At 60.2% G+C, this 51679-nt stretch carries 46 protein-coding genes and 1 tRNA gene (1 of these 47 running past the window's edge); 26 read left to right on the top strand and 21 right to left on the bottom strand.

The annotated features are described in order from the left end of the window. Nucleotides 1-205 precede the first annotated feature (205 nt). Nucleotides 206-355: a hypothetical protein gene (locus tag Q7U49_RS17390; RefSeq protein ID WP_304766751.1), complete on the bottom strand. Its 150-nt coding sequence runs from the start codon at nucleotides 353-355 to the stop codon at nucleotides 206-208. 505 nt (nucleotides 356-860) lie between these two features. Here Q7U49_RS17390 and Q7U49_RS17385 point away from each other — a divergent pair. The 11 genes from Q7U49_RS17385 to fdhF all read left to right on the top strand — a co-directional run bounded on the left by Q7U49_RS17385 (nucleotide 861) and on the right by fdhF (nucleotide 17739). Further along, nucleotides 861-3242, top strand: a complete 2382-nt coding sequence (locus Q7U49_RS17385) for a TonB-dependent receptor (protein ID WP_304766748.1) — start codon at nucleotides 861-863, stop codon at nucleotides 3240-3242. Nucleotides 3243-3360: 118 nt separating this feature from the next. Further along, nucleotides 3361-4407: an ornithine cyclodeaminase gene (locus Q7U49_RS17380; RefSeq protein ID WP_304766745.1), complete on the top strand. Its 1047-nt coding sequence runs from the start codon at nucleotides 3361-3363 to the stop codon at nucleotides 4405-4407. Between the two features lie 96 nt (nucleotides 4408-4503). Beyond that, entirely contained in the window at nucleotides 4504-5664 is a 1161-nt protein-coding gene (locus tag Q7U49_RS17375) for a M20 aminoacylase family protein (RefSeq protein ID WP_304766765.1), read from the top strand. 17 nt (nucleotides 5665-5681) lie between these two features. Continuing rightward, complete coding sequence (locus Q7U49_RS17370; protein WP_304766743.1) at nucleotides 5682-7232, top strand: ABC transporter substrate-binding protein; 1551 nt, start codon at nucleotides 5682-5684, stop codon at nucleotides 7230-7232. Between the two features lie 18 nt (nucleotides 7233-7250). After that, nucleotides 7251-8225 (top strand): ABC transporter permease, encoded by a 975-nt coding sequence (locus tag Q7U49_RS17365; RefSeq protein WP_304766739.1) that lies wholly within the window; start codon nucleotides 7251-7253, stop codon nucleotides 8223-8225. Further along, a complete protein-coding gene (locus Q7U49_RS17360) occupies nucleotides 8222-9064 on the top strand; it encodes an ABC transporter permease (RefSeq protein ID WP_304766737.1) in 843 nt (280 codons plus the stop codon). The genes Q7U49_RS17365 and Q7U49_RS17360 overlap by 4 nt, the downstream gene beginning before the upstream one ends. Then, entirely contained in the window at nucleotides 9061-10689 is a 1629-nt protein-coding gene (locus Q7U49_RS17355; RefSeq protein ID WP_304766734.1) for an ABC transporter ATP-binding protein, read from the top strand. The genes Q7U49_RS17360 and Q7U49_RS17355 overlap by 4 nt, the downstream gene beginning before the upstream one ends. Further along, nucleotides 10686-12104 carry an amidase gene (locus Q7U49_RS17350; protein WP_304766731.1) on the top strand — a complete coding sequence of 473 codons (1419 nt, stop codon included), beginning with the start codon at nucleotides 10686-10688 and terminating at the stop codon, nucleotides 12102-12104. Before Q7U49_RS17355 ends, Q7U49_RS17350 begins: the two co-directional genes overlap by 4 nt. Continuing rightward, nucleotides 12101-12793 carry a DJ-1/PfpI family protein gene (locus Q7U49_RS17345; protein WP_304766728.1) on the top strand — a complete coding sequence of 231 codons (693 nt, stop codon included), beginning with the start codon at nucleotides 12101-12103 and terminating at the stop codon, nucleotides 12791-12793. The genes Q7U49_RS17350 and Q7U49_RS17345 overlap by 4 nt, the downstream gene beginning before the upstream one ends. Nucleotides 12794-13074: 281 nt before the next feature. After that, nucleotides 13075-14883 (top strand): NADH-ubiquinone oxidoreductase-F iron-sulfur binding region domain-containing protein, encoded by a 1809-nt coding sequence (locus Q7U49_RS17340; protein ID WP_304766725.1) that lies wholly within the window; start codon nucleotides 13075-13077, stop codon nucleotides 14881-14883. Further along, a complete protein-coding gene (fdhF, locus tag Q7U49_RS17335) occupies nucleotides 14884-17739 on the top strand; it encodes a formate dehydrogenase subunit alpha (RefSeq protein ID WP_304766723.1) in 2856 nt (951 codons plus the stop codon). On the opposite strand, the gene rhuM is transcribed toward fdhF, so the two are convergent. Further along, nucleotides 17675-18205, bottom strand: coding sequence for a RhuM family protein (rhuM, locus tag Q7U49_RS17330; protein ID WP_304766720.1), 531 nt, complete (start codon nucleotides 18203-18205; stop codon nucleotides 17675-17677). The genes fdhF and rhuM overlap by 65 nt on opposite strands. Nucleotides 18206-18428: 223 nt before the next feature. On the opposite strand from rhuM, the gene Q7U49_RS17325 reads away from it, so the two are divergent. After that, on the top strand, nucleotides 18429-18671 hold the full coding sequence (locus tag Q7U49_RS17325; RefSeq protein ID WP_304766717.1) for an HNH endonuclease: 243 nt from the start codon (nucleotides 18429-18431) through the stop codon (nucleotides 18669-18671). Between the two features lie 321 nt (nucleotides 18672-18992). On the opposite strand, the gene Q7U49_RS17320 is transcribed toward Q7U49_RS17325, so the two are convergent. The 8 genes from Q7U49_RS17320 to Q7U49_RS17285 all read right to left on the bottom strand — a co-directional run bounded on the left by Q7U49_RS17320 (nucleotide 18993) and on the right by Q7U49_RS17285 (nucleotide 26209). Beyond that, a tRNA-Ser gene (locus Q7U49_RS17320) sits at nucleotides 18993-19080 on the bottom strand. 27 nt (nucleotides 19081-19107) lie between these two features. Continuing rightward, the gene (locus Q7U49_RS17315; RefSeq protein ID WP_304766714.1) at nucleotides 19108-20415 is read right to left on the bottom strand and encodes a tryptophan--tRNA ligase; all 1308 of its coding nucleotides are present in this window, start codon (nucleotides 20413-20415) and stop codon (nucleotides 19108-19110) included. Nucleotides 20416-20444: 29 nt separating this feature from the next. Continuing rightward, nucleotides 20445-21113, bottom strand: coding sequence for a site-2 protease family protein (locus tag Q7U49_RS17310; protein ID WP_304766711.1), 669 nt, complete (start codon nucleotides 21111-21113; stop codon nucleotides 20445-20447). 12 nt (nucleotides 21114-21125) lie between these two features. Beyond that, the gene (locus Q7U49_RS17305; protein WP_304766708.1) at nucleotides 21126-21749 is read right to left on the bottom strand and encodes an L-threonylcarbamoyladenylate synthase; all 624 of its coding nucleotides are present in this window, start codon (nucleotides 21747-21749) and stop codon (nucleotides 21126-21128) included. A 4-nt stretch (nucleotides 21750-21753) separates the two neighbouring features. Beyond that, nucleotides 21754-22638, bottom strand: coding sequence for a DMT family transporter (locus Q7U49_RS17300; protein ID WP_304766705.1), 885 nt, complete (start codon nucleotides 22636-22638; stop codon nucleotides 21754-21756). 4 nt (nucleotides 22639-22642) lie between these two features. Next, the gene (locus Q7U49_RS17295; RefSeq protein ID WP_304766702.1) at nucleotides 22643-23518 is read right to left on the bottom strand and encodes a 3',5'-nucleoside bisphosphate phosphatase; all 876 of its coding nucleotides are present in this window, start codon (nucleotides 23516-23518) and stop codon (nucleotides 22643-22645) included. Nucleotides 23519-23531: 13 nt separating this feature from the next. Further along, nucleotides 23532-25268, bottom strand: coding sequence for a single-stranded-DNA-specific exonuclease RecJ (gene recJ, locus Q7U49_RS17290; RefSeq protein ID WP_304766699.1), 1737 nt, complete (start codon nucleotides 25266-25268; stop codon nucleotides 23532-23534). Beyond that, on the bottom strand, nucleotides 25265-26209 hold the full coding sequence (locus tag Q7U49_RS17285) for a phosphoglycerate mutase (protein WP_304766696.1): 945 nt from the start codon (nucleotides 26207-26209) through the stop codon (nucleotides 25265-25267). Before Q7U49_RS17285 ends, recJ begins: the two co-directional genes overlap by 4 nt. Nucleotides 26210-26341: 132 nt before the next feature. Here Q7U49_RS17285 and Q7U49_RS17280 point away from each other — a divergent pair, with 132 nt between their 5' ends. Genes Q7U49_RS17280 through Q7U49_RS17265 form a run of 4 tightly spaced genes read left to right on the top strand, consistent with a single transcriptional unit; the run spans nucleotide 26342 to nucleotide 29596 of the window. Next, nucleotides 26342-27598, top strand: coding sequence for a lipoprotein-releasing ABC transporter permease subunit (locus Q7U49_RS17280; RefSeq protein WP_304766693.1), 1257 nt, complete (start codon nucleotides 26342-26344; stop codon nucleotides 27596-27598). Then, complete coding sequence (gene lolD / locus Q7U49_RS17275) at nucleotides 27591-28280, top strand: lipoprotein-releasing ABC transporter ATP-binding protein LolD (protein WP_304766691.1); 690 nt, start codon at nucleotides 27591-27593, stop codon at nucleotides 28278-28280. The genes Q7U49_RS17280 and lolD overlap by 8 nt, the downstream gene beginning before the upstream one ends. Before the next feature lie 59 nt (nucleotides 28281-28339). Beyond that, nucleotides 28340-28729 (top strand): bacteriohemerythrin, encoded by a 390-nt coding sequence (locus tag Q7U49_RS17270; protein WP_304766688.1) that lies wholly within the window; start codon nucleotides 28340-28342, stop codon nucleotides 28727-28729. Nucleotides 28730-28750: 21 nt separating this feature from the next. Continuing rightward, nucleotides 28751-29596: a TatD family hydrolase gene (locus Q7U49_RS17265; protein WP_304766685.1), complete on the top strand. Its 846-nt coding sequence runs from the start codon at nucleotides 28751-28753 to the stop codon at nucleotides 29594-29596. A gap of 54 nt (nucleotides 29597-29650) precedes the next feature. Here the strand turns inward: Q7U49_RS17265 and Q7U49_RS17260 are convergent, their stop codons facing one another. Both Q7U49_RS17260 and Q7U49_RS17255 read right to left on the bottom strand, forming a co-directional pair. Then, on the bottom strand, nucleotides 29651-32938 hold the full coding sequence (locus Q7U49_RS17260; protein ID WP_304766682.1) for an EAL domain-containing protein: 3288 nt from the start codon (nucleotides 32936-32938) through the stop codon (nucleotides 29651-29653). A gap of 85 nt (nucleotides 32939-33023) precedes the next feature. Further along, complete coding sequence (locus Q7U49_RS17255; RefSeq protein WP_304766680.1) at nucleotides 33024-33284, bottom strand: hypothetical protein; 261 nt, start codon at nucleotides 33282-33284, stop codon at nucleotides 33024-33026. A gap of 146 nt (nucleotides 33285-33430) precedes the next feature. Between Q7U49_RS17255 and Q7U49_RS17250 the strand changes: the two genes are divergently transcribed. The 7 genes from Q7U49_RS17250 to Q7U49_RS17220 all read left to right on the top strand — a co-directional run bounded on the left by Q7U49_RS17250 (nucleotide 33431) and on the right by Q7U49_RS17220 (nucleotide 40745). Further along, a complete protein-coding gene (locus Q7U49_RS17250; RefSeq protein ID WP_304766763.1) occupies nucleotides 33431-34132 on the top strand; it encodes a spermidine synthase in 702 nt (233 codons plus the stop codon). Continuing rightward, the gene (locus Q7U49_RS17245) at nucleotides 34129-35913 is read left to right on the top strand and encodes a GspE/PulE family protein (RefSeq protein ID WP_304766678.1); all 1785 of its coding nucleotides are present in this window, start codon (nucleotides 34129-34131) and stop codon (nucleotides 35911-35913) included. The genes Q7U49_RS17250 and Q7U49_RS17245 overlap by 4 nt, the downstream gene beginning before the upstream one ends. Nucleotides 35914-35944: 31 nt before the next feature. Continuing rightward, entirely contained in the window at nucleotides 35945-36430 is a 486-nt protein-coding gene (locus Q7U49_RS17240) for a tripartite tricarboxylate transporter TctB family protein (protein WP_304766676.1), read from the top strand. A gap of 1 nt (nucleotide 36431) precedes the next feature. Then, on the top strand, nucleotides 36432-37943 hold the full coding sequence (locus Q7U49_RS17235; protein WP_304766673.1) for a tripartite tricarboxylate transporter permease: 1512 nt from the start codon (nucleotides 36432-36434) through the stop codon (nucleotides 37941-37943). A 5-nt stretch (nucleotides 37944-37948) separates the two neighbouring features. Next, on the top strand, nucleotides 37949-38863 hold the full coding sequence (locus Q7U49_RS17230) for a DMT family transporter (RefSeq protein ID WP_304766670.1): 915 nt from the start codon (nucleotides 37949-37951) through the stop codon (nucleotides 38861-38863). A 25-nt stretch (nucleotides 38864-38888) separates the two neighbouring features. Beyond that, nucleotides 38889-39683: an SDR family oxidoreductase gene (locus Q7U49_RS17225; protein ID WP_304766669.1), complete on the top strand. Its 795-nt coding sequence runs from the start codon at nucleotides 38889-38891 to the stop codon at nucleotides 39681-39683. A 75-nt stretch (nucleotides 39684-39758) separates the two neighbouring features. After that, nucleotides 39759-40745 carry a Bug family tripartite tricarboxylate transporter substrate binding protein gene (locus Q7U49_RS17220; protein ID WP_304766667.1) on the top strand — a complete coding sequence of 329 codons (987 nt, stop codon included), beginning with the start codon at nucleotides 39759-39761 and terminating at the stop codon, nucleotides 40743-40745. Here the strand turns inward: Q7U49_RS17220 and Q7U49_RS17215 are convergent. Continuing rightward, nucleotides 40732-41406, bottom strand: coding sequence for a YceH family protein (locus Q7U49_RS17215; RefSeq protein ID WP_304766664.1), 675 nt, complete (start codon nucleotides 41404-41406; stop codon nucleotides 40732-40734). The genes Q7U49_RS17220 and Q7U49_RS17215 overlap by 14 nt on opposite strands. Nucleotides 41407-41418: 12 nt before the next feature. Between Q7U49_RS17215 and purN the strand changes: the two genes are divergently transcribed. Beyond that, nucleotides 41419-42015 carry a phosphoribosylglycinamide formyltransferase gene (purN, locus tag Q7U49_RS17210; RefSeq protein WP_304766662.1) on the top strand — a complete coding sequence of 199 codons (597 nt, stop codon included), beginning with the start codon at nucleotides 41419-41421 and terminating at the stop codon, nucleotides 42013-42015. On the opposite strand, the gene Q7U49_RS17205 is transcribed toward purN, so the two are convergent. Genes Q7U49_RS17205 through Q7U49_RS17185 form a run of 5 tightly spaced genes read right to left on the bottom strand, consistent with a single transcriptional unit; the run spans nucleotide 42012 to nucleotide 47566 of the window. Then, the gene (locus tag Q7U49_RS17205) at nucleotides 42012-42851 is read right to left on the bottom strand and encodes a bacteriohemerythrin (protein ID WP_304766659.1); all 840 of its coding nucleotides are present in this window, start codon (nucleotides 42849-42851) and stop codon (nucleotides 42012-42014) included. The genes purN and Q7U49_RS17205 overlap by 4 nt on opposite strands. Nucleotides 42852-42873: 22 nt before the next feature. Next, entirely contained in the window at nucleotides 42874-44079 is a 1206-nt protein-coding gene (locus Q7U49_RS17200) for an ABC transporter permease (RefSeq protein ID WP_304766656.1), read from the bottom strand. A 1-nt stretch (nucleotide 44080) separates the two neighbouring features. Beyond that, nucleotides 44081-44848, bottom strand: a complete 768-nt coding sequence (locus Q7U49_RS17195; protein ID WP_304766653.1) for an ABC transporter ATP-binding protein — start codon at nucleotides 44846-44848, stop codon at nucleotides 44081-44083. Beyond that, entirely contained in the window at nucleotides 44845-46158 is a 1314-nt protein-coding gene (locus tag Q7U49_RS17190) for an efflux RND transporter periplasmic adaptor subunit (RefSeq protein WP_304766650.1), read from the bottom strand. Before Q7U49_RS17190 ends, Q7U49_RS17195 begins: the two co-directional genes overlap by 4 nt. 19 nt (nucleotides 46159-46177) lie before the next feature. After that, complete coding sequence (locus Q7U49_RS17185) at nucleotides 46178-47566, bottom strand: efflux transporter outer membrane subunit (RefSeq protein ID WP_304766647.1); 1389 nt, start codon at nucleotides 47564-47566, stop codon at nucleotides 46178-46180. 147 nt (nucleotides 47567-47713) lie between these two features. On the opposite strand from Q7U49_RS17185, the gene Q7U49_RS17180 reads away from it, so the two are divergent. Next, nucleotides 47714-48985, top strand: a complete 1272-nt coding sequence (locus tag Q7U49_RS17180) for an RsmB/NOP family class I SAM-dependent RNA methyltransferase (RefSeq protein WP_304766644.1) — start codon at nucleotides 47714-47716, stop codon at nucleotides 48983-48985. Between the two features lie 21 nt (nucleotides 48986-49006). Then, nucleotides 49007-50197 carry a fatty acid desaturase gene (locus Q7U49_RS17175; RefSeq protein WP_304766641.1) on the top strand — a complete coding sequence of 397 codons (1191 nt, stop codon included), beginning with the start codon at nucleotides 49007-49009 and terminating at the stop codon, nucleotides 50195-50197. A 65-nt stretch (nucleotides 50198-50262) separates the two neighbouring features. Here Q7U49_RS17175 and rpmG read toward each other — a convergent pair whose 3' ends face one another. The 3 genes from rpmG to trxB form a co-directional block, all read right to left on the bottom strand. Continuing rightward, nucleotides 50263-50433: a 50S ribosomal protein L33 gene (rpmG, locus tag Q7U49_RS17170; protein ID WP_180131837.1), complete on the bottom strand. Its 171-nt coding sequence runs from the start codon at nucleotides 50431-50433 to the stop codon at nucleotides 50263-50265. Between the two features lie 22 nt (nucleotides 50434-50455). Next, on the bottom strand, nucleotides 50456-50689 hold the full coding sequence (gene rpmB / locus Q7U49_RS17165) for a 50S ribosomal protein L28 (protein WP_056667014.1): 234 nt from the start codon (nucleotides 50687-50689) through the stop codon (nucleotides 50456-50458). Between the two features lie 401 nt (nucleotides 50690-51090). After that, nucleotides 51091-51679 carry the 3' portion of a thioredoxin-disulfide reductase gene (gene trxB / locus Q7U49_RS17160; RefSeq protein ID WP_304766630.1) on the bottom strand. Its footprint extends 362 nt past the window's final position, so 589 of the gene's 951 nt are visible here — the last part of the coding sequence; its start codon lies beyond the right edge, outside the window; the stop codon is at nucleotides 51091-51093.

Raw genomic sequence — 51679 nt, 5'->3', positions numbered from 1 at the left:
ATCCGACTGCTGGAGCCGATTGGGTATATTCCACCGGCCGAGGCTGAGGCAAACTACTATCGGCAACTCGCCGAGAAGACCGAAAACACGGTCTGACTTTAACCAACTGGCCTCCACGAAACCCGGGGCGATTCAGTTTGGTTGTTTATTACACTTCCACGTGGACTTGTCTGAAATCGGAGTGCATGGGGTCTATGCCGGAAGTTCACGCTACGCCAACCCAGGTCTCGATCACCTCGGGCCGAGCTCGAAGCTGCGGCACAGTGCCGAAAAATACCACTTCACCCCGACCGAGTACAAGTACATCGTCAGCCAGTTCGAGTGCAATGTCCAGCTTTTGTTCAATCAGCAACATGCCTGGTCCCTCGCGCTTCAGACGCAGCAACGTCTCTGCCACGCGTTGTACCATTTAGCGTGAGCATGGCAGTAGCGAAGACGGTTGTGGCAAGTCTGCCCAGACCTCTTGCAGGCAATCGGGGTTTCAGGTTCTTCACAGGCGTATACAAATTGTTCACGAATGGTGTCTCCAGATGGTCGGTATGAACGACGGGAGGCGCCCTGCAGGCGCCCCAAAAGGCGTCGAAAATTTAAGCTATAAAAACGTACCGGTCAACAAAAAATTAATTGATAAATAAAGAAACGTTAGCAGGAGTCTAAGTGCCTAAATGGCGACACTGATTCCCATTCAGAGGGTCTCGCCAGCCACGAGAATTCGAATTGCATTGACGTCAGACCTGTAGGATTCGTAAACATTGCCGGCAGAAGTTTTTAATCAAAAAAGTTACGCGTAAGTAAAAATACTATTGCTCAATAGATATTAATGTGGCATAGTGAGGCTCTCAACTTCGAAGGTTTTTATCATGCGTATTGTTTCTCCACTTCGTTTTTTCCCGCTGACTTTGATCGCTCTTGCTGCGCAAGCTGCCTTTGCCCAGTCGGCACCACCTGCAACCGCCGCAAATGCAGACGCAGAGGTGAGCGAGCTAAAAGCGGTCATGGTCACCGCGCAACGGCGCAATGAGCGCATTCAGGATGTGCCGATCACAATGTCGGCCTTCACCGGTGACACGCTCAAGCAACTTGGCGCAACCAAGCTTGAGGATGTGGCTAGTTCGGTGTCCAATGTCTCAATGTTCAAGATGGCATCAGGTCAGCCTACGTGGGTTATCCGAGGTGTCGGACTCACCGATTTCAGCCCAAACAACACGCCTACTGCAGCTGTTTACCAGGACGATGTTTACCTGACCTCAACCACGATGAGTCAGCTGTCTATGTTTGACATTCAGCGCGTTGAGGTTCTCAAAGGGCCGCAAGGTGGCATGTATGGACGCAATGCCAGCGGAGGTGCCGTGAAGGTCATGAGCGTCAGGCCTGAATTTGGCGTCGAGGAAAGAACCCTCTCGATGGGTGTCGACAATTGGAAGCGTGCGACTGTCGGTGGCAGCTTGTCGACCACCTTGAAGCCCGACGTCTTGGCCACTCGGATTGCATTCAATGCCACAAAAGGCATCGGCAGCGACGCAGGCCCCTACGAGTTGGTCAACTATGGCCGCAATTACGGCTCTCCCGATAGTTTCGCTGTACGTGTGTCAAACACTTTGAAGTTGTCGCCGGAAAATTCCCTCACACTAATCGTGGATGCGGCCCGCGACAAAGGTGAAACGCCGCGTCTCACGGCTTTGGGCGTCTATAGGGTTGCGCCTCCGGGACAAGTGGTTTGCGCACCGCTTAACGCGGGACAAATTGACAATGTCAACTGCGCTTCCTACGCCCAGTTGACCCAGATATTTGCAAATGGCAGCAGCGACCAAAGTCCATCCCGTGCCACCCCGGGTGAGTCCTCATTGTCTGACCCATTTGGCCAATTCGATGTCAACAACACGGGGGTCACGCTGCAAGGGCAGTTCAAGCTTGGCGGGCTTGATCTGGTGAGCGTTACCAACCTGAGAAATCTTGATTATGGACGCTCCCTTGATGGTGATGCCTCGAAGGGCGAGTATGCCCACCAGGTTGCGATGACGAACTTCTCGGTTGGTTCACAAGAATTGCGATTGCAGCAAAACCAAGGTGACTTCAAGTGGTCCACCGGCTTGAGTTATGCCCAAGACGACATGCATGAGGATCGCTCATTTCTGTTCCGTGACGCCATATTCAAACGCGCTGGCTTCGCTTCCTACGGCGTTCTCAATGCGTCAGAATTAATTGCCACCTTGCGCTATGACCAGTTTACCAAGTCCACATCGGCATTTGGTCAGTTTGACTGGGGTTTTGCGCCGCGTTGGAACCTCGGGGCCTCGTTGCGCTACACCGATGAGACCAAGACCTACCGCAACGGTGGATTTGGCTTTGATCAGCACAGTGGTCCGATTGCAGCTGCTGTGCTACCAATTACCAATAACACCTTACAAGCGGACTACCAACTCCAAAACCATTGGTCTGGAGGCGCCAACCTGCGCTGGCAACCAGATCGGCAAACCACGGTATATGGTTCGATGCAACGTGGCTTCAAGGTTGGCGGATTCTTTGGTGGCTTCCCGCTCAATGGCACCGCTGCCATACTTCCCTACAAGGAAGAAATCAACGACGCGTTTGAGCTTGGCATCAAGTGGGCAGCGTCCAACCGCAAGTTTGGTGCAAATGCGGCGGTTTTTCAATACAACTACCAGGATGCACAGGCATTCACTACTGTGTTCAGCAGTCTGCTCAACGGCCCTGTCACACGCTTGGATAACATCGGTCGTGCCAAGCACCAGGGCGTTGAAATCGAGGCCTTCTGGCGTCCGACCGAAGCCTTGCGTCTGGATGCATCCGTGGGCTACCTTGATGCCAAATTTCTTGATGACAAACCATACAAAACCAATGACCTGAAAGACGCAAGCTACAAGGATCAACGAAGGATCTACGCTCCCAAATGGAGCTGGACACTACGTGGTCAGTACGACGTTCCTCTGAGCAGTGGCGCCAATGTGCGTCTAAGCATGGATGTCAATGGTCGTACCGACGCCAGCCAAGGGGCAGGATCACCAGTGGATGCGGCGCTGTTGGCGCTGCCTGGGTACACCTTGGTTAACGCACGCGTGGCATACAACGCGCCCAAAGACAACTGGCAACTGGCGTTCTATGTCAAGAACCTGGCGAACAAGGCAGTCATCGCTTCACCCTCTAATGATGGACTAAGCGGCTATGCACGCATGTACGGTGAGCCGCGCACTTTTGGTGTCGAAGGACGCTATTCCTTTTAAGAAACAAGGAAGGGCAGGTTGGCTTTATCGGTCTACAGCTGCCCAAATTAACCCATTGCCACGGCCAAGCTGTGGCAATGGGTCGTTCGTGAATCAAACAAACCAAAGGAAAAAATCTGTGACCCGTTTTATTGATGTTCCAGCCATGACACGCTTGATTGAGGAGGTCGGTCTCACTCGAATCATCGATCAACTATCCAAGTGCATCGAGGAGGACTTCCTGCGTTGGAACGATTTTGACAAATCCGCGCGGGTGGCTAATCACTCGGAAATTGGCGTCATCGAACTCATGCCAGTATCCAACGCAAGCCATTACGCCTTCAAGTACGTCAATGGACACCCAAACAACACCGTGTCTGGCTTGTCCACCGTGATGGCATTTGGTGTCTTGGCAGAAGTGCAAACCGGCTTTCCAATTCTCCTCTCTGAACTGACGGTCGCGACCGCCTTGCGCACCTGTGCTACATCGCTTATGGCCGCGCGCGCACTATCCCGGTCGGATGCCAAGCGCATGGCCTTGATTGGAAACGGCGCGCAAGCCGAATTCCAGGCTATCGCCTTTCACGCTCTTTTCGGAATCAACGAAATCGTTGTCTACGATGTTGATCCGCAAGCGACAGAAAAGCTGCTCAGAAATTTAGCCGAATACCCGGCACTAAAGAAAGTCCGAGCCACCAGCATTGCGCAGGCGGTTCGCGGGGCAGACATCATCACAACAGTGACTGCAGACAAAACTCGCGCCACGATCATTACCCCGGAAATGGTGGAGCCTGGCATGCACATCAACGCCGTTGGCGGGGATTGTCCGGGTAAGACCGAGTTGCATGTTGACGTGTTGCGCGGTGCCCGAGTCTTCGTCGAGTACGAGCCCCAGACGCGCGTAGAAGGGGACATCCAGCAACTGGATGTTGACTTCCCCGTCGTTGATCTGTGGCGAGTTCTGAGCGGGGACCAGCCAGGCCGTCAAACCCGCGAGCAGGTAACGGTTTTTGACTCGGTAGGTTTCGCCCTTGAAGACTACTCGACTCTACGTTACGTAAATCAGCAGGCCACCAAACTTGGTCTGGGTGTCGATGTTGAACTCGTCCCCAGCATGGACGATCCAAAAGACCTGTTTCGATTCACTCGAAGCGCTCGTGCTCCGCTGTTGCGGCGTGTGGTTTGAGTCGATAAGACCGAGGAACTGCAGTTGAAAGTTGATCAATTCGAGACCCGCACGCAAGCGGCCAGCCAAAGCACACCCAGGGTCACGCCGCACGCCGTGGTGAGGGCCCTTGGAGCCCGGGCGACCGAGTTCGCCGAGCTGCGGCGCGACTTGCACCGCCACCCCGAGCTAGGTCTGGCTGAGCATAGAACCTCGCAGCGCGTCGCCGATTGCCTTAGCGCGTGGGGCTACGAGGTCCATCGTGGTCTGGCCACCACGGGTGTGGTCGCGACGCTACGCCGAGGGTCGGGTCACAAGCGCTTGGGCTTGCGGGCTGACATGGATGCGCTGCCAATTCAAGAAACCAGCGGGCGACCATGGACCAGCGTGCACGATGGCGTGATGCATGCATGCGGGCATGATGGCCACACGGCGATGCTGCTGGCGGCGGCACGCTATCTGGCTGAGGAAGGCGAATTTTCGGGCACGTTGCACCTGATCTTTCAACCTGCGGAGGAGTACCCCGGGGGCGCTCAACTGATGGTAGAGCAGGGCCTATTCGACAGCTTCCCCTGCGACGCTGTGTTCGCCATGCACAACATGCCAGGTATTGAGCAGGGGCGACTCGTGTTTCGCGAAGGTCCGGCGATGGCATCTTCTGACGATGTCACGATCACACTGCACGGCCCGGGCGGTCACGCGGCATCACCGCACCGTACGCCAGACCCCATCGTTGCCGCATCTGCGATCGTTATGGCACTACAGACCATTGTTTCGCGCAATATTGATCCCCAACAGGCGGCCATTGTCACCGTGGGGGCGCTGCAGGCTGGTAGCGCAAACAACGTAATACCTGATGTGGCCAGGCTGGAGCTGAGCGTGCGTGCGCTAGACCCAGCGGTTCGCGACCTGCTGGAAGCTCGCATCCACGCGGTGGTGCAGGGGCAGGCTGAGAGTTTTGGTGTGTGTGCGGTGGTGGATTACCGCCGGGACTATCCGGTCCTCGTCAATTCCCGGATCGAAACCGAATTTGCCCGCGAGGTGGGCGCCGAGTTGTTGGGAGAGGACGGCATTGAGCGCCAGGGTCCAGCCATCACCGGAAGTGAAGACTTTGCGGTGATGTTGCAGCACCGCCCGGGCAGCTACGTGCTGATTGGCAATGGTGTGGGCGACGACCATTGCATGCTGCATAACGCCGGCTACGATTTCAACGATGACAACCTTGCCGTTGGTGCTGCCTTCTGGGCCAGGTTGACCCAGCGCTTCCTTTGTAACTAACGAAAATGGAGATATCCATGACACTAAACAGACGCCAAATTCTCGCCGCTGGAACCCTGGCATGCGGCATTCCCCTGCCACTTCTGGCGCAAAGCGCCGGAGTGCTCAACATCGCGCTCTTCCCCGAACCTCCGACGCTACTGGCAGCCTTTGGGGGGGTTGCCCCCGCACAGTTAGTTAACGGCAACATTTATGAGAGTTTGTTGCGTTTTGACGAGAAGCTACAACCGCAGCCTAACTTGGCCACCAGCTGGACCGTCTCTAAGGATGCCCTACTCTACACTTTCAAACTCAAACGCGGCGTCACTTGGCACGACGGCAAGCCGTTCACGGCTGCTGATGTTGTCTATACAGCGGACGTTTTCATGCGCAAGCTCAATCCGCGCTTCAGGCTGGCACTTGCATCGGTTCAAAGCATTCAGGCTCTGGACACTCACACGGTTGAGTTCAGGTTGAGCTCACCGTTCCCGCCTTTCATCCAATTGTTTGATGTCAACACCTTTCCGATCGTGCCCAAGCATCAATTTGAGGACAGTGATCTCTCCCGCCCTCCAGCTGTGACACCAATAGGCACTGGACCATACATGTTCAAGGAATGGAAACGCGGCTCGTCCATTCAGCTTGTCCGAAGCCCAAGCTACCACGTCGCTGGCTTACCAGCAATAGAAAACGTCTACTTCCACGTGATTCCCGATGCCGCTTCGCGGGCGGCGGCATTTGAGTCTGGCCGAGTCGATGTGTTGCCAGGTGGTTCGGTTGAGTTTTTTGATGTTGGTCGATTGAGCAAACTGCCAGGTGTGTCAGTCACCACCAAAGGTTCAGAAAAGTTGGCTCCCTTAGCCATGCTTTGGATCAACCACCGCACGCCACTGCTGCAGGATGTACGCGTCCGCCGCGCTTTGATGCATGCCATCAATCGCAACGGACTCGCCAAAGTAGCCTGGCAGGGTTTTGCTGAGCCGGCCACAGGCCCGCTACACCGCTCGACGGCGTTTTACACATCCAAAGTAAACAGCTATCCATATGATGCAGCCAAGGCCAAGAAATTGCTGGCCGATGCGGGCTACAAGGGTGAACCAGTGCGTCTGCTGGGGATTCCTTTTGGTGAAGTCTGGACACGCACGGCTGAAATGGTCAGACAAAATTTACTTGCAGCGGGCTTCAATGTTCAGCAGGTTAACGCGGATTTGCCTGGTGTTGTTTCGCGGCAGTCCAACTGGGACTTTGACCTTGCATTCACTTTTTACTACCAGTACGGTGACCCTGCGATTGGCGTTGCCCGCAACTACATCAGCAGTGAGATCAAAAAGGGTTCAACTTTCAACAACGTCGGCGGCTATGAAAGTGCCAAGGTTGACGCGATGTTCGAGCGAGGCGGGCGTGAAGTTGAACCAAGCAAGCGCGCTGAAAGTTACGCCGAGGTGCAGCGCACGATGGTTGATGATGTGGCTGCGGCTTGGTTGCTGGAGCTCAATTTCCCCACCGTCTATCGCTCCCGGATCGATAACGTGATCAGCAGTGCCCTGGGCTTGAACGACAGTCTGGCGCGCGCGACTTTGCGCAACTGAACCGAGATACAGCAACTCATGACTAAAGTCTGGTTTTTCGTGCGTCGTCTGCTGCAGGGCATAGCCACGCTACTGGCTATCGCGGTGATCAATTTTGTGTTGATCCGAATGGCACCGGGTGATCCAGCGATGGTGATGGCCGGCGAATCGGGTTCCGGTGATGAGTTGTTTTTACAACAACTGCGCGAGCGTTTTGACTTGGATCGGCCGCTACCAGCGCAGCTCGCCAGCTACCTCGGCCATCTGATGCGCGGCGACTTGGGTGAATCCTACCGGCAGCAGCAGCCTGTGCTGGACTTGATCTTGGAGCGACTGCCCGCCACGTTGCTGCTGACCGGTACCGCCTTGATCATTTCACTGGTGTTAGGGGTTTCCTTAGGCGTGTGGGCAAGCGCGCGCGTCGGAACCTGGAAAGACAGCGCCATTTCAGCATTGGCCACATTGTTCTACGCTACACCACTGTACTGGTTGGCTTTGCTGGCGGTGCTTGTCTTTTCGCTGTGGCTTCCGTGGCTACCGCCATATGGCTACTCCACTGTTGGCGCTGGCTACACAGGGATGGCGCACGTGCTTGACGTGGCGCACCATTTGGTGCTACCGACAATGGTACTTGCGATGTTTTATATGGCCATTTATGCACGTATGACACGAGCGTCGATGCTTGAGGTGGCAAGCCAAGACTTCGTGCGGGTCGCAAGAGCAAAAGGGCTTTCCCCCGGGCGGATTCAGCGCGCGCATGTCTTGCGTAATGCGTTGCTTCCGGTGGTCACCATGGCAGGGTTGCAAGCCGGAGCCATGGTCGGTGGCGCTGTGCTGATCGAAACCGTCTTCGCTTGGCCTGGCATTGGCCGGTTACTGTTCGACGCGCTGGCTCAGCGCGACTACAGCCTATTGCTGGGCACTTTTTTATTCACCGCGGCGCTCGCCGTCGCCTTTAATGTGGTTACCGATCTCGTGTACACGATGGTCGATCCGCGCATCGAACTCTCATGAACAACGGTTTTTGGAGGCGCTTTAGGCGCAATCGTGCGGCGCTGGCAGGCGCTGCCATATTGATTCTTATCGCGACATGCGCCCTGGCGGCACCATGGCTGGCTGGCCATGACCCATGGGCGATGGTGCAGCAACCGTTTCTGGTACCTGGACAACAGCCCGGATTCCCGATGGGTTCGGATGCACTCGGGCGCGACGTTGCTGCCGGCCTGCTTTACGGTGCACGCGTATCGATGCTTATCGGGCTCATGGCCACTGCTGTTGCTCTGTTCCTAGGCATTGGGCTAGGTGCAATTGCGGGATACCACGGCGGTTGGGTCGATGCAGTTCTGATGCGCTTTACCGAGTTGTTCCAGGCGATACCTGGATTTGCCTTTGCTGTGGTGTTGGTAGCGATCTTTCAACCGTCAGTGCAGTCCATCGTTGCTGCCATCGCCATAGTCTCATGGCCCCCTGTGGCGAGACTCGTGCGCGGAGAATTCCTCACTCTGCGCGGGCGCGAATTTGTTGCGGCGGCACAGCTTGCTGGCCAGAGCAGCATGCGAATCATCTTTACTCAGATTCTTCCGAATGCGGTCTCACCCATTGTTGTCATGGGCTCGCTCATGATCGCCAGCTCGATTTTGCTGGAATCGGCGCTGAGCTTTCTCGGTCTTGGTGATCCCAATGTGATGAGTTGGGGCTACATGGTGGGCGCGGCACGCACTGCGCTTCGCCAGGCCTGGTGGGTGGCCATGTTTCCGGGCTTGGCAATCATGCTCACCGTCTTGTCACTGAACTTGGTGGGCGAGGGCCTGGCCGATGGCTTGAACGCACGGCTTGACGGGAGAACACGTTGAGCGCGGCGCCAGTGTTGCAGGTACAAGGCCTGTCAATTCGTTTGCCTTCGGGGGCTGACCGCGCGCTCGCTGTCGAAGGGGTGGACTTTTCACTCAGTGCGGGGCAAACCCTGTGTCTGGTAGGGGAAAGCGGCTCTGGCAAATCGATGATCGCCAGCGCAGTGATGGGGCTGCTGCCCAAGCCGCAAGTGGCCCCAGTGGCCGGACGTATTTTGTTTGAGGGACGTAATCTGCTAGAGCTTGGCGAGACCGATCTTCGCGCGCTGCGCGGACAGCGCATGGGCATGGTCTTTCAGGAACCCATGACGTCGCTGAACCCGGTGATGCGAATTGGCGAGCAAATCGGTGAGGTACTCGACGCACACTGCTCGCTTTCCGCTGAGCAACGGCGTGCGCGCATCATTGCGGCTTTGACTGATGTCGGCCTGCCAGAGCCCGAGCTGATCGCGCAAGCGTTCCCGTTTCGTCTGTCGGGCGGGCAACGTCAGCGCGTGATGATCGCCGCTGCGCTGGTGCTCGAACCCGTGCTGCTGATTGCCGATGAACCCACCACAGCGCTGGATGTCACAACGCAGGCTCAGATATTGACATTGATGCGCGAGTTGCAGCGTCGCAAAGGTATGGCGTTGCTGTTCATCACGCATGATTTCGGGGTTGTTGCAGAAATTGCCGATCAGGTGACGGTGATGCGATTCGGACGCGTTGTCGAGTCGGGCACCGCGCAGGAAGTTCTGCGGGCACCACAGCATCCATACACACGCGCGTTGATTGACGCGATACCTCATGGCCGCGCCCGCAAGAGTGGTGCGTTCACGAGCGCACCACTTCTGGATGTACGAGAACTGTGTAAAAGCTATCGTGCCTCTGGCGTGTTGCTGCGCCGCGGGCGCGAAGTGCACGCGGCACGCCACCTCAACTTTACGCTTTCCCGCGGTGAGACGCTGGGCATTGTTGGCGAATCGGGCTCGGGCAAATCAACACTTGGACGACTGCTCACAGGTCTGGTCCACAGCGATAGCGGGCAAGTTCGATTTGATGGCCGAACGCTCGCGCCTGAACTGCGGCATCGTCCGGCTTCAGATCGAGCATGCATCCAGATGGTGTTTCAGGACCCCTACGCATCGCTTAATCCGCGCCATACGGTTGGTGCTGCCATTGCTGCCGGTCCCTTGGCGCAAGGGCAGGCACGCGACAAAGTCAACACACTGGTGACAGATCTACTCGGCAAGGTTGGACTTGGTGCCGATGCCGCCGAGCGCTACCCGCACGAGTTCTCCGGTGGTCAACGCCAGCGTGTTGCCATCGCACGTGCGCTGGCCACACGGCCGCAATTACTGGTGGCCGATGAGCCGGTTTCTGCGCTTGACGTATCGGTGCAGGCCCAGGTACTCGAGCTTTTCGAGCAGTTACGACGTGAATTTCAACTCAGCATGGTCTTCATTACTCACGATCTGCGTGTGGCGGCTCAGATGTGTGATCGCGTTGCGGTGATGTATCGCGGGGAAATCATTGAGATCGGCGACACCGCTGATGTACTGGGTAGGCCGCAGCACGACTACACGCGCGAGTTGATTGCAGCAGCGCCAAATTTTTTCTTTAATCAGTCTAAATCATCCAACTCATGAACCACGAATATGAAGCGCTAGATGCCGTGGCAACGGCTGCACTTGTTCGTAGCGGTGAAGTCTCCGCCCTGGAGGTGGTCGAATCCGCATTCGAACGTCTGCACACGCGCAATCCTGCGATCAATGCTGTCATCGACGTTTGGGAGGACGAAGCGCTGGAGCGAGCCCGCAGCGGCGTGCCAATGGGCCTTCTTGCCGGGGTTCCATTTTTGCTGAAAGATACGGTCGATTACCCTGGGCGACGTTTTGCCCGGGGTTCCAGGCTGCGAATGGATGTGATGGGTACCGCTGTCGACCCGTGGGTCGCATCCATGCAGGCTCAGGGTGCCGTCTTCATCGGGAAAACAAATACCCCCGAGTTCGGCCTGATGGACGTCACAGAACCTCTGGCATTCGGACCGACGCGAAACCCCTGGCGTACAGACGTGGCCAGTGGCGGCTCCAGCGGCGGCAGTGCCGCGGCGGTGGCCGCTCGCATCACGCCGCTCGCACATGGCAGCGACGGTGGTGGGTCGATTCGCTACCCGGCTGCTTGCTGTGGGGTATTCGGCTTCAAGCCATCGCGCGGGCGCACCACGTTAAGCGCACCCGCCTTCGACGCACGACTGCACTCAGTGGTGACATCCCATGTGCTTACGCTCAGCGTGCGCGACAGTGCCCTAGCCTTCGCGATCGCTGAAGCGTCTCGCCAATATCCAACAAACACAACGGTCAAGCCGCTTGTGCATGAGCCCGTGCCTCGCAAGCTCAAAGTTGCGCTCATCACGCGCACCTTGCACGGCGGGCCACTGGCCGGCGCGTTCGAAGTTGCCATGATGCGCGCTGCTGAGTTGATGCGAAGTCTGGGCCACGAGGTAGTTCCATGTGACTGGCCGATCGACGCTCCCGGTCTACACGCAGCATTCTTTGACCGTTGGGCCTATTCGGTTCACCACGAATTTGCAGACATGCCAGTCACCCAACGCCAGCTCCTGCTCGAAGGTATTGAACCCTGGACGCTTGGATTGGCACAGGCGGGAGCAGCGCTTTCGCCAGAGCGAGTGGAGGCCATGGTCCAAAGCTGCCTTAAGGCCAGCGCACAGATGGAACAATTTCATCGCGAATGGGACGTCTTGATGACACCGATAGCGGCCGAGCATCCAGTGCTTGTGGGTCACCATGCACCCGACCTTGACTACACAACGTTGCACGAGCGGGTGAGCCGTAACGTTGCCTTCACCCCGTTGCAGAATATCACTGGCCAACCCGGTATGTCGGTTCCGCTGGACTGGGCTCAGGACGGGTTGCCGGTGGGTGTGCACTTTGCTGCAGGAATCAATAGTGACGACATGCTGTTCCAACTCGCTTATCAACTAGAAGCCGCGCAACCCTGGACGCAACGCCGTCCACCCGCTTTCTTGAAAGAACATCAATGACCACTCGTCACATTGCGCTGCTCGCCTACCCGGCCATGACGGCGCTGGACCTCATCGGCCCGCACCATATCCTGTCAATGATACCGAACGTATGCGTACATCTCGTGGCCAAAACGTTGAATCCAATCATCAGTGATCTTGGTCTAATGATCACCCCTAGCATCACTTTTGACGACTGCCCGTTGCAAGTGGAGGTACTGTTCGCTCCGGGTGGGACGCGCGGCACGCTGGAGGCCATGGAGGATGAGGCGACTCTTGCCTTCATGCGCTCTCGCGGTCAGCAGGCCCGCTGGGTGACAAGTGTCTGCACAGGGTCGTTGATTCTTGGCGCAGCAGGGTTACTGCAAGGTCGTCGCGCCACTTCCCATTGGGTGACGCGCGATTTGCTGTCGCGTTTCGGTGCTATTCCTGTGGCCCAACGAGTGGTTCGCGACGAGCACATCCTCACAGGCGCAGGTGTGACTGCTGGACTCGATTTCGCTTTGACGCTTGCGGCTGAGATATCGGGGACCGCGCACGCGCACAAGATTCAACTTGTGGCGGAATACGATCCAGAGCCACCCTTTGATGCGGGTTCACCAGAGCGTGCGGGACAGGAGACAACGCAGGCACTGCGCGAGATGCTCGCGCCCTTTCTGGCGGCGGCCACGCAAACTGCAGACCGTTGGCGACCTTCTGCATCATTTTGATGCTTGTTTGGTGGTGCGTTTGCAACTGTGCCAGTCTACCTAGCCGACATTATTTGACCTTGAATTCAACCGGTCGCTTGCTAACTGCGTGGGTTACTGTTGGTGTGAACGCGGATCGATTGCGATACTCAATATTTGAATCCAATCGTGCATGATTCAAATCATATTCCCCGATATTCAATTGGACAAGCCGATGTTATCGTCAAGAAAATCAGACGAAGTAACGTTTTATGGTCAAACAATCCGTGCAAGGTTCATTTCACGAAAGTAAGTGAGACAACATGAATCCATCCGGCCAATCCAATGATGTCGTGGCCATCGTCACGGTGGACGAGATGCGCGAGCGCATTCGTCGTAAGAGCAAGCTCAAAGGACGCCAGGCTGACAACGCGTCGGTGCATGAAGTGCGTGCTCTGATTGGCGGGGCGCCGCATAGACGCGATCTGCTGATCGAGCACTTGCACAAGCTCAATGACGCGTTTCTCTGCCTGCATGACCGGCACCTGGTGGCTCTGGCCAAAGAAATGAATATCCCTATGGCCGAGGTCTATGAGGTGGCCACGTTTTATCACCACTTCGATGTGGTGAATGACGACGCGCAGGCGCCAGGCGTGACGATCCGGGTGTGTGATGGCCTGAGTTGTGAGCTGGCTGGCTCAAAAAAGCTGTTGACATGCTTGCCCGACTTGTTGGGTTCTGCCGATATACGGGTAATTCCAGTTCCCTGCCTTGGGCGCTGCGAGCAGGCACCGGTGGCAGTCGTGCACCAATGCCCGGTGCCGCTGGCCACCGCGAATGCAGTGGTTTCAGTGGCCAAGTCGGCTGCAGTCAAACACCCTTCTGCTCAAGGCACCATTCATTTTGTAGCTTCTTTGCATGTGGAAGAGAGCATTTCTCCGCCTACGCAAGAGATTCAAGTCTCGCCCGACTACTCGGGCTATGACACCTACCGTGCAAATGGCGGTTATACATTGGCCGCAGCTTTGGCGAACGGTGAAGTGGATGTCGATCTAATCATCAAGACGATGGAAGACTCCGGCCTGCGGGGCCTGGGTGGCGCGGGTTTTCCGGCCGGGCGCAAATGGGGCATCGTGCGCGAGCAGGTCGCACCCCGGCTCATGGCTGTGAACATCGACGAAGGCGAACCTGGCACATTTAAAGACCGGACCTATCTGGAGCGCGATCCACATCGCTTTCTGGAAGGCTTGTTGATTGCCGCACAGGTGGTGGGTATTGACGCCTGTTATGTGTATCTGCGGGACGAGTATCACGGTTGCCGCGCCATTCTGGAGACCGAGTTGGCCAAATTGCAGGCCAACCCGCCTTATCCATGCCATATTGCCTTGCCCACCATTGAGCTACGCCGCGGCGCCGGGGCCTACATCTGTGGCGAAGAGTCCGCCATGATCGAGAGCATTGAAGGCAAACGCGGCGAACCCCGCATGCGCCCGCCCTATATTGCCCAGGTCGGCTTGTTTGGCCGACCTACCCTGGAGCACAATTTTGAGACCCTGTACTGGGTGCGAGACATTTTGGAGAGGGGAGCAGCCTGGTTCAGCAGCTTTGGCCGTCATGGACGCAAAGGGCTTCGCAGCTTCAGTGTGAGCGGCCGGGTCAAGCGCCCCGGTATCAAGCTGGCACCGGCAGGCATTACCTTGCAAGAGTTGATTGACGAGTATTGCGACGGCATGTTGGACGGCCATGTGCTGTATGCCTACTTGCCGGGTGGCGCATCGGGTGGCATCTTGCCAGCCCACATGAGCAACATACCGCTTGACTTTGACACCCTGCAACCGCACGGTTGCTTCATTGGTTCAGCGGCGGTCATTGTCCTCAGTCAACACGACCGGGCCCGCGACGCGGCGCTGAACATGATGCAATTTTTTGCGAATGAGAGTTGTGGCCAATGCACACCGTGCCGCGTCGGCACCGCCAAAGCTGTTCGACTGATGGAAGTTCCCGTGTGGGACAACGCCACGCTGGAAGACCTGAGCGTCGTCATGACAGATGCATCCATTTGTGGCCTGGGGCAGGCCGCACCCAACCCGGTGCGCTGCATTCAAAAGTACTTTCCCCAGGAGATCGTTTGAATGAATTTACCCGCCAAATTGGCCGAAGTCACGCTGCAAACCGTCGAGTTCAAGCTCGACAACCAGATCCTCCATGCGTTTGAGGGCGAATCCATCCTCAACGCCGCCAAGCGCCATGGCGTTGATATTCCCCATCTTTGCTACAGGGACGGCTATCGGGCTGATGGCAATTGCCGCGCCTGTGTCGTTGAAATCAAGGGTGAGCGCACATTAGCCCCAAGCTGTTGTCGCAGTGCCACTGCGGGCATGGAAGTGCAAGCAAGAAGCGACCGCGCGGTCAAGAGCCAGAAGATGGTGCTGGAGATGCTGCTGTCTGACATGCCGGATACCGGTTACAAATGGAATGAAAAGGACGAGTCGCAGCAGCACGGCGAACTCAGCGACTGGGCGGCCCGCATGGATGTTTCTGTGCGACCTGAACTCAAGACCTTGCGTCGCAAGCAACCCAGGGCCGATTTTTCGCACATGGCGATGGCGGTCAACCTCGATGCCTGCATCCAGTGCAAGCGCTGCGTACGGGCCTGTCGTGAAGAGCAGGTCAATGACGTGATCGGATACGCCCGGCGCGGCGCAAACAGTGAGATTGTGTTTGACCTGAACGATCCGATGGGCGACAGCACTTGCGTGGCCTGCGGCGAGTGCGTGCAGGCCTGCCCCACCGGCGCCTTGATGCCAAAAAAGCAAATCGGCTCGCAGATCGTAGATAAAAAGGTGGGCTCGGTTTGCCCCTTCTGCGGCGTCGGCTGTCTGCTGACCTACAACGTCAAGGACAACAAAATTGTCAGCGTCGACGGACGCGATGGACCCGCCAACCACAACCGGCTGTGCGTGAAAGGACGCTTCGGTTTTGATTACGCGCACAGTCCACAGCGTTTGACCGTGCCGCTGATTCGAAAAACCGGCGTGCCCAAAGACCCTGCCGCCTTGCAGGACCTCAATCGTGATACGGCAGATTGGTCTTCCGTGTTTCGGGAGGCCAGTTGGGAGGAGGCATTGGCGCTGACCTCAGGCACGCTCAAAGGCCTGCGCGATACGCATGGCACGAAGTCGCTGGCTGGCTTTGGTTCTGCAAAGGGTAGCAACGAAGAAGCTTATTTGTTCCAGAAGCTGGTGCGCACCGGTTTCGGCTCCAACAACGTGGACCATTGCACCCGCCTGTGCCATGCCTCCAGCGTCGCAGCGCTGTTGGAGGGTGTGGGGTCCGGTGCAGTGAGCAACCAGATCAACGATGTTGCGCACTCGGACCTGATTTTCGTCATCGGCTCCAACCCTACATCAAATCATCCGGTGGCGGCCACCTGGATGAAAAATGCGGCCCAAAGAGGCGCCAGGATTGTGCTGGCCGACCCACGCGTGACCGACATTGGCAAACACGCCTGGCGCACACTGCAGTTCAAAGCCGATACCGATGTGGCTATGCTCAATGCGCTGATCCACACCGTCGTTGAAGAGGGATTGGCCGATGAGGAGTTCATCCGCACCCGAGCCAGTAACTTCGAGGCCCTGAGAGAAAACGTCAAGGGTTACAGCCCCGAGGCCATGTCGCCGATCTGCGGTATTCCGGCGCCGACCCTGCGTGAAGTGGCGCGCGCGTTTGCCAAGGCTAAAGGTGCCATGATTCTGTGGGGCATGGGCGTGAGCCAGCACGTCCATGGCACCGACAACGCCCGCTGCCTGATAGCACTGGCCACAGTCACAGGACAGATCGGAAAACCCGGCTCCGGACTACATCCGCTGCGTGGGCAAAACAACGTGCAGGGCGCCAGTGACGCCGGTTTGATTCCTATGATGTTCCCCAACTATCAGCACGTCACCAATAAAGCAGCACATGGCTGGTTCGAGAAATTTTGGGACACGAAGCTCGACGACCAGCCTGGCTACACCGTCGTGGAAATCATGCGCAAGGTCCTGGCGCTGGACACTGATCCGCACAAGGTGCGCGGCATGTACATCATGGGCGAGAACCCGGCCATGAGTGACCCTGACTTGAACCACGCACGCCACGCGCTGGCAAGTCTGGAGCACCTGGTGGTGCAAGACATTTTCATGACTGAAACTGCATGGCTCGCCGACGTGGTGTTGCCCGCGACGGCCTGGCCAGAGAAAACTGGCACGGTCACCAACACCGACCGCATGATGCAACTGGGCCATCAGGCAATCGATCCTCCGGGTCAGGCCATGCCAGATCTGTGGATCATCCAGCAGATGGCCAAGCGCATGGGCCTGTCATGGCGCTATTTGGGCGAACACCACGGTGTGGCTGCCGTCTATGAAGAAATGCGTCAAGCCATGCATGCCACCATCGCGGGCATCACGTGGGAACGGTTGCAGCGTGAATCCAGCGTCACCTACCCCTGCTTGAGCGCTGGTGATCCAGGCTCGCCTACGGTCTTTATGGACCGCTTTGATACGACCGATGGCCGAGTACGTCTGGTACCGGCCGACATCATTCCTGCCAACGAGCGACCGGATGCAGAATATCCTTTCGTGCTCATTACCGGCCGACAGCTTGAGCACTGGCACACCGGCAGCATGACGCGCCGAGCCGCAGTGCTGGATAGCATCGAACCCATTGCCACCGCGTCGTTGTGTGGCGACGATCTGACGGCCTTGAGGCTGATGCCAGGGGATGTGATCACGCTGCAATCGCGCCGCGGCGAGGTGGTCATTTACGTACGCCGGGATGATGGGACACCCAGAGGCACCGTCTTCGTTCCCTTTGCGTATTACGAGGCGGCAGCAAACCTGATGACCAATGCCGCGCTTGACCCGTTCGGCAAAATTCCTGAGTTCAAGTACTGTGCCGTGGCCATTCGCCGTGGAGGCATCGTGGAAGCGAACCTTGGTTACCACTGACAAAGTACTTGAGCATGAGATGAATAGAGCGCTTATGCTGTCGGCAACTTAAGAGAGCTACCCGCAAGTACATGCGGCGCTCGCTGGCACGGATGTCGCGGATGCGCTCCAGCAACTCACCAAAGCGGTCGGGCAGCGCCGATTCGCCCACGGGTGGATTCTTCAGGCGCTCGTCGTCCATCACAAAGCCCTTGAGCAGGTATTCGCTCAGGTGGGCGGTGGCCCACTGGCGAAATTGTGTGCCACGGGCCGACCGGGCGCGGTAGCCCACGGCCAAGATCACCTCCAGGCTGTAGTGGCGGACCGTGCGGCGCACCTGCCGACCGGCCTCCTGGCGAACCTGTAAGCCGGACTTACAGGTTGTCTCGGGGTCGGCCTCACCCTCGGCGTAGATCGCTTTGAAGTGCTGGGTGATGTTTTGGGGGGTGGTCTGAACAGCGTGCCAATCTCGGCCTGACTGAGCCACAGGGAGCCACCCTCAGCCCGCATTTCGACGCGGGTGACGCCATCTTCAGTGGTGTACAGAACAAACTCGCCAGCCCCTTCGGTTGCGGCTGGGTGTTTGGGGGCAACGGTTGCAGAGACTGCAACGGTAGCTGTGCGTGGCTTGAGCGACTTATTCATAACCCAGTTCCTTCAGGTACCGGGAGCGAAGTCGAAAACTCGTTGATGCTGCCAAAGCTGCTGCCATGAAGAAATATGGCCGACTGGCATGTGAAGCATGCGGGTTTGAATTCAAATTGGCTTATGGGCCACTTGCCGAAGGGATCATTGATGTTCATCATACGAAGCCTGTTCACACATTGACGGAGGGCGACAAAACCAAAGTCGAGGATTTGGCGCTGCTTTGCGCAAACTGCCATCGTGTGGTGCATTCCTCACGGCAGTGGCTTTCCGTGAAGAAGTTACGAGAGCTGATTCAAGTCAAATAGGCAGACTAAATCCCAGTTTCACGATTCGTTCTGCCGCTACACAGGTCTATCACAAGCGAAAGGGAATATGGTTGCCAGAAGCCACCACAGAACCAAATCACAGCCATTTGGTACGGGTCAAATTGACCGACATGCTCGAAAAGCCCGTACCGCCGTACCGTGCCTCCAAAAGTCAGGAGGTTCTGAGACAAAACCGGTTTGAGACAGGTTTTTGGCCTGCCCCATGAACGCCGCAGTCAGGAGCCAGACGCAAAAAACCCCACACGGGGCGGGGCTTCAGGCAACTTCCATTTGCATATAGCCAGTTGGAAGTCAATGTACTGGCGGAGAGAGTGGGATTCGAACCCACGGTACCTTGCGGTACGCCTGATTTCGAGTCAGGTACATTCGGCCACTCTGCCATCTCTCCGCGAAGCTGCGGATTGTACAGTGCCGGCTAGCCTGGTTTGGCTTCCTTGGCCATTTGCAGGATCTGCAACGCACCCACAACGTCGGATTCCGTGACATCTTGGCCTTTTACCAGCGTCACCGGGCTGTTATTCAGGGCGGCAAGCCCCTCGGTCTGCAGCGTTGCAATGGTTTGGCCTGCCACTTTGGGCGAGGCAAAAGCCCCGCTTTGCAGCAACAGGCGGCCGTCGGCGCTTTGCAACTTGAAATAAAACTGGCCGTCGCTTTCACGGTATTGCTTGAACACCGGCAGCGCCAGCTTCACCGTCTTGGCGGTCGTGCTGGCATGGGTTTGCAGGGGGCGCAGCCCCACGGCATGACGCAGTTGCCCCATGAACGGCGTCGCAATGGTGCGGGCCTTGGTCGCACCGGCCAGCAGCACCGCCTCAATTTTGGCCGGGTTGTCGATCAGGTCCTGGTAGGCCGCGCGCATGGGCGCAATTTCCTGGTCGATGCGCTCGAACACCAGATGCTTGGCGTCGGCCCATGAGATGCCGGCGGCATAGGCCTGGCGCAGCGCTTCGGTCTCGGCGGTGCTGGCAAAGGCCTGGTAGATCTGGAACAGGGTCGAGCCTTCCACGGCCTTGGCTTCGCCGGGCGCAGTGGAGTCGGTGACGATACTGCCGATGAGTTTTTTGAGTTGCTCGCGCGGGGCAAACAGCGGGATGGTGTTGTCGTAGCTTTTGCTCATCTTGCGGCCGTCGAGGCCGGGCAGGGTAGCGACATGGTCCTCGATGGCGGCCTCGGGCGCGACAAAATGGTCGCCGTAACGGTGGTTGAAACTGTGCGCCATGTCACGCGCCATCTCGATGTGCTGCACCTGGTCGCGCCCCACCGGCACCTGGTGCGCGTTGAACATCAAAATGTCGGCGCCCATCAGCACCGGGTACATGAACAGGCCGACATTGACATCGGCATCGGGGTCATTGCCAGCCGCCGTGTTTTTGTCGACTGCCGCCTTGTAGGCATGGGCGCGATTGAGCACACCCTTGCCCAGCACGCAGCTTAAAAACCAGGTGAGCTCGGGGATTTCCGGGACATCCGACTGGCGGTAAAACACCACGCGGTCCGGATTCAGGCCGCAGGCCAGCCAGCTGGCGGCAATCTCCAAAGTGGAGCGCTGGATGCGTGTCGGGTCGCCGACTTTGATCAGGGCGTGGTAGTCGGCCAGAAAGTAAAAACTCTCGACGCCCGGGCGCAAGCTGTGGCTCACGGACGGGCGGATCGAGCCTACGTAATTGCCCAGGTGGGGTGTGCCCGAGGTCGTGATGCCGGTCAGAAAACGTTCGATGCGCATGGGGAAAATGAAATGAAAAGTCAAAAAACTCAGCTGACCAGCCAGGCCAGCGGGCTCAGCAGCAGGTTGATGAGCTGGTAGGTCAGGCCCATCAGCGGGCGCAACCACAGGTTGCTGACCACACCGGCCAGCACCAGCGCCATCACAATGAAGAAGCCCCAGGGCTCCACGCGTGACACCAGCATGGCCTGGCGGTACGGCAGCAACCCCACCAGAATGCGGCCACCGTCGAGCGGCGGCAACGGAAACAGGTTGAACACCGCCATCACCACATTGACCAGCACGCCGCCTTGCGCCATTTCAATAAGAAAAGGCTCTGCTACATCCATGCCCCTGAACAAGTACAGCAGCGCGCCCCACACCAGCGCCTGAAAAAAGTTGGCGCCCGGCCCGGCCAGCGCGACCCAGATCATGTCGCGCTTGGGGTTGCGTAAATTGCCGAAGCGCACCGGCACCGGTTTGGCATAACCAAACAAAAACGCCCCTGAGGTGGCAAAGTACAACATCAGCGGCATCAGGATGGTGCCCACCGGATCGATGTGCGGCAGCGGATTCAGGGTGACGCGCCCCAGGTTGTAGGCGGTGCTGTCACCGAAATGTTTGGCCGCAAAACCGTGCGCCGCCTCGTGCAGGGTAATAGCCAACAACACCGGAATGGCGTAGAGGCTGATGGTTTGAATCAGTTGGGCGAAGTCCATGGCGAGATTGCGTTAAAGGCCCAGGGCCGCCAGTGCGCCGCGACCTTCACGGATGACCACAGGTTCGCCGCCGGTCAAATCGACCACGGTGGTGGGTTCGCGCGGGCAGGCGCCGGAGTCGATGATGGCGGCGATGCGGCCCTTGTAATGGGCGCGAATTTCGTCAGCGTCGTTCATGGGCTCTGTCTCACCTGGCGCAATCAGGGTGGTGGCCAGCAGCGGGGTGCTGTAAAGCGCCAGCAGTTCCTGCAATACCTTGTGGTCGGGTACGCGCAGGCCGATGGTCTTGCGCGACGGGTGACTCAGGCGGCGCGGCACTTCCTTGGTGGCTTCCAGAATGAAGGTGTAGGCCCCCGGTGTGGCGGCCTTGATGAGCCGGTACTGCTGGTTGTCCACTTTGGCGTAGGCGGACAGCTCGGACAGGTCTCGGCACAGCAGCGTCAGGTGGTGCTTGTCGTCGACGCCGCGAATACGACGCAGCTTGTCAGCCGCCGCCTTGTCGTCGAGGTGGCACACCAGCGCATAACTGGAGTCGGTGGGCACGGCCAGTACCTCGCCCTTGTCAAGCAGGGAAGTGGCCTGTTGCAGCAGGCGCGGCTGCGGGTTGTCGGGGTGGATTTCGAAAATTTGCGGCATGACGCTATTGTCGCAGTCTGATGGCTTCGCGGGCCGACAACATGGCATTGCCGACGCCGCTGGCCGCAATCACGGCAATGCCGGCCCACGCCAGGCCGTCGGGCACATGGCGAAAAACCAGCCAGCCCAGCAGCGTGGCAAACGCAATCTGGGTGTAAAGATAAGGTGACAGAACAACGGCATTGGCGCGGTTGTACGCGCGAATCAGCATCAGGTGGCCAAAGGTGCCCAAAAAACCGACCAGCAAAAACCAATACCAATAGTGCAGCAACGCGGCGCTGTCCCAACTGAGCAGCATGACGGGCGTCATGACCAAGGCACCCACCAGACCGGTGTAAAAGTGCGTGGTGTAGGGGTTTTCGTCGCCACTGAGTCGGCTGGTGAGCACCTGAAACCAGGCATACGAGGTCACCAACAACACCGGGAACAACAGCGCCCAGCCAAACACCTGGCCCCCGGGACGTATCACCAGCAGCACGCCCAGCAAACCCAGGCCCATCAGCGCCCAGCGCCGTGGCGAGACATAGGTTTTGAGGGTCCACGCGGCCATCGCGCTGGCGGCCATGGGCGAGAGCATGGTCATGGCGGTGAATTCACCGACCGGCAAGTACTGCAAACCAAAGAAAGCGCAAGCGCTGGTAATGAGCAGCAATACGCCGCGCAGCGCCTGAAAGCGTGGATTCGGCGTGGCAAAGAGTTGTGTTTTTTGCACGGGAAAACGCAGTACCAAAGTCACCACCGCCTGAAACGCATAACGAAACCACAGCAGCATCAGCAGGGGCACCACCTGGATGGCATGCTTGGCCATCGTGTCAAGCGTGGCAAAGGTGAGGGTCGCCACAATGATCAACAAAATGCCGCCGGCTTGCCGACTTTTCCAGAATGACATGAGTTCAGTGGGTGATTGGCGCGGTGGCACGTTGAATGCGATTGGCTAGCAAAGCCCATACCGGTGTCAGTTGGGCGGGCAGGTCGGGCAGGGCACCGAGCTCGGTGCGGCTTTCCTCGGGGCTGTGAAAGTCGCTGCCGCGCGAGGCTGCCAGGCCAAATTCGAGCGCGGTGGCGGCGTAGTTGGCGCTCTCGGTATGGGAGTGGCTGCCGGTGATCACTTCCACCCCCATCCCGCCGTGGCCCTTGAATTCGGTGAACAGCGCCAGTTCCTCGTTGGCGCTGAACTTGTAGCGCGCCGGGTGCGCAATCACTGCCATGCCACCGGCCTGGGTGATCCAGCGCACGGCATCTTTCAGGTTGGCCCAGCGGTGCTCGACAAAGCCGGGCTTGCCTTCAGTGAGGTATTTGCGAAACACCTCGTAAGTATCCTTGCAGACCCCGGTTTCCACCAGATAGCGGGCGAAATGGGTGCGTGAGATCAGGTTGGGATTGCCTGCGTACTTGAGCGCACCCTCAAAGGCACCCTGGATGCCAACGCGTGCCAGGTCGGTGGCCATCTCCTTGGCCCGTTGCGAGCGTCCGCCCCGGGTTTGCTGCAGCCCCTCGGTCAGCGCGGCGTTATCGACATCAAAGCCCAGGCCGACGATGTGCACCGTCTGGTGCAAAAAACTGACCGAGATTTCCACGCCACTCAGGTAATCGAGGCCACAGGCCGCCGCCGCTGTCGCCGCCCGGGCCTGACCGCCAATTTCATCGTGGTCGGTGAGGGACCACAGTGTCACGCCCTGGGCCTTGGCACGCTGCGCCAGTTCTTCGGGGGTGAGGGTGCCGTCGGAAACAACGGAATGACAATGCAGGTCAGCGTTCAGGGTGTTCATGTTCGCAACGATTCTAGGGCTGGGCGGGCAGTTCTGCTGCCTCCACCAGAAAACGCACCCGACGCTCACCGCGCCAACTGTCCACATCCAGCCTGAACGCCAGCTTGACGCGGTTGGGCAGCGGCTCGGTGTGGCCAAACCAGATGCCGTCGACCGGCTCGCCGCGGTGCTTGAGCTTGAGTGACAGGTGTTTTTCAGCCACCAGGCGCTGCGACACCACTTCGAGTTCTTCGCTGAAGGTGGGCGCGGCAAAGCCCTGGCCCCAGACTTCATGGTGCAGCGTGTCGACCAGGTCGGGGCGGCGGTATTCGGGCTTGAGCGCGCCGTCGGTCTCCAGGCGGCGCGTCAGGGTGGCCGCATCGAGCCACTCCTGGGCGACCTCATTCAGACCCTGCTCGAAGGTGTCCAACTGGTCAACGTTGAGTGTGCAACCCGCTGCCATGGCATGGCCGCCAAAGCGCAGTAGCACGCCGGGGTAGCGTTTGGCCACCAGGTCGAGCGCATCGCGCAGGTGAAAGCCGGGGATCGAGCGGCCCGAACCTTTGAGTTCATGGGCACGGCCAATGGCGCCACTGCTGGCAAAGACAAAACTGGGGCGGTGAAACTTGTCCTTGATGCGTGAGGCAACGATGCCGACCACGCCCTCGTGAAAGTCGGCATCAAAGACGCAAATGGCCGGTGGCGCTTCGGCCGCGTCTTCAAACAGCGATTCGGCCACAAGCAGGGCCTGTTCGCGCATGCTGCCTTCGATATCGCGGCGCTCACGGTTGATGGCATCAAGCATCGTGGCCAGTTCCTGGGCGCGACCGGCATCGTCGGTGAGCAGGCATTCGATGCCCAGCGTCATGTCGGACAAGCGCCCGGCGGCGTTGATGCGCGGCCCCAGGGCAAAACCAAAGTCGAAGGTGGTGGCGCTTTTGGCTTCGCGCGAGGCCGCCACAAACAAGGCCGCCAGCCCGGCCGGCAGGGCCTGGGCGCGCACACGTTTGAGGCCTTGCGCCACCAGCCGGCGGTTGTTGGTGTCGAGCCTGACCACGTCGGCCACGGTGCCCAGGGCCACCAGCGGCAGCAGGGCGTCCAGCTTGGGTTGGTTTTGCGCGGTGAACCGGCCGCGTTGGCGCAGCTCGGCGCGCAGCGCCAGCAGCACGTAGAACATGACACCGACGCCGGCGATGGATTTGCTCTCGAAACTGCAGCCGGGCTGGTTCGGATTCACGATCACATTGGCATCAGGCAATTCAATCTGGCCAGCGCGCAGGGCCGGCAAATGGTGGTCGGTCACCAGCACCTGCAGGCCGAGTGCGCGGGCCCGGGCCACGCCGTCGAAACTGGCAATGCCGTTGTCCACGGTGATCAGCACGTCGGCACCGCTGGCTTTGACGCGCTCGGAAATGGGCGCGGTCAGGCCATAACCATCCTGCACGCGGTCGGGCACGATGTAGTCCACATGCAGGGCACCGAGCAGGCGCAGGCCGCGCACGCCGACGGCGCAGGCGGTGGCGCCGTCGCAGTCGTAATCGGCCACGATGCAAAGTTTTTTGTCATCGCGGATGGCATTGGCCAGCAGTTGGGCGGCCTCTGCCGTGCCTTGCATGCTGGCGGGCGGCAGCAGTCTGGCCAGCGCGTCATCCAGTTCCTGCGGGTCTTGCACGCCGCGCGCGGCGTAAAGTTGTGCCAGTAGCGGATGAATGCCGGCTTGCTCCAATGCCCAGATGCTTCTGGGAGGGGCGTCTCTGACCATGATTTTCATAATTTTTCGAGTGTGCCCTGAACCGGTGGGGCGCTAAAAAGTTGTCTGAATTTTTGTTTCAGGCTGGGCGGCTGAGAGACCCAGCTTTGGGCGTGGCGCTCGCCGCACAGCGTCAGCTGGACGGCGTCGCCCAGGCGCTGGGCGTCCAGCAGTTGCCGGATGTGGGTGACGTCTAGCTGTTGCCAGGCGCTGGCCCAGCCGGCCCAGTTGTCTTGCAGCGCGGCCTGGCGCAGCGTCGGGGCCATGATGGGCTGGGCAGAAGCCGGGGCAGGGTGGCGGTCAGGCAATGTCCCGCTGCCACTGAACCAGATGGCGTTGACAGCCAAGGCGCCGCGTCGCTCGCGGGCATCGTTGAGCGGGTGGGTGTAGAACAACATCTGCATCTCGCTCATCAAGCGGATCAAACCGCTGGCCTGGGAAGCGGTGGGCATCCAGGGCGACAAATTGCGGCCCAGCACCCGGTCGGGCGAGGCGCTGGGCAGGCCATCAAAGACCGCGCCATGCGCCAGCCAGCGCCCGGCCTCAAAGGGGTGGAGCGTGATGCCGTCCTGCGCAAAAAAGGGCTGCATGGCCGCCAGCAAGCCGTCAGACTCGGTGGCGCTCAGCTCGTGCATCGGCAGCTGGCGCATGGTGACTTCGTGCGTCGTGGCCTGCCAATGGCACAAGCTTACAAAAGCCCAGGCGCCTGGCAGGTGCGCCAGTTCGGGGCGTTTTTGGGCCTCCAGCGCGGCCCAGGGCAGTTGGCCGTCGGTGACGGGCAACCCCAGACTGCGTGCCAATGCGCGTTCGTGCGGTGGCGACCAGCTCAGCTCGTCACCTGCGTCAAGTGGCTGCGGGCTCAGGCGGCTGAGCAATTTTTGCAGGTGGGGGAGTTTCAGTGTGGCCAGCGCTGCCTGGCAGCCCTCAGAATGGCTGGCGGCGTGGGGAATCAGCAGGTGCATGGGGGGTGGCGGTCTGGGTCGGAGTGTGCGGGGAGTCCCATGGTGCTGTCCTCTTAAACGATTTGGCGCTGATTATGCGGGAGTCCGCCCCCGACGTCAGCCGGTGTCGGGCTGCAATGCCACAATGCGGGCATGCAACTTCCCTATGAACTGATCCTTGGCTGGCGCTACACGCGGGCCGGTCGTGCCACCCGGCGCAACGGTTTTATCTCGTTCATCTCGGGCGTGTCGATGCTCGGCATTGCGCTCGGTGTGGCGGCCCTGATCATTGTGCTGAGCGTGATGAACGGGTTTCAGAAGGAAGTGCGTGACCGCATGCTGGGTGTGGTCTCGCACATCGAGATTTTCGCCCCCAACGGCGAGGCCTTGCCCGACGCCACGCGCACCCTGACCCAGGTCCGCTCCAACCCGGCCGTGATTGGCGCCGCGCCATTCATCGCCACCCAGGCTTTGCTGGCCCGCGGTGAAGACATGAAGGGCACGCTGGTGCGCGGCATCGACCCCGCGCGCGAGGGTGAAGTGACAGACCTGGCGCTGGAGCTCAAGAACACCGGGCTGAATCGGCTGATACCTGGCGAGTTCGGCGTGGTGTTGGGCGCCGAGCTGGCCCGCAGCCTGGGCGTCCTGCAAGGCGACAAGGTGACGCTGGTGGCACCCAGTGGCCAGGTCACGCCGGCCGGCGTAGTGCCGCGCCTGAAGCAGATGACCGTGGTGGGCACCTTTGACTCGGGCCATTTTGAGTACGACTCGGGTTTGGTGCTGATGCACATTGAGGACGCGGCCCGCATCTTCCGCCTGGAGGGCCCCAGCGGCGTGCGGGTGCGGTTGCGCGACCTGCACCTGGCGCGGGAAGTGGCAGCGCAATTGGCCGCCACATTGACGGACAAGCTGCTGATTCGCGACTGGACGCGGCAAAACCGCACCTGGTTTGCTGCCGTGCAGCTGGAAAAACGCATGATGTTCATCATCCTCACCTTGATCGTGGCCGTGGCGGCCTTCAACTTGGTGAGCACGCTGGTAATGACGGTGACCGACAAGCGCGCCGACATCGCGATATTGCGCACCCTGGGTGCCAGTCCGGCCAGCATCATGGGCATTTTTGTGGTGCAAGGCGCCATGGTGGGGGTGATCGGTACGCTGGCCGGGCTGGCCATGGGCCTGGGCGTGGCGTTCAACATCGACGTGATCGTGCCGGCGCTGGAGCAGCTCTTTCGGGCCAGCTTTTTGCCCAAAGACATTTATCTGATCAGCCGCATGCCGAGCGACCCGCAACAGGCCGACATCTTGCCGATTGCGGTCATTTCCCTGGTGCTGGCTTTTGTGGCCACGCTGTATCCGAGCTGGCGCGCCAGCCGTGTCAACCCGGCGGAGGCGCTGCGCTATGAGTGAACTTGTCTTGAGCGCCCAGGCTTTGACCAAGCGTTTCACCGAGGGCCGGCTGGACGTGACGGTGCTGCAGGGTGTCGACCTGGACGTGCGCGCGGGTGAGACGCTGGCCATTGTGGGCGCCTCCGGTTCGGGCAAAAGCACGCTGTTGCATTTGATGGGTGGCCTCGATGCGCCCACCAGCGGCTCGGTGCTGCTGCATGGCCAGGATCTGGCGCACTTGGGCGAAGCCGAACAAGGTCGCCTGCGCAACCAGTACCTCGGCTTTGTCTACCAGTTTCACCACTTGCTGCCCGAGTTCAGTGCGCTTGACAATGTGGCCATGCCGCTGTGGATTCGGCGCATGGCGCATGCCGATGCTGCGCAGATTGCCAGCAACATGTTGACCAGCGTGGGTCTGGCGGATCGTCTGCACCATCGCCCGGCGGAACTCTCGGGCGGTGAGCGTCAGCGTGTGGCCATTGCCCGCGCCCTGGTGACACAACCGGCCTGCGTGCTGGCCGACGAGCCCACCGGCAACCTGGACCGCAGCACCGCACACGGCGTGTTCAACCTGATGTTGGAACTGGCACGCACGCAGGGAACTGCCTTCATTGTGGTCACCCACGACGAGGCGCTGGCGGCTCGCTGTGCCCGCCAGCTCAGGTTGGTACAGGGCAAACTGACCGAGTCAGCTTCCGCTTAGGTCAACAGCTTTTTTCTTTATCATTTGCATGATGCAATGTTGATTTTTGAGGTGTCACGATGACGGTGGAATGGCAAACTGGTTACAAAATTGGCGACGCGGAAGCGGATGCCATGCAGGAGAAACTGTTCGCGCTGACCAACGCGTTTCTCGCCTCCGATGACCTGACGGTCTTGCGTTCCACCATCGTGTCGCTGTGCAAGCAGGCGCGCGCCCAGTTCGAACTGGAAGAAGCGCTGATGCGTCGCACCAACTACCCCGGCCTCGAAGAACACATGGCACAGCACCACACGCTGCTGGACCGCCTGATCGGACGCAGCATGGATGTGGGCAAGGGCTACATGAACAAGCCGGCCATCGCTGCGCTGATGCGGGACTGGTGCGAGCGGCATGTGCCCGAAGAGGACGCCAAACTTGGCCTGTTTTTGGCAGCCAGCCAGTCTGCCTGATCCCTCGCGGGATTGGGGTGCATGATGTTCATTGACACCCACTGCCATCTGGATGCCCCAGAATTCGGTACCGCAGGTCTGGCCATCCGGGCCGAAGCTGCGCGCCATCAGGTCGGCATGTGCGTGCTGCCAGCGGTCGAAGTCGCCAACTTTGAGGCAGTGCGGGCGCTGGCCCATGCCGGTGGCGACAGTTACGCGCTGGGCATTCACCCGCTGTACGTGAAAGCGGCACACGACGACGATCTGGACCGGCTCGATGCCGCGCTGCAGTCTTACCGTGACGACCCCCGTCTGGTGGCGGTGGGTGAAATCGGGCTCGACCTGTTTGTGCCCGAACTCTGCCTGGAGCCCCTGAGCGCGCGCCAGCAGCACTTTTATCTGACACAACTCAAGCTGGCGCGCAAATACGGTTTGCCCGTTCTGTTGCATGTGCGCCGCTCGGTCGATCAGGTGCTCAAAGGGCTGCGTGACATGGCACGCGCCGACTGGCATGGCATTGCCCATGCCTTCAACGGCAGCGAACAGCAAGCGCAAAGTTTCATCGATCTGGGCTTCAAGCTGGGTTTTGGTGGTGCGGTGACCTACGAGCGCGCACTGCAGTTGCGCCGCCTGGCTACCAATCTGCCCTTGGCGTCCATCGTGCTGGAAACCGACGCTCCCGACATGCCGCCGCACTGGCTCTACAAAACCGCCCCGCAGCGTAACGCGGGGGACGTGCAGGGCCTCAACTCGCCGGCTGAACTGCCGCGCATTGCCGCTGTGCTGGCCGAACTGCGAGGACTCAGCTTGGCCGAGTTGGCCGAGGCCACCACGCGCAATGCGCTGGCGGCGCTGCCCAGGCTGGGGGCGCTGGTACAACTGGAATGAAAAATCGGCCCCCTGAGTGAGTTTTCCAGCTTGCGATCGAAATGACCATTCAGGTCATTTCGATCGCGGGATATGGGATGCCATGAACCCCTCGAACTGCCCGGCTGGTAGAGGGCGGCTGTAGTAATAACCCTGCACCTCATCACAGCCCTGTTCCCGCAGGAATGCCAATTGTCCTTCTGTCTCCACGCCTTCCGCGATAGTTTTCAGACCGAGACTCTTTGCCATACTGATGATGGCACCGACGATGGCTTTGTCTTCCGGATCGGTACTGATGTCGCGCACGAATGACTGATCTATTTTGAGCTTGTACACCTTGAATTTCTTCAGGTAGCTCAGGGATGAATATCCGGTGCCGAAATCGTCGATAGCCATGCGTATGCCGCGATCATGCAGGTTGTTTATCATGATGACGGCACTTTGCGGATCGTGCATCGCGGCACCTTCGGTCAGTTCCAGTTCCAGATATGCCGGCGGCAATCCCTCTTCATCAAGTATGCGGCTGACTATGTCGGGCAGGTCGGGTTGCCGGAACTGGATGGCTGACAGGTTCACGGCCATGATCAATGGCGAGATTCCTTTTTCCATCCAGGTTTTCGCTTGCCGCACCGCTTGCCGCAATACCCATTCGCCGACCTGCAGAATCATCCCGCTGTCTTCCGCCATCGGGATGAATTCGGCAGGTGAGATCGTGCCCAACTCCGGATGATGCCAGCGCAGCAAAGCCTCCGCACCGATGACGGAACCAGCGTGCATGGACAGCTGAGGTTGATAAACCACCTGCAATTGCGTGCCGTCCAGCGCATGGTGCAGGGCGTTCGCCAATTGCAGCTTGCGTGCGGAACGTACCTGCATCTCTGCTGTAAAGAATCGATAACTGTTGTGGTCATCCTGCTTGGCGCGATACATGGCGGTATCGACATTTCTGGTGAGGGTCTCCATGTCGGCGCCGTCTTCCGGATAGAGTGCGATGCCGATCGATGCCGTGACGGCCAGTTCATACTGCTCGATCTGGTAGGGGGCGGCGATGGCATCCAGTAATTTTTTTGCGACATGCATGGCGCCCGAGGCATCAACGCCGGGGGACATGACGGTGAATTCGTCGCCGCCCAAGCGTGACACCGTATCTTCTTCGCGCAGCGACGAACGCAGGCGTTTTGCCAACTGGATCAACAGGGCATCGCCGATCCTGCGGCCCAGGGTATCGTTGATGTCCTTGAAATGGTCAAGACTGACGGACATCAGAGCGAGATGTTCGTTCCTGCGTTTTGCCAGTTCGAGGGCATATTTGATGCGGTTTTCCAGTTGTATCCGGTTCGGCAGCCCTGTCAGAACATCGAAATTCACGAGATACTGGATGCGTTCTTCGGCCAGTTTGCGCTCGGTAATGTCCTGCAGGGTGCCGATGCCGAAGAGCGCGCGACCCTGCGCATCCCGTTCGATCTCGGAGCGCTCTCTGATCCAGCGCACCCCCCCTCCACGCACGACGATGCGATGTTCGATGTCATACGGGGCGCCGGCAACGGCCTTGTTCCAGGCATCGAGCACCCTGTCCTTGTCATCGGGATGCAGGGTGGAGACGAAGGTGTCCATATCCACCGCCTGTTGCCGCGGAAAACCGAAGATGCGATAGGCCTCGTCCGACCACTCAAGGCGCTTGCTCGCGATATCCAGATACCAGCTGCCGACCTTGGCCACCGCCTGCGCGCGGTTGAGGTTGGCTTCGCTGCGTTGCAGGGCGGCTTCGGCCTGTTTGCGCTCGGTGATGTCCTCATAGATGCCGAGTAGACCGGTCACTTCGTTCCTGCCATTGCGCAGCGGCACCTTGGAGGTGCGCAGCCAGATGCTTCTGCCATCCGGCGTGGTCTGCGGCTCATCGTAGGAAAGCTTGGGGATGCCCTGCGCCATGATCATCTGGTCATCCGTGCGATACAGGTCGGCCTGCATCTTCCAGCCCAATTGATCATCGGTCTTGCCCGCGATGTCGTCCGCATCGGCCAAGCCCGCGTCTCTCGCGAAGGCCGGGTTGCATCCCAGATAACGCGAGTCCCGGTCTTTCCAGAAGATGCGCATGGGTGCCGTATCGATGACGGTCCTGAGCAGATGGCTGGACTCGGCAAGCTGGGTCTTGAGGTGAATGCGCTCGGTGACGTCGCGCGACAGAACGATGAAGTGCGGGGAGTGTTTGGGACCACCAGGTTTTCGCGCCACGGACAGTTCGAACCAGGTATCGCCTTGCGGGAGCTGGAGTTTGAATTGTGCGCCTGTGGAACAGCCTTTTTCGTTCGCTTCCTGCAAGGCGGACATCACGGTTCGCGCGGCACTGGCAGGCAGAATGTCGTGTACCGTCCGGCCAAGGAGTTCATCGGCCGGAGCGGCCAGCAACTCGGTGTGTGGCGAATGGTAGTCATGGTATCGTCCCTCGATATCCAGTTCGAACAGCAAATCGGGAATGGCGTCGAGGGTGGCTTGCTGTTGGTTTTGTAATGCACTCAGTTGCCGGTACGGGTTCTTGACCGTCGTGACGAAGATTGCATGGTAGATGAACAGGTAGGAAACCACCTTGTAGATGTGTCCCGTCAGGTTGTGGATATCGGTGACATCGGCGTAGAGCGTAAAGAAAAACTCACTCATGGCCATCGTGCAAGCCGCACCGAACAGCGCGACCACATTGATCGAGCGGGGTTCGCGCATGCGGCGCCAGAGCACCGAGGCCGTCGCCAGATTGAGGGCGATGATGACGTATTCGCTGTTGATCTTGAATGCAGTAAGCCCCTGTCCGGCGATGAAAGTGTGCGGAAACAAGTCCTGATGGAACAGGACCAGCCAATGTACGGCGACGGTAGTGGCGGTCACCGCTGCAAGCAGGACATAGCGGGTTGCGGCAGAGGTGAACGGTCGCCACGGCATGATCGCGATCACCAGCATCACCACCGCAGCCAGCGTGCGCGCGAGCAGCCAGAAGTTGATTGACTTTTCGACATCGCTCGGTGTCACGTAATCCGGCATGCCCTTGAAGGAAAGCACATGCGAAAAATCGAGGATGGCCACGCCGAGAAACACGCAACTGAGCAGCACGATGTTGCCGGCCAATTTGCCGCTGTAAGCGTTCCAGCCCACCGCGAAAACCAGCGCGGCGATCACGATGGAGAGCGTTTCGAGCAGGGAGTGCAGCGGCAGATAGCCCGCGATACTGCGCGCCCCGGGCGGGGCTGGCAGTGCCCATGCAAGAGCCACCCCAAGCGCCAGCAATCCGACAATGAAGCCGGTGCGGCGCATCGACGGACGGTGGCTGGGATGCAGCCAGAAACCCCCTTCTTTTCCAGATAGATGAAGATTCATGTTGTGGCTTCTCTTTCGCTGTTTGGCAGGATAAAAATCCTTGCTCCAAGCGACGTGGTATTCAGAATGTGCGGAGTCGCGAATCTTAATGTGCTTGTGGGTCTTCGCCGTCCTTCTTTCCGGAATATTTCTTACCGTATCCTGACTTCCATGCTTTTCCACTCTGTTCGTGCATGTTGGCAACCAGCACAGTCAACGCCAAAGGCAAGTCGTCAAAGTCTACAAACACGCCGATGTGAAGACTTCTGACGGCCTGGGTGCTGCCCAATGAACTGGGGCTGGTGAAGTTAAAAACAGAGTGCGAGCTTTGCAAAACCAAAACAACGAGCCTGATGCCTCGGGCCATTGCCGACACGTTCACCGAATATGACGAACTTGGGTAAACCATGCCTGAGGGGCTGGCATTGAACGGCGCTGATTGGGGATAATCTCTCCATCTTGAAAAAACACCCCCACACTCTTCCCGAAGTCAATTTTTCCGACGATGGTCCGATGCGCCATCTGCATCTGGGCACCGAATGGGTTCAGGGCTCGATGTACCTGGCCGAGCCCAACGCCCTGGTGCATGAGTACATCCAGCGCATGATGGCCTGGCTGCTGTTCGTGCCGCCCGAGTCGGTGAAAGACCGCCAGGCCCTGCAACTGGGCCTGGGCGCTGGCTCGCTGACCAAGTTTTGCCACAAGGAACTGCGCATGAAAACGACCGCCATCGAGCTCAACCCGCAGGTGCTGGCCGCCTGCAAGGGCTGGTTCAAGCTGCCCGCGGAAAACCCCCGCCTGCAGGTGGTGCTGAATGATGCGGCGCAGGAAATCCAGAACCCCAAATGGTGGGGCACGGTGGACGCGCTGCAGGTGGATTTGTACGACCACGAAGCCGCCGCACCGGTGCTCGACAGCCTGCCGTTTTACAACCACTGCCGGCGCCTGCTCACCCCCGAGGGTTGCATGACGGTGAACCTGTTTGGCCGCGCGTCGAGTTTTGTGCGCAGTGTCGAGAAAATGTCGGCAGCTTTTGGCAAGGACGCCATCTGGGCCTTCAAGCCGACGCGTGAGGGCAATACCGTGGTGCTGGCACAGCACACGCCAAGCCGGCCCAAGCGCGATGTGTTGCTGGCGCGCGCCGACCGCATCGAGTTCGAATGGGGCCTGCCAGCCAGCAAATGGGTACGGGTGTTCAAGCCCATGTTGGCATGACGCACGGCACGCCCAACCCGTTGCCAGGCCGGAAAGTTGAGGGTCCGCTGGACTGGCGCAGCCTGGTGCAGTGGCTGCAGACTGACGGCCTCATCACGGCGCAGGAGGCGCAGCGCATCCAGTCGCGCTGCGCCCAGGCCGAAAGCGCGCAACACCCTTTGCTGCGCCTGGTCAGCGTCGGCGTGCACCGTGCCAGCGATGACAAGGCCATGGCCATGGAGGCGCTGGTGCAATGGCTGGCGCCGCGCGCCGGGCTGGGCTATTTGCGCATCGACCCGCTCAAGGTCGATGTGGCCAAGGTGGCTGACACCATGAGCCCGGCCTATGCCGAGCGCCACAAGATCTTGCCGGTGCAGGTCACTGCGCACGAGGTCGTGGTCGCCACGTCCGAGCCCTATTTGACCGATTGGGTGGCGGAGGTCGAGCGCCAGTCGAGGCGCAGTGTGCGCCGCGTGCTGGCCAATCCGCAAGACATCGCGCGCTACACCGCCGAATTTTTCGCCCTGGCCAAGTCGGTGCGGGCGGCCAGCAAGGCCGGTGGCAACGCCAGTTCCAGTTTTGAGCAACTGGTGGAACTGGGCAAGAGCAACAAGCAGCTCGACGCCAACGACCAGAGCGTGGTGCAGGTGGTCGACTGGCTGTGGCAATACGCGTTTGACCAGCGCGCCAGCGACATCCACCTGGAGCCCCGGCGCGAGCAGGGTGTGATCCGTTTTCGCATTGACGGCGTGCTGCACCCGGTGTACCAGATGCCGATGGGCGTGCTGGGCGCCATGACGGCGCGCATCAAGCTGCTGGGGCGCATGGACGTGGTCGAAAAACGCCGCCCGCAGGACGGCCGCATCAAGACGCGCAACCCGGGCGGGGATGAAATTGAAATGCGCATTTCCACGCTGCCCACTGCCTTTGGCGAGAAGATGGTGATGCGTATTTTCGACCCCGACACCACGGTCAAGGACCTCGACGCACTGGGCTTCTCGGCGCACGATGCGCAGCGCTGGGAGGCGCTGGTGAAGCGCCCCAACGGCATCATCCTGGTGACCGGGCCCACCGGGTCGGGCAAGACCACCACGCTGTATTCCACCCTGAAGCGGGTCGCCACCGAAGAAGTCAACGTGAGCACGGTGGAAGACCCGATCGAGATGATCGAACCCGCGTTCAACCAGACCCAGGTGCAGCCGCAGCTTGATTTTGGTTTCCCCGAGGGCCTGCGCGCCCTGATGCGCCAGGATCCCGACATCATCATGGTCGGCGAAATCCGCGACCAGGCCACGGCCGAGATGGCGGTGCAGGCGGCGCTCACCGGCCACCTGGTGTTCTCGACCCTGCACACCAACGACGCACCTTCAGCGGTGACGCGGTTGATGGAGCTGGGCGTGCCCTCGTATCTGATCAACGCCACCTTGCTCGGTGTGCTGGCGCAGCGCCTGGTGCGCACGCTGTGCCCGCATTGCAAGCTGCCTGACCCGGCCGCCACGCACGAGATGCTGGCCGAAGTGGTCAAGCCCTGGCAGCTCAATGGTGACTACAAACCGTACAAGGCAGTCGGTTGTGTCGACTGCCGCATGACCGGCTTTTTGGGCCGCATGGGGCTCTACGAGTTGCTGGTGGTCAGCGAGGCCTTCAAGGAGAAGGTCAACCGTGAGCCCAACGCCGATGTTCTCAAGCGCCAGGCCGTGGCCGATGGCATGCGGCCCTTGCGCCTGGCGGGTGCCCTGCGCGTGGCCGAGGGCCTGACCGTGATCGAAGAGGTGCTGTCATCCACCCCGGCACTGGTTTGAGGCGCCGTATTGTGATTTGGACCAAACTGCTATGAAGAATACGCAAGACTTTTACGCTGGTTTATTGTTTGCCTTGGTAGGCAGCGCCTTCGCTTGGGGCGCGCTGGGCTACCAGGTGGGCAGCAGCGGGCGCATGGGGCCGGGTTTTGTCCCGTTGCTGCTCGGCGTGTTGCTGGCGCTGCTGGGCGGGGCCGTGATGCTGCGCGCCGCGCTGTTTCAAGCCGACCGGGTCAATGCCATTGGCCGCTGGGCCTGGAAACCGATGGTCGCCATCATTGCGGCCAATCTGCTCTTTGGTGTGGCGCTGGGTGGCCTGCCCAGCCTGAAGCTGCCGGCACTCGGCCTGATGGGCGGAATTTACCTGCTGACCTTTGTTGCCTGCCTGGCCGGTGAGCGTTTCAAGTTGAAGGAAGCGGCACTGCTGGCCACGGCGCTGGCGGCCTTGAGTTACCTGGCTTTTGTGCTGCTGCTCAAATTGCAATTCCCGGTCTGGCCGGTGTTTCTGGCGGGGAATTAGCATGGAACTGCTCAATCACCTGGCGCTGGGTTTTGGCGTGGCCTTCACCCCGATCAACCTGATGTACGCCTTTGTCGGCTGCCTGTTGGGCACCTTGATTGGTGTGCTGCCCGGCATCGGGCCGCTGGCCACCATTGCCATGTTGTTGCCGGCCACCTACGCCTTGCCGCCCACCTCGGCCTTGATCATGCTGGCGGGTATTTATTACGGTGCCCAGTACGGTGGCTCCACCACAGCCATTCTGGTCAATCTGCCCGGCGAGGCCTCGTCGGTGGTGACGGTGATTGACGGTTACCAGATGGCACGTCAGGGCCGCGCCGGGCCGGCACTGGCGGCGGCGGGCATCGGCTCGTTTTTTGCCGGTTGTGTCGGCACGCTGGTGCTGGCGGCCTTTGCCGGGCCGCTGACCGAGGTGGCGTTCCTGTTTGGCCCCGCGGAATACTGTGCGCTGATGCTGCTGGGCCTGGTGGGGGCGGTGGTGCTGGCCTCGGGTGACTTGCTCAAGGCGTTTGGCATGATTTTGCTTGGCCTGCTGCTCGGGCTGGTGGGCACCGATGTGAATTCGGGGGTGGCGCGGTTCAGCTTTGACGTCCCGGAGCTGACCGACGGCATTGGCTTCATCGTGATCGCCATGGGTCTGTTTGGGTATGGCGAGATCATCAGCAACCTGAGCCACCCGACCAGCGCGCGCGAGGTGTTCACCGCCAATGTGCATGGCCTGATGCCGAGCCGCCAGGACTTCAAACGCATGTGGCCGGCCATTCTGCGCGGCACCGGTCTGGGTTCGGTGCTGGGCATTCTGCCCGGTGGCGGTGCGGTGATGAGCGCCTATGCCGCCTACACGATTGAAAAAAAGACCCGGCTGCAGCCTGGTGAAGTGCCCTTTGGTGAGGGCAACATCCGTGGCGTGGCGGCCCCCGAGGCGGCCAACAACGCCGCCTCGCAAACCTCCTTCATTCCGCTGCTTACCCTGGGCATTCCGCCCAACGCAGTGATGGCGCTGATGGTGGGTGCCATGACCATCCACAACATCCAGCCCGGCCCGCAGGTCATGACCAGCAACCCCGAGTTGTTCTGGGGACTGGTCGTGTCGATGTGGATTGGCAACGCCATGCTGATCGTGCTGAACCTGCCGCTGATCGGCATCTGGATCAAGCTGCTGAGCGTGCCCTACCGCTGGCTGTACCCGGCCATCGTGCTGTTTTGTGCCATTGGCGTGTACAGCACCAACAACAACACCTGGGACATCTGGATGGTGGGCTTGTTTGGCGTGGTCGGCTATGCCTTCATCAAGCTCGGCATGGAGCCGGCACCCTTGCTGCTGGGGTTTATTCTGGGGCCGATGTTTGAAGAAAATCTGCGCCGCGCGCTGTTGCTGTCACGCGGTGACTGGAGCGTGTTTGTGACCCGGCCGCTGTCTGCGGCCCTGCTGCTGGCGGCGTTGGCGCTGCTGGCGCTGGTGCTGCTGCCTATCGTCAGGCGCACGCGCGACGTGGCGTTTGTGGAAGATTAGCCCTGATGCATGCGGTTCATTTGCCGTCCAAAACGCTGGTCACCGGGCTGGTGCTGGCCACGCTGGGGGCCATTGCCTTCAGCGGCAAGGCCATCATTGTCAAGCTGGCCTACCGTCATGGCGTCGATGCGGTCACGCTCATCATGTACCGCATGCTGTTTGCGTTGCCCATTTTTGCCGTCATGGCCTGGTGGGCCAGCCGTGGCAAACCTCCTTTGAGTCGGCAGGACGGGTGGGGTGTGTTGGGGCTGGGATTTACCGGCTACTATCTGGCCAGCTTTCTGGATTTTGCCGGTCTGGCCTACATCAGTGCCTCGCTGGAACGCCTCATCCTGTACCTCAATCCGACCCTGGTGTTGTTGCTGGGCCTGGTGCTTTACAAGCGTCACATCAGCCGCCGCCAGGCGCTGGGCATGGCCCTTAGCTATTGCGGTGTGATCCTGGTGTTTGGCCACGAAATCAATTTTGCCGGCGCTGATGCCGCGTTAGGCGCGCTGCTGGTGTTTGGCAGCGCGGTCAGTTACGCCATCTACCTCAGTTTCAGCGGTGAGCTGGTGCAGCGGCTTGGTTCACTGCGCCTGGTCGGCCTGGCCACCAGCGTGGCCTGTGTGCTGTGCATCGGTCAATTTGTCGCATTGCGACCGCTGAGCGCGGCGCTGGTGGCGCCGGAGGTGATCTGGTTGTCGGTGCTGAACGCCACGCTGTGCACCGCCGCGCCAGTCCTGATGGTGATGATGGCCATCGAACGCATTGGTGCGGGCATGGCGGCGCAGACCGGCATGGTCGGGCCCATGTCGACCATTTTGATGGGTGTGCTGTTGCTCGGTGAGCCGTTTACCGGCTGGGTGGCCGCGGGCACGGCGCTGGTGGTGGCGGGTATTTTTGTGTTTACCAGTCGCCCCCGGCAACTGGCCGCATGACAATTATTTTTAACAGGAGCGTTTGATGGATTTGGGCATTTCAGGTAAGTGGGCTTTGGTGTGTGGTGCCAGCAAGGGTTTGGGGCTGGGCTGCGCCAAGGCACTGGTGCAGGAAGGCGTGAACGTGCTGATGGTGGCGCGCGGGGCCGAAGCCCTGCAAGCCGCTGCGGCACAGTTGACGCAGGCTTATGCCAGCAAGACCGGGGCGAGCGTGCAATGGGTGGCGGCTGACATCACCACAGAGGCGGGCCGCACTGCGGTGCTGGCACAGCGTGCTGACTTTGACATTCTGGTGACCAACGCGGGTGGTCCACCCTCGGGCGACTTTCGCAGCTTCGAGCGCGACGACTGGATTCGAGCGCTCGATGCCAACATGCTCACCCCCATTGCGCTGATCAAGGCCACCGTGGATGGCATGATCGCGCGCGGTTTTGGCCGCATTGTCAACATCACGTCCAGCGCGGTCAAAGCGCCGATCGATGTGCTGGGCCTGTCCAACGGTGCGCGCAGCGGTTTGACCGGTTTTGTGGCCGGACTGGCGCGTAGCGGCTTGGCTGCCAAAGGGGTCACGATCAACAACCTGTTGCCCGGTGCCTTTGACACCGAGCGGCTGCAGTCCATCTTTCAGGGAGTTGCAGCCAAAACAGCGCAACCGCTGGACGTGGTGGCGACCGCCCGGCGCAACACCATTCCAGCCAAACGCTTTGGTTCGCCTGACGAGTTTGGGGCCATTTGCGCGTTTTTGTGCAGTCAGCAGGCCGCTTACATGACCGGGCAAAACGTGCTGGCCGATGGGGGTGCTTACCCGGGTACGTTTTAATCAGTTGGGGTCAGAGCACGTCGCTGCGCGAGTGGTCTGACCCGCAAAGGTTTAAACCAATCTTAGGAGTTTCAGATGTTTCAGTTGCAAGTTTCCCAAGGCCTTAGTGGCCTGTTCAAAACCCTGGCTGTGAGCGCCTTGCTGGCTGCCGGTTTGGCGCAGGCGCAGACGGGCCCGATCAAGCTGATGGTGGGGTTTCCGCCCGGCGGCGGCACCGATGCCATTGCCCGCATTCTGGCCGACAAGCTCAAGGACCAATTGGGTGTGCCGGTGCTGGTCGACAACAAGGCGGGCGCCGGCGGCCAGCTTGCGGCGCAGGCGCTCAAGGCTGCGCCAGCCGATGCCAATACCTTGTTTTTGTCGCACGACCACACCATCACGATTTTGCCGCTGGTGGTGAAAAACCCGGGTTATGACTCGGCGCGTGACTTTGTTCCGGTAGCCGGTTTTGCCACCTTTGCCAACGGCCTGGCCATTTCCGGCGGCACCCCTGCCAAAAGCATGGCCGAGTACGTGGCCTGGGTGCAAAAGCAGGGTGCGGGCAAGGATACGGTGGGCGTGCCGGCACCGGCCTCGGTGCCCGAATTTCTGGTCAAGGTGATCGGCCAGAAATACCAGCTCGATCTGCAGGCCGCACCGTATCGCGGCAGCGCGCCCATGATGGCCGACATGCTGGGCAACCAGATCCACGCGGGTGTGGGTTCGGTGCCCGACTTCATCGAGAACCAGAAAGCCGGCAAGATCCGCATGGTGGCGGTGCTGGGCGGCAAGCGCCAGGCCGCCTTGCCTGAGGTGCCCACGTTTGCCGAGCTCGGCCTGGCCGGCTTTGAAGATTTGCCTTATTACGGCATTTTTGCGCCCAAGGGCACACCGCAGGCTGCCATTGACAAGTTCGGCAGCGCAGTGGCCAGAGTGATCGCGCTGCCCGAGGTGGGCGAACGCCTCACCAACATGGGCTTGACGGTGGGCTACATGACATCCGCCCAACTGGCCAGCCGCGAACAGGCTTATGCCAAAACCTGGGCGCGCATCATCAAGGACAGCGGTTTCAAGGCGCAGTAGCCGACACCCCCAGCTCGGTGCAGAGCAGCTGCACCGTGGCCCTGAGCTGCGCCACTTCGGCTTCGAGCTGCTCGATGCGCGCCAGGGCGCCGGGCGCGCCGTCGGTGCCGCGAGCGCTGCCAGATTGGGCCAATTGCGCCTCATCCACCGGGCCGCACAGCAGGTGCGCCCAGCGCTGCTCACGGGCACCGGGGGCGCGTGCCAGCTTGATCACCAGTGGGCCGCCTTTATCAAGTGAGCGGTCCTGCAACTCTTCCAGGAAACCCTCGACCGAGGAAATGTCGGCAAACTTGTACCAGCGTTCGGTGTTGAGGCGCAACTCGGCCGCAGTTTGCGGGCCGCGCAACATCAACAGGCCGAGCAACACCGCCGACTGCTCGGGCACACCGATGCCGCGCTGGAAGTTGTGCTCATAACGCGCCACGCGGCCTGAAGTGTTGGTGCGCATCAGCGACAGCGCCATGAGGTTTTCCAGCGCGCTGGCGACATCGGCTTCGCTCAAGTCCATCACCGGATCGCGGCTGCTCTTCTGGTTGCAGCCCAGCAACAGGGAATTGAGTGACAGCGGATAGCTGTCGGGCACGGTGCGGGCTTTTTCCATGAGGGTGCCGAGCACGCGGGCCTCGATGGGTGTCAGGGTAGTGGGTTGGGTCAAAGTCATAATTCGGTCTTCATGAAAAATATTGTTATTTTGATCTCGGGCGGCGGCTCCAATATGGCCGCCATTGTGAATGCTGCGCAGCGTGGGCGCTGGGCGGACCATTATGGTGCCAGGGTCGCCGCCGTCATCAGCAACAAGGCGGACGCCAAAGGGCTGGAATTTGCCAGCGCGCAAGGCATTGTCACCGAGGTGCTGGACCACAAGGTCTACCCCAGCCGTGAGGCCTTTGATGCCGCGCTGGCACAGCTGATTGACCGCTATGACAGTCCGGAGCAGCCGGTGCTGGTGCTGCTGGCAGGCTTCATGCGCATTTTGACGCCAGCGTTTGTGAACCGTTATGCCGGGCGTCTGGTCAACATCCACCCATCGCTGCTGCCGGCGTTTGCCGGCCTGCACACGCACCAGCGTGCCATTGAGGCCGGTTGCCAGGTCGCCGGGGCCACCGTGCATCTGGTCACCGCCGAACTCGACCATGGCCCGATCCTGGCGCAGGCTGTGGTGCCGGTGTTGCCGGGTGACACGGCCGACACGCTGGCGGCCCGGGTGCTGACACAGGAGCACTTGCTTTACCCGCAGGCCGTGACAGGCTTGCTGCAGAAACTGGCTTAGCTTGCCCTGATCGCGCTGGCAAAGCGTGCCAGATCGGTGTCCGCCGTCTCCATATGGTTCAAGAATCTGTCCCCGATGAATTCTTCCAGATCCGCCATCACCAGGTTTTCGTTGGCAATTTTGAGTGAAATCGTGTTGAGCCTGGCCATGAGGGCACGATGCTCGTGCGCGTGGTGGTCAGCGTCCGGATAGCGCAGCTGCCGCATCCATTCTTCCTCGTGCGAGAGGTGGGTACGCATGTACTGGAACAGCCGCATGGCAGAGATGACCTGTCCCTCGTGGGAGGTGGCCGCCAGAACATAGGCCGCACGTTTGAACAGCTCCCGGTGTTGTTCGTCAATGGCGGCGTCACCGATGGTGTAACTGTCCTTCCATTCGAGTCGGGTCGAAAACTGGCTGATTTCGGATTCCACCCAATCGAGCGCACTGGCATAGCTTTCAAACACCTGGCCCTGGATGCCGGCGTCCAGGTAACACTTCAGAATTTCGGGGGCCATCAAGGCGCCAGCTTCGACCTCGGGCTCGAACACCAGGGCGACCACCGGCTTGACCACTGTGTTTTCGTATCTTGCTTTCAGATAAGCGGCAAAATTTTGCCGGGCTTCGGCGGGTATCAAGGCGCTGTGCTGGAAGTTGACGATTTGTCCCCAGCGGCCTTGTTGCGCCAGTCTTTTGAGGAATTCGGTGATGGTGGGAGGGATGGCTTCCACCACGTTACTGAATGGTCCCCTGGCCGTGGTGTGCAGAATGCGCCCTTTGACCCGGTACTCGATCTGATCGTGTACCTTGAACGGTGTCGTGGGGATGGCGTCCGCCGGACCTTTTTGAAAGCCCATGTTGCGATGCTCCTGCTGTAATTTATTCGTGCCGCAGGGCCTCGATCGGGTCGAGTCGGGCTGCCCGGCGTGCCGGGAAGTAGCCAAACAACACCCCAATACCAGCCGAGAACACGAACGATAGCAGGTTTACGCCAAGATTGAAGACAAACGGCACTTCCATGAAGCGCGACAGGCCGATCGAGGCCCCGGTGGCCAGTACGATACCGATCACGCCGCCCAAAGCGGCCAGCACCACGGCTTCAATCAGGAATTGCAGCAACACCTCGCGCTCCAGCGCGCCAATGGCCAGACGCAGGCCGATCTCGCGGGTGCGCTCGGTCACGCTCACCAGCATGATGTTCATGATGCCGATGCCGCCCACCAGCAGGCTTACTGCTGCCACGGCGCCCAGGAGCGTGGTCATGACCTTGGTGGTGCCCGACAGGGTTTCGCCCAGTTGCTTGGTGTCGAGCACATTGAAGTTGTCTTCGTCTGCGGTGGTGAGTTTGCGGCGCTCGCGCAGCAGTTCGGTGATGCCCGCCTTGACACGCTCGGGGTCGGCGCCGTCCTGCATCGACACCATCAAGGTGTTGACCCGGGTGTTGCCGGTGATACGCCGCTGCAGCGTGTGCAGCGGCATCAGCACCACGTCGTCCTGGTCGTTGCCAAAGGCGCCCTGACCCTTGGGCGCCAGCACGCCGATGACTTCGCAGCTGATTTGCTTGACGCGTATCGAGGTGCCCACCGCCACGCGGCTGCCAAACAGCTCGCGGCGCACGGTCTCACCAATCAGGCAGACCCCGGCACCTGCCAGTAGCTCATTTTCGGAAAAGCTTCGGCCATCGGCTACCTTCCAGTTGCCGGTGAACAGCCATTGGTTGGTACTGCCAATGATGCTGCTGCTCCAGTTACGGCCGTCAAGCACCAGTACGGCATTACTGCGCGCCTCGGGCGCAACAGCGGAAATGCCGCCGAGTTGGCTGGCAATGGCCTCGGCATCGGCTTCCTTGAAAGGTGGCGAACTCATGCCGCCACCGCCCATCATGCGCTGCCCCGGGCGCACCTGCAGCAGGTTGGTGCCCAGGCCCGAGATCTGGTTTTGAATCGCCAGCGTGGCGCCATTGCCCACGGTGACCATGGTGATGACGGCGCTGACACCGATCACGATGCCCAAAATGGTCAGGAACGAGCGCAGCAGGTTGCGCCGGATCGAGCGCAGGGCGAGCAGCAGGGTGCTGAGCCACATGTCAGTGGGCCTCTGCGCTGGTCGCAGCGCTCATGGCTTGCGCAGCAGGCCCGCCCGGACGGGCCTCGGTGGGTTGCGGGTTGCGGGTGTCGTTGTCGACCACGCCATCGACAAAATGCACGATGCGTTTGGCATAGGCTGCCATGTCGGCCTCATGGGTGACCATCAGCACGGTGATGCCGTGGTCGACATTGAGCTGCCACAGCAGGTGCATGATCTCGCGGCTGCGTTGGGTGTCGAGGTTGCCGGTTGGTTCATCCGCCAGCAATACGGCGGGTTCGGTGACGAGGGCGCGGGCAATGGCCACACGCTGCTGCTGGCCACCCGAGAGCTCGGCCGGGGTGTGGTGTTCCCAGCCGGCCAGCCCGACCGAGGCCAGCGCTTTTTTTGCCGCGGCATGGCGCATTTTGGCGGGCTCACCGCGGTACAGCAGCGGCAGTTCCACATTTTCCTGGGCGCTGGTGCGGGCCAGCAGGTTGAAGCCCTGAAACACAAACCCCAGGTAACGCCGGCGCAGCAGCGCGCGCTGGTCGCGGTTGAGAGTTTCCACATGGACGCCGTTGAACACATACTGGCCCGTGGTGGGCGTGTCGAGGCAACCCAGCGTGTTCATGGCAGTTGACTTGCCCGAGCCGCTGGGGCCCATGATGGCAACAAAATCACCGGCCTCAATGCGCAGGTCAACCCCGTTGAGGGCCTGCAGTGCCGTGGCGCCCTGACCGTAGGTTTTGGTGACGCCAATGAGTTCAATCAGGGGCGGGGTGCTCATGGCTTGCTGGCGCCACCTGCGCGCTGGTCGGTGATCACGGCCATACCTTCCTGCAGGTCGCCACCGGTGATCTCGGTCATGCGACCGTCGCTGATGCCCGGGGTGACGTTCACCGCGACCGGTGCGCCCTCGCGCAGCACCCAGACTTGTTTGGCGGCACCGCCGGTGGCGGTCTTGCGGGCACCGCTGCGGGGCATGCGCGGCAACACGCTGGCCATGATGCCGCCGTTGCCTTGCGGGGCCGCGCTGGTTTGCGGTGAAAAGCGCAGCGCGGTGTTGGGTACCAGCAGCACATTCTTGCGTTCCACGGCGGTGATGGTGCTGGTGGCCGTCATGCCGGGGCGCAGGCTCAGGTCTTCGTTGTCGACGTCGAGCAGGGTCTGGTAAGTGACCACGTTGTCGGTGATGGTCGAGCCATAGGCCACCCGGGTGATCTTGGCCGGAAAGCGTCGACTCGGGAAGGCACTCACGGTAAAGCTGGCCGGTTGGCCAACCTTGACGCGGCCCACATCGGCCTCGTCCACGTTGACCTGCAGGCGCATCTGGCTCAGGTTTTCGGCCACGGTGAACAGTGTCACTGCCTGCAGCGACGCGGCCACGGCATTGCCAGGGTCGACTGAACGCGTCAACACCACACCGTCGGTGGGCGAACGGATCGAGGCTTTGGCGCGGTTGGTTTCGTCGGTGGCCAAGGAGGCGCGCGCGGAGTCGACGTTGGCGCTGGCGCTGGCCTCGGCCGCCACGGCGCGTTCATGCGCAGCGCGGGCGCTGTCAAGCTCCGTTTTGGAGGGCACCTTGCCGCCCGAGAGTTTGGCCACCTCTTCCAGTCGGGCCAGGCCGGCACGGCTTTCCTTGACGGTGGCATTGGCCTGTGCCAATTGCGCCTGGGCACTGGCCAAGGCGGCTTTGGAACGCAGCACCTGATCATTGAGTTTGGCGGTGTCGAGCTCGACCAGGACCTGGCCACGCTTGACCCGGTCGTTCACGTCCACCAGCACGCGCAGTACGGTGCCCGACAGCTCACTGCCGATATTGACCGAGCGGGTCGGTTGCAGTGTGCCATTGGCCGTGACAGTCAACGTCAGGTCACCCTTGCTGGCAGGCTCGGTGACAAAGCTGGGCGCTGCACTGCGTTGCTGGCTTTGCTGCCAGTAATAGTAGCCGCCACCCGCGGCCAGCAGCAGCACCAGCGTGGCCCAGAGTGCGCGCCGGCGCCACCAGACTTGTTTGCCAGGTTCCTGTAAAAGTTTCTGCAAATCACTGGCTTGAGGGCTGTTGCCCTGGGGGGCTTGTTGCGGGACATCGGTCATCGGGTACTTTCTTTCTTGTTCATTGCCAGCCGCCGCCCATCGCCTTGACCAGGCGCACATGGCCGCTGCTGAGGTCGGCTTGCAGACTGGCCACGCTGTCTTGCGCGCCCAGCAGGGTGCGCTGGGTTTGCAGCACGGTCTGGAAGTCAATCAGGCCACTGTTGTAACGGTTTTGTGCCAGCAGAGCGGCGTTGTTGGCAGCGCTGGCGGCCTGTTGCAGGTAGTCCAGTCGCTCACGGTCATGCTGCAGGGCGATCAGGGCGTCTTCCACTTCCTTGAGTGCGGTCAGCAAAGTATCTTGGTAATTGGCCCGGGTTTGCGCCAGCACGGCCTGCTGGGCTCTTACCTGGGCTTTGGCAGCACCACCGTCGAGCAATGGCATGGAAAAACTGCCCAATATCTGCGTGGCCAATGCAGCCCCATTGCTGAAACCTGCCAGCGTCAGCGCGGTCAGACCCACCGAGCCGCCCAGTTTGAATTTGGGCATACGAGCCGCTTCGGCGGCATCCACGGAGGCCAAGGCAGCGATGATTCGGGCTTCGGCGGCCCGCACATCGGCGCGTTGGCGCAGGCTGTCCGCTGGAATCACCTCCGCCAGCTGCATGGCCACCTGGGGGATGGGTTGGATCGTCAGCAACAGGGCGTCAAGCTCGTGCGGGTGTTGGCCCGTCAGGACCGACAGACTGTGACGCGTTTTGGCGAGGCTGTTTTGCAGGGCAGGCAGTTGGGCTGCGGTTTGAGCCGCCGCGGTCTGGGCCTGTGCCACTTCGAGCGAGGTCACTAAACCCGCTTGTTCACGCCATTGGGTGATCTGCAGGGTTTCCTGCTGCGTGTTGAGGTTGTGTCGGGAGATACCCAGCTGCGCTTGCAAACCACGCAACTGGATGTAGGCCAGGGCGACCTCGGCGGTCATGCTCAGTTGCATGTCGCGCAAACTGGCCCTGGCGGCCTGCAGGTCGGCCTCGCTGTTGGCCACCGCACTCTTGTTGGCGCCAAAGATGTCAAGTTCCCAGCTGGCGTCCAGCCCTCCCCTGAAGTTGACGCTGGCCTCGCCGCCATCGGCGGTGTTGCGCTGCACCGCACCCGATACCGTGAGGTTGGGGCGGTTGGCGGCCAGTTTCACATCACGCAGCGCACGCGCCTGCTGCAGGGCAGCCTGGGCCGACAGGATGTTGGGGTTGGCCTGCATGGCCCGGGCAATCAGCTCGGTCAGCAAGGGGTCGCGAAAGTCCTTCCACCAGCCCGCCTGGGTGAGTTCTACGCTGTTGGTGTCCGGGGTTTCATCGGGGTTCAAACTGGCACAGCCGCCCAGCACCAAGCCCAGCGACAGTGCCACGACGCAGGCCAGAGGCCGAAGGGCGCGGGCCAAGGCGGGGTGGGGCAGGGGGTGTTGGGGGCGCGCGGGCATCGGGTGTATTTGGGCTTTGAAGACGTTTGTTTGGCGTGATCGGGGTTCACGACGATCTTGGGTTTTGGCTATTGTGCAACTTGATTTTGCCAGCCCGAACTCTGAGCTGTGAAGTTGGGTAAAGTTCCCGTGGGACAATCGGAACCTATGCATCCAAAAGCCCTGCTTGACGCCTGTTCCGAACTGGTTCGTCTGACCCTCAAATTTGACCACCCGGCTGATGCCATTGTGTCGCGATTCTTTCGTGAGCACCGTGGCCTTGGGCCGCGTGAACGCGCCACTCTGGCCGAGACGGTTTATACCGTCTTGCGCAAAAAATTGTTGTTTGACCATTTTGCGCCTTCCGGCAGCGGCCCCAAAGAACGCCGCTTGGCCATTCTGGGCTTTTACGGCCCCGGCGACTTTTTGCGCAGCGCCCTCAGCGAGCAGGAGATCAACTGGCTTGACCAGTGCGAAAAGATCAAGCCCGAAGATTTGATGGAACGCCACCGCCACAACCTGCCAGAATGGCTGGTGCAGCCGCTCAAGGACCAGTTGGGCGACGGCTTCTGGCCGCTGGTGGAGAGTTTCAACAAGGGCGCCGGGCTGGACTTGCGCGTCAACGACTTCAAGGCCAAGCGCGCCGACGTGCAAAAGGAGCTGGCCGCCTTGGGCATCAAGGCCGTGCCAACGCCTTATTCACCCTGGGGTTTGCGCATTGCCGGCAAGCCCGCTTTAAGCAAAATGGAAGCCTTCAAGCGTGGCGACTTCGAAGTGCAGGACGAAGGCTCGCAACTGCTGGCCATGCTGCTCGACGCCAAGCGCGGTGAGATGGTGGTCGATTTTTGTGCCGGGGCCGGTGGCAAGACGCTGGCCATCGGGGCCACCATGCGCAGCACCGGGCGCCTGTATGCCTTCGATACCTCGGCGGGCCGCCTTGATGCGTTCAAGTCGCGGCTGGCGCGCAGCGGCTTGTCCAACGTGCATCCAGCTGCCATTGCGCATGAGCGCGATGAGCGCGTCAAGCGCCTCTCAGGCAAGATTGACCGTGTGCTGGTCGACGCCCCCTGCACCGGCATGGGCACGCTGCGCCGCAACCCCGATTTGAAATGGCGGCAAAACCAGACGGCAGTCGATGAAATGACGGTCAAGCAAACGGCCATTTTGCAAAGTGCGGCGCGTCTGCTCAAGTCCGGTGGACGTCTGGTGTATGCCACTTGCAGCGTGCTGCCACAGGAAAACGAAGCCATCGCGCTGGCGTTTTCCGAAGCCAACCCTGACTTTGTCCCGCTCGATGTGGGCGAGGTCCTGGTAGGGCTTAAAGTGGAGCAGGCTGCCAGCTTGTGCAGCGGTGGTGATAATCAGCAACGGTTTTTACGGCTGTGGCCGCATCGGCATCAGACCGATGGTTTCTTTGCTGCGGTTTGGCAGCGTCAATAAAACAATTCAAGAGATAAATCAATGGCTTCATTGTTGGAATGGGCGGCGCACGGATTCTGGAATCTGAGCGCTTGGCAGCTGGTGTTGTTTACCCTGGGCATGACGCATGTCACCATGCTCAGCGTCACCATTTTTTTGCACCGACATCAGGCGCATCGGGCGCTGGATTTGCACCCCATGGCTTCGCATTTTTTCCGCTTCTGGCTGTGGCTCACCACCGGCCAGGTGACCAAGGAATGGGCGGCCATTCACCGCAAGCACCACGCCAAATGCGAGCAACCCGACGATCCGCACAGCCCGCACGTGTACGGCATCAAGACGGTGCTGTTGCAAGGCTATGAGTTGTACCGCAAGGAAGCGCAAAACAAGGACACCCTGGCGCGTTTTGGTCATGGCACGCCCAATGACTGGATCGAACGTCATCTCTACACCCGGTTTTCCTTTGCCGGCGTGGCGCTGATGCTGCTGCTTGACCTGACGCTGTTTGGCGCCGCCGGTCTGGCGGTGTGGGCGGTGCAAATGGCCTGGACCCCGGTGATGGCGGCAGGCATTGTGAACGGTGCAGCGCATTTTTGGGGCTATCGCAATTTTGAGGCGCCCGATGCCAGCACCAACATTTCGCCCTGGGGCATCCTGATCGCCGGCGAAGAGCTGCACAACAACCACCACACTTACCCTACCTCGGCCAAGCTGTCGGTCAAGCCCTATGAGTTCGATATTGGCTGGATGTACATCAGCCTGTTGCAGCGCGTGGGGTTGGCACGGGTCAAAAAGACGCCACCCCGCCTGGCTTTGGGGGCCGTGCGCGCCACCGCCGACGAGCACACGCTGGAAGCGCTGATTCAAAACAGGTTTGAGTTGATGGCGACCTATGCGCGCAGCATGCGCCTGGCACTGGATAGCGAACTGAGTGACCTGAAAGCCCGCAGTGCCGACGCTACTGTGCTCAAGGCGGCCCGCAACTGGTTGCACCGCGATGCTGAAAAAGTCCCGCCGGGTGCTGCGGCCCAATTGGCTGCCGTGCGTGCGGCGTCACCCGTGCTCGACAAAATGGTGCTGATGCGCGAAGAACTGCGCCAGCTGTGGCTGAACCGCTCGCACACCCGGGAGCAGCTCGCCGCAGATTTGCAGGCCTGGTGCCAGCGCGCCGAAGCCAGTGGCATTGCGGCACTGCAGGAATTTTCCTTGAGGTTGCGCGCGGCCCGTGCCTGAACAGGCAGGTCAGCAGACGTAAAAAAGCCCGCAGACTGCGGGCTTTTTGTTGGAAGAAAACCGAATTACTTCAGTTTCATTTCCTTGTAATCCACGTGCTTGCGAGCTTTGGGGTCAAATTTCTTGATCAGCAATTTCTCGGGAGTGGTTTTCTTGTTCTTGTCGGTCGTGTAGAAGTGACCGGTGCCGGCTGTCGATTCCAGCTTGATTTTTTCGCGTCCGCCTTTGGTAGCCATGGTGCTCTTTCAGTAAATGGGTTTAGGCTTGACCACGTGCGCGCAGATCTGCGAGCACAGCGTCGATACCGTTTTTGTCGATCAAACGCAGACCGGCGTTCGAGATCCGCAGGCGAACCCAGCGGTTTTCAGACTCCACCCAGAAACGGCGGTATTGCAGGTTCGGCAGGAACCGGCGCTTGGTTTTGTTGTTGGCGTGGGAAACATTGTTCCCGACCATCGGGCCTTTGCCCGTGACTTCACATACGCGTGCCATGTGGACACTCCGATACTATTAAACGGCCCAGACTGACGCCAGGAGCCTCACCTCGCCAAGAAAAGGGTGGCGGTAACCCGTTCTGCAGCCCAAACCCTCACGGGGAAGGCAACAAAGCCCAGCATTATAGCCTGGCTTCAGCCGGGGCCGGGCTGGGTTGCGATTCAAACTGAGTGGGGTGAGATGCCGGTCCAAAGGCTGCATCAGGGTGCTTGCCCAATCAGCCGGGCGATGCGCTTCGCTGCGTGTCCCCCGTCCGCTGCGCGGACTCCGCCTTGACCTTCGCCAAGCGCATCACCCGACTGATTCCAGGCGCCGGTGAGTCGACTAGCAGGGGAAATTGGTGCAGCGTTGTCCCCAAAACCGCATGCGCATGGCCCGGTCGCCGCGCCGGGCTGGGTTCAGGCTTGTTCCAGGAAACGCTGCGCATCCAGTGCCGCCATGCAACCGGTGCCGGCGCTGGTGATGGCCTGGCGGTAGACGTGGTCCTGCACATCGCCCGCGGCAAAAATGCCCGGTACGCTGGTCTGGGTGGCAAAGCCCTGGTTGCCGCCCTGGGTGATGAGGTAGCCGCCGGCCATCTCCAACTGGCCCTGGAATATCTCGGTGTTGGGCGCATGGCCAATGGCAATGAAGCAGCCTTTGAGCGCGAGGTCTTCAGTGGCGCCGGTGTTGACGTTCTTGATGCGCACACCGGTCACACCGCTGGCATCGCCCAGTACCTCCTCCAGGGTGTTGAAGGTTTTGAGTTCAATCTTGCCCGCGGCCACCTTGTCCATCAGTTTGTCGATCATGATGGGCTCGGCACGGAACTTGTCGCGGCGGTGAATCAGATACACCTTGGCCGCGATGTTGGACAAATACAGCGCTTCTTCGACCGCGGTGTTGCCCCCACCGACCACGCAGCACACTTCGTTACGATAAAAAAAGCCGTCGCAAGTGGCACAGCCCGACACGCCCCGGCCCATGAAGGCTTCCTCCGAGGGCAGT

The sequence above is a fragment of the Rhodoferax sp. genome (genome assembly GCF_030653815.1).
Classification (GTDB): domain Bacteria; phylum Pseudomonadota; class Gammaproteobacteria; order Burkholderiales; family Burkholderiaceae_C; genus Rhodoferax.
Note: the sequence above shows the minus strand (reverse complement) of the source record. Positions and strands in the feature narration are given on the sequence as shown.

Bases quoted from the DNA above. Each gene is read 5' to 3' on its own strand.
- Q7U49_RS17260 (WP_304766682.1), bottom strand. From the start codon at position 32,938: ATGAATCTTCATCTATCTGGAAAAGAAGGGGGTTTCTGGCTGCATCCC.
- Q7U49_RS17285 (WP_304766696.1), bottom strand. From the start codon at position 26,209: ATGCACCTGCTGATTCCCCACGCCGCCAGCCATTCTGAGGGCTGCCAG.
- Q7U49_RS17385 (WP_304766748.1), top strand. From the start codon at position 861: ATGCGTATTGTTTCTCCACTTCGTTTTTTCCCGCTGACTTTGATCGCT.
- purN (WP_304766662.1), top strand. From the start codon at position 41,419: ATGAAAAATATTGTTATTTTGATCTCGGGCGGCGGCTCCAATATGGCC.
- Q7U49_RS17345 (WP_304766728.1), top strand. From the start codon at position 12,101: ATGACCACTCGTCACATTGCGCTGCTCGCCTACCCGGCCATGACGGCG.
- Q7U49_RS17325 (WP_304766717.1), top strand. From the start codon at position 18,429: ATGAAGAAATATGGCCGACTGGCATGTGAAGCATGCGGGTTTGAATTC.
- rpmB (WP_056667014.1), bottom strand. From the start codon at position 50,689: ATGGCACGCGTATGTGAAGTCACGGGCAAAGGCCCGATGGTCGGGAAC.
- Q7U49_RS17390 (WP_304766751.1), bottom strand. From the start codon at position 355: ATGTTGCTGATTGAACAAAAGCTGGACATTGCACTCGAACTGGCTGAC.
- Q7U49_RS17370 (WP_304766743.1), top strand. From the start codon at position 5,682: ATGACACTAAACAGACGCCAAATTCTCGCCGCTGGAACCCTGGCATGC.
- Q7U49_RS17225 (WP_304766669.1), top strand. From the start codon at position 38,889: ATGGATTTGGGCATTTCAGGTAAGTGGGCTTTGGTGTGTGGTGCCAGC.
- fdhF (WP_304766723.1), top strand. From the start codon at position 14,884: ATGAATTTACCCGCCAAATTGGCCGAAGTCACGCTGCAAACCGTCGAG.
- Q7U49_RS17255 (WP_304766680.1), bottom strand. From the start codon at position 33,284: ATGGCCCGAGGCATCAGGCTCGTTGTTTTGGTTTTGCAAAGCTCGCAC.
- Q7U49_RS17250 (WP_304766763.1), top strand. From the start codon at position 33,431: ATGCGCCATCTGCATCTGGGCACCGAATGGGTTCAGGGCTCGATGTAC.
- Q7U49_RS17220 (WP_304766667.1), top strand. From the start codon at position 39,759: ATGTTTCAGTTGCAAGTTTCCCAAGGCCTTAGTGGCCTGTTCAAAACC.
- rpmG (WP_180131837.1), bottom strand. From the start codon at position 50,433: ATGGCTACCAAAGGCGGACGCGAAAAAATCAAGCTGGAATCGACAGCC.
- Q7U49_RS17175 (WP_304766641.1), top strand. From the start codon at position 49,007: ATGGCTTCATTGTTGGAATGGGCGGCGCACGGATTCTGGAATCTGAGC.
- Q7U49_RS17235 (WP_304766673.1), top strand. From the start codon at position 36,432: ATGGAACTGCTCAATCACCTGGCGCTGGGTTTTGGCGTGGCCTTCACC.
- Q7U49_RS17180 (WP_304766644.1), top strand. From the start codon at position 47,714: ATGCATCCAAAAGCCCTGCTTGACGCCTGTTCCGAACTGGTTCGTCTG.
- Q7U49_RS17350 (WP_304766731.1), top strand. From the start codon at position 10,686: ATGAACCACGAATATGAAGCGCTAGATGCCGTGGCAACGGCTGCACTT.
- Q7U49_RS17215 (WP_304766664.1), bottom strand. From the start codon at position 41,406: ATGACTTTGACCCAACCCACTACCCTGACACCCATCGAGGCCCGCGTG.
- Q7U49_RS17270 (WP_304766688.1), top strand. From the start codon at position 28,340: ATGACGGTGGAATGGCAAACTGGTTACAAAATTGGCGACGCGGAAGCG.
- Q7U49_RS17185 (WP_304766647.1), bottom strand. From the start codon at position 47,566: ATGCCCGCGCGCCCCCAACACCCCCTGCCCCACCCCGCCTTGGCCCGC.
- Q7U49_RS17280 (WP_304766693.1), top strand. From the start codon at position 26,342: ATGCAACTTCCCTATGAACTGATCCTTGGCTGGCGCTACACGCGGGCC.
- Q7U49_RS17340 (WP_304766725.1), top strand. From the start codon at position 13,075: ATGAATCCATCCGGCCAATCCAATGATGTCGTGGCCATCGTCACGGTG.
- Q7U49_RS17265 (WP_304766685.1), top strand. From the start codon at position 28,751: ATGATGTTCATTGACACCCACTGCCATCTGGATGCCCCAGAATTCGGT.
- Q7U49_RS17230 (WP_304766670.1), top strand. From the start codon at position 37,949: ATGCATGCGGTTCATTTGCCGTCCAAAACGCTGGTCACCGGGCTGGTG.
- Q7U49_RS17190 (WP_304766650.1), bottom strand. From the start codon at position 46,158: ATGACCGATGTCCCGCAACAAGCCCCCCAGGGCAACAGCCCTCAAGCC.
- Q7U49_RS17305 (WP_304766708.1), bottom strand. From the start codon at position 21,749: ATGCCGCAAATTTTCGAAATCCACCCCGACAACCCGCAGCCGCGCCTG.
- recJ (WP_304766699.1), bottom strand. From the start codon at position 25,268: ATGAAAATCATGGTCAGAGACGCCCCTCCCAGAAGCATCTGGGCATTG.
- Q7U49_RS17240 (WP_304766676.1), top strand. From the start codon at position 35,945: ATGAAGAATACGCAAGACTTTTACGCTGGTTTATTGTTTGCCTTGGTA.
- Q7U49_RS17315 (WP_304766714.1), bottom strand. From the start codon at position 20,415: ATGCGCATCGAACGTTTTCTGACCGGCATCACGACCTCGGGCACACCC.
- lolD (WP_304766691.1), top strand. From the start codon at position 27,591: ATGAGTGAACTTGTCTTGAGCGCCCAGGCTTTGACCAAGCGTTTCACC.
- Q7U49_RS17195 (WP_304766653.1), bottom strand. From the start codon at position 44,848: ATGAGCACCCCGCCCCTGATTGAACTCATTGGCGTCACCAAAACCTAC.
- Q7U49_RS17200 (WP_304766656.1), bottom strand. From the start codon at position 44,079: ATGTGGCTCAGCACCCTGCTGCTCGCCCTGCGCTCGATCCGGCGCAAC.
- Q7U49_RS17310 (WP_304766711.1), bottom strand. From the start codon at position 21,113: ATGGACTTCGCCCAACTGATTCAAACCATCAGCCTCTACGCCATTCCG.
- Q7U49_RS17300 (WP_304766705.1), bottom strand. From the start codon at position 22,638: ATGTCATTCTGGAAAAGTCGGCAAGCCGGCGGCATTTTGTTGATCATT.
- Q7U49_RS17365 (WP_304766739.1), top strand. From the start codon at position 7,251: ATGACTAAAGTCTGGTTTTTCGTGCGTCGTCTGCTGCAGGGCATAGCC.
- Q7U49_RS17205 (WP_304766659.1), bottom strand. From the start codon at position 42,851: ATGGGCTTTCAAAAAGGTCCGGCGGACGCCATCCCCACGACACCGTTC.
- Q7U49_RS17295 (WP_304766702.1), bottom strand. From the start codon at position 23,518: ATGAACACCCTGAACGCTGACCTGCATTGTCATTCCGTTGTTTCCGAC.
- Q7U49_RS17245 (WP_304766678.1), top strand. From the start codon at position 34,129: ATGACGCACGGCACGCCCAACCCGTTGCCAGGCCGGAAAGTTGAGGGT.
- Q7U49_RS17360 (WP_304766737.1), top strand. From the start codon at position 8,222: ATGAACAACGGTTTTTGGAGGCGCTTTAGGCGCAATCGTGCGGCGCTG.